The sequence below is a fragment of the Microcystis sp. M_OC_Ca_00000000_C217Col genome (assembly GCF_007095585.1).
Classification (GTDB): Bacteria; Cyanobacteriota; Cyanobacteriia; order Cyanobacteriales; family Microcystaceae; genus Microcystis; species Microcystis panniformis.
In genome coordinates, this window is the sequence record NZ_SFBV01000226.1 from 1 (window position 1) to 41,090 (window position 41,090).

36 protein-coding genes and 8 pseudogenes are annotated in these 41,090 nt (G+C 44.2%); 17 read left to right on the forward strand and 27 right to left on the reverse strand.

Going from position 1 to position 41,090, the window contains the following annotated elements; translation table 11 throughout:
- Positions 1 to 950 (forward strand): formylglycine-generating enzyme family protein (locus tag EWV66_RS13585; RefSeq protein ID WP_287107417.1); only part of this gene is annotated, 950 nt, incomplete at its 5' end.
- 70 nt (positions 951 to 1,020) lie between these two features.
- Here the strand turns inward: EWV66_RS13585 and EWV66_RS13590 are convergent.
- The 5 genes and pseudogenes from EWV66_RS13590 to EWV66_RS13610 form a co-directional block, all read right to left on the reverse strand.
- Positions 1,021 to 1,258, reverse strand: a pseudogene (locus EWV66_RS13590) (hypothetical protein); the annotation flags it as partial.
- A gap of 120 nt (positions 1,259 to 1,378) precedes the next feature.
- A pseudogene (locus EWV66_RS13595) lies at positions 1,379 to 1,492 on the reverse strand (DUF2887 domain-containing protein); the annotation flags it as partial.
- Between the two features lie 3 nt (positions 1,493 to 1,495).
- Positions 1,496 to 2,200 (reverse strand): hypothetical protein, encoded by a 705-nt coding sequence (locus tag EWV66_RS13600; protein ID WP_287107418.1) that lies wholly within the window; start codon positions 2,198 to 2,200, stop codon positions 1,496 to 1,498.
- Between the two features lie 80 nt (positions 2,201 to 2,280).
- Positions 2,281 to 2,647 (reverse strand): annotated as a pseudogene (locus EWV66_RS13605) (DUF2887 domain-containing protein); the annotation flags it as partial.
- 115 nt (positions 2,648 to 2,762) lie between these two features.
- Positions 2,763 to 3,848: pseudogene (locus EWV66_RS13610) on the reverse strand (class I SAM-dependent methyltransferase).
- A gap of 421 nt (positions 3,849 to 4,269) precedes the next feature.
- Here EWV66_RS13610 and aqpZ point away from each other — a divergent pair.
- Positions 4,270 to 5,031: an aquaporin Z gene (gene aqpZ / locus EWV66_RS13615; RefSeq protein ID WP_284525944.1), complete on the forward strand. Its 762-nt coding sequence runs from the start codon at positions 4,270 to 4,272 to the stop codon at positions 5,029 to 5,031.
- A 37-nt stretch (positions 5,032 to 5,068) separates the two neighbouring features.
- Here aqpZ and tsaE read toward each other — a convergent pair whose 3' ends face one another.
- Entirely contained in the window at positions 5,069 to 5,539 is a 471-nt protein-coding gene (gene tsaE, locus EWV66_RS13620; RefSeq protein ID WP_052275225.1) for a tRNA (adenosine(37)-N6)-threonylcarbamoyltransferase complex ATPase subunit type 1 TsaE, read from the reverse strand.
- Positions 5,540 to 6,016: 477 nt separating this feature from the next.
- On the opposite strand from tsaE, the gene EWV66_RS13625 reads away from it, so the two are divergent.
- Entirely contained in the window at positions 6,017 to 7,216 is a 1,200-nt protein-coding gene (locus EWV66_RS13625) for a lipid-A-disaccharide synthase-related protein (RefSeq protein ID WP_287107419.1), read from the forward strand.
- Here EWV66_RS13625 and EWV66_RS13630 read toward each other — a convergent pair.
- The 3 genes from EWV66_RS13630 to EWV66_RS13640 form a co-directional block, all read right to left on the reverse strand.
- Positions 7,213 to 8,793 carry a glycoside hydrolase family 3 N-terminal domain-containing protein gene (locus EWV66_RS13630; RefSeq protein WP_072924537.1) on the reverse strand — a complete coding sequence of 527 codons (1,581 nt, stop codon included), beginning with the start codon at positions 8,791 to 8,793 and terminating at the stop codon, positions 7,213 to 7,215. The genes EWV66_RS13625 and EWV66_RS13630 overlap by 4 nt on opposite strands.
- A gap of 102 nt (positions 8,794 to 8,895) precedes the next feature.
- On the reverse strand, positions 8,896 to 9,288 hold the full coding sequence (gene rbfA, locus EWV66_RS13635; RefSeq protein ID WP_002735717.1) for a 30S ribosome-binding factor RbfA: 393 nt from the start codon (positions 9,286 to 9,288) through the stop codon (positions 8,896 to 8,898).
- Between the two features lie 41 nt (positions 9,289 to 9,329).
- On the reverse strand, positions 9,330 to 9,527 hold the full coding sequence (locus EWV66_RS13640) for a DUF751 family protein (protein WP_002737592.1): 198 nt from the start codon (positions 9,525 to 9,527) through the stop codon (positions 9,330 to 9,332).
- Positions 9,528 to 9,808: 281 nt separating this feature from the next.
- Between EWV66_RS13640 and EWV66_RS24440 the strand changes: the two are divergent.
- Positions 9,809 to 9,913, forward strand: a pseudogene (locus EWV66_RS24440) (hypothetical protein); the annotation flags it as partial.
- A gap of 195 nt (positions 9,914 to 10,108) precedes the next feature.
- Here EWV66_RS24440 and EWV66_RS13645 read toward each other — a convergent pair.
- From EWV66_RS13645 to pilM, 4 genes are all read right to left on the reverse strand, one after another.
- Positions 10,109 to 12,202: a secretin GspD/PilQ domain-containing protein gene (locus EWV66_RS13645; RefSeq protein ID WP_287107420.1), complete on the reverse strand. Its 2,094-nt coding sequence runs from the start codon at positions 12,200 to 12,202 to the stop codon at positions 10,109 to 10,111.
- A gap of 73 nt (positions 12,203 to 12,275) precedes the next feature.
- A complete protein-coding gene (locus EWV66_RS13650; protein ID WP_185237082.1) occupies positions 12,276 to 13,067 on the reverse strand; it encodes a pilus assembly protein in 792 nt (263 codons plus the stop codon).
- Positions 13,064 to 13,834, reverse strand: a complete 771-nt coding sequence (locus EWV66_RS13655; RefSeq protein WP_287107421.1) for a PilN domain-containing protein — start codon at positions 13,832 to 13,834, stop codon at positions 13,064 to 13,066. Before EWV66_RS13655 ends, EWV66_RS13650 begins: the two co-directional genes overlap by 4 nt.
- Positions 13,835 to 13,843: 9 nt before the next feature.
- A complete protein-coding gene (pilM, locus tag EWV66_RS13660; RefSeq protein ID WP_185237083.1) occupies positions 13,844 to 14,959 on the reverse strand; it encodes a type IV pilus assembly protein PilM in 1,116 nt (371 codons plus the stop codon).
- Positions 14,960 to 15,523: 564 nt separating this feature from the next.
- Between pilM and EWV66_RS13665 the strand changes: the two genes are divergently transcribed.
- The 3 genes from EWV66_RS13665 (at position 15,524) to ilvC (ending at position 18,375) form a co-directional block, all read left to right on the forward strand.
- Positions 15,524 to 16,699 (forward strand): tetratricopeptide repeat protein, encoded by a 1,176-nt coding sequence (locus EWV66_RS13665; protein WP_287107424.1) that lies wholly within the window; start codon positions 15,524 to 15,526, stop codon positions 16,697 to 16,699.
- A 153-nt stretch (positions 16,700 to 16,852) separates the two neighbouring features.
- Entirely contained in the window at positions 16,853 to 16,981 is a 129-nt protein-coding gene (locus EWV66_RS13670) for a hypothetical protein (RefSeq protein ID WP_260441226.1), read from the forward strand.
- Positions 16,982 to 17,382: 401 nt separating this feature from the next.
- Positions 17,383 to 18,375 (forward strand): ketol-acid reductoisomerase, encoded by a 993-nt coding sequence (ilvC, locus tag EWV66_RS13675; RefSeq protein WP_002785193.1) that lies wholly within the window; start codon positions 17,383 to 17,385, stop codon positions 18,373 to 18,375.
- A 329-nt stretch (positions 18,376 to 18,704) separates the two neighbouring features.
- Here ilvC and EWV66_RS13680 read toward each other — a convergent pair whose 3' ends face one another.
- From EWV66_RS13680 to EWV66_RS13695, 4 genes are all read right to left on the reverse strand, one after another.
- Positions 18,705 to 19,493, reverse strand: coding sequence for an ECF transporter S component (locus tag EWV66_RS13680; protein ID WP_072924522.1), 789 nt, complete (start codon positions 19,491 to 19,493; stop codon positions 18,705 to 18,707).
- Between the two features lie 449 nt (positions 19,494 to 19,942).
- Entirely contained in the window at positions 19,943 to 20,401 is a 459-nt protein-coding gene (locus EWV66_RS13685) for a class I SAM-dependent methyltransferase (RefSeq protein WP_249264827.1), read from the reverse strand.
- Positions 20,402 to 20,924: 523 nt separating this feature from the next.
- Positions 20,925 to 21,479 (reverse strand): YqeG family HAD IIIA-type phosphatase, encoded by a 555-nt coding sequence (locus EWV66_RS13690; protein WP_002766120.1) that lies wholly within the window; start codon positions 21,477 to 21,479, stop codon positions 20,925 to 20,927.
- 99 nt (positions 21,480 to 21,578) lie between these two features.
- The gene (locus EWV66_RS13695; protein WP_287107425.1) at positions 21,579 to 22,202 is read right to left on the reverse strand and encodes a class I SAM-dependent methyltransferase; all 624 of its coding nucleotides are present in this window, start codon (positions 22,200 to 22,202) and stop codon (positions 21,579 to 21,581) included.
- 119 nt (positions 22,203 to 22,321) lie between these two features.
- Between EWV66_RS13695 and hemH the strand changes: the two genes are divergently transcribed.
- Complete coding sequence (hemH, locus tag EWV66_RS13700) at positions 22,322 to 23,485, forward strand: ferrochelatase (RefSeq protein WP_072924517.1); 1,164 nt, start codon at positions 22,322 to 22,324, stop codon at positions 23,483 to 23,485.
- Between the two features lie 95 nt (positions 23,486 to 23,580).
- Here the strand turns inward: hemH and EWV66_RS13705 are convergent, their stop codons facing one another.
- A complete protein-coding gene (locus EWV66_RS13705; RefSeq protein WP_002739055.1) occupies positions 23,581 to 23,832 on the reverse strand; it encodes a DUF8653 family protein in 252 nt (83 codons plus the stop codon).
- Between the two features lie 82 nt (positions 23,833 to 23,914).
- Positions 23,915 to 25,040 (reverse strand): peptide chain release factor 2 gene (gene prfB, locus EWV66_RS13710; protein WP_139294333.1). Its coding sequence is split into 2 segments (ribosomal slippage): positions 23,915 to 24,967 and positions 24,969 to 25,040, totalling 1,125 coding nucleotides; the frame shifts between segments, so codons are not numbered across the junction.
- Between prfB and EWV66_RS13715 the strand changes: the two genes are divergently transcribed.
- Positions 25,012 to 25,176 (forward strand): hypothetical protein, encoded by a 165-nt coding sequence (locus EWV66_RS13715; RefSeq protein ID WP_287107427.1) that lies wholly within the window; start codon positions 25,012 to 25,014, stop codon positions 25,174 to 25,176. The two genes, prfB and EWV66_RS13715, sit on opposite strands and share 29 nt — an antisense overlap.
- A gap of 153 nt (positions 25,177 to 25,329) precedes the next feature.
- Here the strand turns inward: EWV66_RS13715 and EWV66_RS13720 are convergent, their stop codons facing one another.
- The gene (locus EWV66_RS13720; protein WP_072924508.1) at positions 25,330 to 26,466 is read right to left on the reverse strand and encodes a DUF3747 domain-containing protein; all 1,137 of its coding nucleotides are present in this window, start codon (positions 26,464 to 26,466) and stop codon (positions 25,330 to 25,332) included.
- Between the two features lie 154 nt (positions 26,467 to 26,620).
- On the opposite strand from EWV66_RS13720, the gene murD reads away from it, so the two are divergent.
- The 4 genes from murD (at position 26,621) to mdh (ending at position 32,563) form a co-directional block, all read left to right on the forward strand.
- The gene (murD, locus tag EWV66_RS13725) at positions 26,621 to 27,970 is read left to right on the forward strand and encodes a UDP-N-acetylmuramoyl-L-alanine--D-glutamate ligase (RefSeq protein WP_052278325.1); all 1,350 of its coding nucleotides are present in this window, start codon (positions 26,621 to 26,623) and stop codon (positions 27,968 to 27,970) included.
- A gap of 428 nt (positions 27,971 to 28,398) precedes the next feature.
- Positions 28,399 to 31,050, forward strand: coding sequence for a glycoside hydrolase family 10-like protein (locus EWV66_RS13730; RefSeq protein WP_072924505.1), 2,652 nt, complete (start codon positions 28,399 to 28,401; stop codon positions 31,048 to 31,050).
- Positions 31,051 to 31,343: 293 nt separating this feature from the next.
- Positions 31,344 to 31,559 (forward strand): NAD(P)H-quinone oxidoreductase subunit O, encoded by a 216-nt coding sequence (locus EWV66_RS13735; RefSeq protein ID WP_002758722.1) that lies wholly within the window; start codon positions 31,344 to 31,346, stop codon positions 31,557 to 31,559.
- A gap of 26 nt (positions 31,560 to 31,585) precedes the next feature.
- Positions 31,586 to 32,563, forward strand: a complete 978-nt coding sequence (mdh, locus tag EWV66_RS13740; protein WP_004163490.1) for a malate dehydrogenase — start codon at positions 31,586 to 31,588, stop codon at positions 32,561 to 32,563.
- Here the strand turns inward: mdh and EWV66_RS13745 are convergent, their stop codons facing one another.
- From EWV66_RS13745 to psaM, 3 genes are all read right to left on the reverse strand, one after another.
- Positions 32,564 to 33,691, reverse strand: coding sequence for a THUMP domain-containing class I SAM-dependent RNA methyltransferase (locus EWV66_RS13745; protein ID WP_052278324.1), 1,128 nt, complete (start codon positions 33,689 to 33,691; stop codon positions 32,564 to 32,566).
- Between the two features lie 529 nt (positions 33,692 to 34,220).
- Positions 34,221 to 34,571, reverse strand: coding sequence for a slr1601 family putative cell division protein (locus EWV66_RS13750; RefSeq protein WP_052278323.1), 351 nt, complete (start codon positions 34,569 to 34,571; stop codon positions 34,221 to 34,223).
- A 309-nt stretch (positions 34,572 to 34,880) separates the two neighbouring features.
- Positions 34,881 to 34,973 carry a photosystem I reaction center subunit XII gene (psaM, locus tag EWV66_RS13755; protein ID WP_012264462.1) on the reverse strand — a complete coding sequence of 31 codons (93 nt, stop codon included), beginning with the start codon at positions 34,971 to 34,973 and terminating at the stop codon, positions 34,881 to 34,883.
- 189 nt (positions 34,974 to 35,162) lie between these two features.
- Between psaM and EWV66_RS13760 the strand changes: the two genes are divergently transcribed.
- Positions 35,163 to 35,882 carry a TerC family protein gene (locus EWV66_RS13760; protein WP_002786989.1) on the forward strand — a complete coding sequence of 240 codons (720 nt, stop codon included), beginning with the start codon at positions 35,163 to 35,165 and terminating at the stop codon, positions 35,880 to 35,882.
- A gap of 153 nt (positions 35,883 to 36,035) precedes the next feature.
- Positions 36,036 to 36,533: a thiol-disulfide oxidoreductase DCC family protein gene (locus tag EWV66_RS13765; protein ID WP_052278322.1), complete on the forward strand. Its 498-nt coding sequence runs from the start codon at positions 36,036 to 36,038 to the stop codon at positions 36,531 to 36,533.
- A 168-nt stretch (positions 36,534 to 36,701) separates the two neighbouring features.
- Here EWV66_RS13765 and EWV66_RS13770 read toward each other — a convergent pair.
- Together EWV66_RS13770 and EWV66_RS13775 are read right to left on the reverse strand one after the other, a co-directional pair.
- A pseudogene (locus EWV66_RS13770) lies at positions 36,702 to 36,806 on the reverse strand (sigma factor-like helix-turn-helix DNA-binding protein); the annotation flags it as partial.
- Between the two features lie 119 nt (positions 36,807 to 36,925).
- A complete protein-coding gene (locus tag EWV66_RS13775) occupies positions 36,926 to 38,536 on the reverse strand; it encodes a CARDB domain-containing protein (protein ID WP_287107428.1) in 1,611 nt (536 codons plus the stop codon).
- Positions 38,537 to 38,543: 7 nt separating this feature from the next.
- Between EWV66_RS13775 and EWV66_RS13780 the strand changes: the two genes are divergently transcribed.
- A complete protein-coding gene (locus EWV66_RS13780) occupies positions 38,544 to 38,855 on the forward strand; it encodes a hypothetical protein (RefSeq protein WP_287107429.1) in 312 nt (103 codons plus the stop codon).
- Between the two features lie 855 nt (positions 38,856 to 39,710).
- Here the strand turns inward: EWV66_RS13780 and EWV66_RS13785 are convergent.
- Positions 39,711 to 39,806, reverse strand: a pseudogene (locus EWV66_RS13785) (IS1 family transposase); the annotation flags it as partial.
- 152 nt (positions 39,807 to 39,958) lie between these two features.
- A pseudogene (locus tag EWV66_RS24445) lies at positions 39,959 to 40,629 on the reverse strand (IS1-like element transposase).
- Positions 40,630 to 40,954: 325 nt separating this feature from the next.
- Between EWV66_RS24445 and EWV66_RS13795 the strand changes: the two are divergent.
- On the forward strand, positions 40,955 to 41,090 hold a 136-nt coding region (locus EWV66_RS13795), incomplete at its 3' end, for a helix-turn-helix domain-containing protein (RefSeq protein WP_287107430.1).

Sequence of the window (41,090 nt, forward strand, 5' to 3'; positions counted from 1 at the left end):
TGAATTGTGAGCTACAAATCCCCAGTTTACCGAAAGAGTTTAAACCGATTATTGAAGGGTGTTTGCAAAAAGATAGAAAACAAAGATGGACAGCACAACAGGTTTTAAATGCCTTACAATCTGTGGGATGGAATTCTCCCCCGTCACCTCCACCAGCACCGGCAGCAGTCAAAAAGCCTGTTTCACCAATACCCCTAATTGCTTCACCTACTCCATTTACCGAAAAAATATCCAACGTAGTAACACTGGAGATGGTGAGCTTACCAGCAGGTGAGTTTCTCATGGGATCTGCTGACAGTGATCCCAATGCTGAAAGTTATGAAAAGCGTCAACACCAAGTTAAAGTCAACAGTTTTGCGATTGGGAAATATCCAGTGACTCAGGCACAATATCAAGCAGTAATGGGAACCAATCCCTCTCATTTTAAAAACAACTCTTGGTTGAAAAATAATCAGCAAAATCCGGTAGAAAATGTTAGTTGGAACGACGCTAAAGCCTTTTGTCAAAAATTGAGTCAAATAACAGGGAAAACCTATCGCCTACCGACGGAAGCGGAATGGGAATATGCTTGTCGTGCGGGGACCACTACTCGCTATTATTTTGGTGATGATGCTAATCAGTTAGGAGATTACGCTTGGTATGACGGAAATTCTCAGGATAAAACTCATCCTGTGGGCCAGAAAAAGCCCAATGCTTGGGGACTGTATGACATGAGTGGCAATGTTTTTGAGTGGTGCGAGGACAATTGGCATGATAGCTATGAGAATGCGCCAAGGGATGGCAGTGCTTGGCTGATAAGGGATAATCATTTTCAAATACTGCGGGGCGGTTCTTGGTGCAGCCATCCAGTTCTCTGCCGTTCTGCTTCCCGCAGCCTCGTCAACCGCCGCGACTACCCTCTCAACTTCCTCGGTTTTCGGGTGGTGTGCGGTGCTGGGAGGACTCTATAACCCTTTTTCCCTTTTTTTCCCTTTTTACCCTTTTTCCCTTGTTTCAAGGCTCTGCCTTGAAACACAATATTTAAGGCTCTGCCTTAAAGCAATATTCAGGTAGAACCTGAAGAGAGCGTTCCCAGGTAGAACCTGGGAACGAGATAACGAGATAACGAGATAAAGCTTGTGCTATCTGTTCAAAGTTTAATCCTAATGCCAATAAACGCTGTTAATTCAGCTTCTTGTCTGCCTTACTCCAAAGCTTCCTGATAAACTTTAGTTTGTTTTAAATCGCTTAAACTAAACATCGCTTCTATCTCCTTTCTAGGCTCTTCTGGTTTCTGTGTGGAAACGAGGTCTATACTGATACTTTCTTCCGCAAAATAGCCCTAAAAGTCTTGCCCGATAAGCATTTCACGATTCCATAAGCAAAAATTATCACACCTACTGACTTGGGGTAACTTATAAACCAAAATTGTCTCTATCAATTCTAAAAGTTCTTGCTGTTGTTTGAGATTAGGTAATTCTTGTCTAATCCGTGGAATTAATTGTTTTCCTTGCCCTCAAATCATTACAGATATGCCAATAATCCCAGATAATAGAGAATGGATATCTCCGAAAATTAAATATGCGTAACCTGAAATTATTGGTAGGGACAATTCATGAATTGTCCCTACATTTTCGGAGTATAAATCATGAATTGTCCCTACATTTTCGGAGTATAAATCATGAATTGTCCCTACATTTTCGGAGTATAATTTATTAATTGTCCCTACATTTTCGGAGTATAATTTATTAATTATCCCTACATTTTCGGAGTATAAATCATGAATTGTCCCTACATTTTCGGAGTATAATTTATTAATTATCCCTACATTTTCGGAGTATAAATCATGAATTGTCCCTACATTTTCGGAGTAAAATTTATTAATTATACCTACATTTTCGGAGTAAAATTTATTAATTATACCTACATTTTCGGAGTATAATTCATGAATTGTCCCTACATTTTCGGAGTATAAATCATGAACTATCCCTACATTTTCGGAGTAAAATTTATTAATTATACCTACATTTTCGGAGTATAAATCATGAATTGTCCCTACATTTTTGGAGTAAAATTTATTAATTATCCCTACATTTTCGGAGTATAATTCATGAATTGTCCCTACATTTTCGGAGTAAAATTTATTAATTATCCCTACATTTTCGGAGTAAAATTCATGAATTTTCCCTACGTTTTTTTCGGAGATGTCTAATGATGACACAGCTAGTCTCTCTGCTATAGTACAAAAGTCGTTTAGCATGATACGCTATGTTACCTTATTGCGATCGCTTTGAACTTTTCCTATTCCCTTTGAGTCGCTTGTCTAACCTGTTCGATCTCTAATTCTAAAGCTTGTGCTATCTGTTCAAAGTTTAATCCTAATGCCAATAAACGCTGTTAATTCAGCTTCTTGTCTGCCTTACTCCAAAGCTTCCTGATAAACTTTAGTTTGTTTTAAATCACTTAAACTAAACATCGCTTCTATCTCCTTTCTACTGACTTGGGGTAGCTTATAAACCAAGATTGTCTCTATCAATTCTAAAAGTTCTTGCTGTTGTTTGACCTGAGGTAATTCTTGTCTAATCCGTGGAATTAATTGTTTTCCCTGCTCGATCGCTCTTGCGGTGGGTGCTATAATTAATTGTAACATCGATATTCCCAGGGATTCCACTTCCCTAATTTTCAGGGAAAAAGTCCCAGAATTTTACCCCCTGAACACTGCAAGGACTGGCACTTTTTGCTTTTAAAAAAGCCTTTAGATTTATTCAGCAAACCTTAATTAATTAGTCCTTGAGCATTGCGATACATTGGGCTAAAGAAGCGTTAGTTTTCAACGCTTGCGGGTTAATATGGGTGGCAGCGGCTCGATAACCTTGTTCTAAGAGAGCCGCAATTAAATCTTCCCTTTTGGGTAAATCTAATTTACCCCTTCTACCAATTTCACGAAAGCTATAAAAATAGGGAGGAAAATCGTTCTCTTCCCTCATTATTTATAACAATTTAACTACCTTTTTCCACTGCCATTGATCGGCTAAATCTGCCATTTTTTCTAGATAAAAGCGATCGTGTAAACTGCCTAACCACAAGGGTCCGGTTAAAGTTAAAGGTTGCCCGTCCCCAGAACAAACTATCTTGCCTAACTTCGGCCAAGGCACTGATTGATATTCCCCGCAGCTATGACAATAACCGAGAAAACCGTAGTTATGACTATTTAATTGTCTATTAGCTGTTAACCGCACCATCACCCGATAACTTTGACCGAAAAAGAAGGAAAAAACTGGCGTAATTCCTAAACCTAACCGGGCTGATTCTAATTGCAAACCGGCGATAATTAATCTTAATCCCTGTTCGTGGGCAGCTGGATGATTGCGAGCAGAGGCTCCATAATCAGCTAAACTATTTTCTAGATTATGACCCGTCAGCGTCCGTCCATCGGTATTAGTTAGATAAATTAAACCACCGATTTTAGTGGCTAAAGGAATAGCACTAAACAGAGATGCGGGAGAACCAAAAGCATCAATATCAACTAGATCATAATGGTCTTTTTTAAGATAACATTCTAGGAGAACTTCTTGGGCAGATTTATAGGTTATTTTGATTTTTTTCTGTTGTAATAAACTCTCTAAGTTAGCGTCTAAAGTTGGCTTAATTTCTGGATTACCATCATTAACCCACAGCCAATCCGCACCACTTTCTAACCAATACCTGAGTGCTCGCACACCAGAGCCGCTCATTACTTCTAAAACGCGCAAACTGCCCCGCTCTTTTTGGGCAATTGCCGCCCCTAAAACTCCTAAATCTCGGACGATTTTACTCTCCAGTCGATAAAAAGTATTGTTGATATTAAATATCGCTTTTTCTTCCTGCATCGCTCATCTCATAATTAAGTAGGTAGGCACAATTATTTGTAGGATGGGTTAGCGGTAGCGTAACATGAGCGGGCGTTGGGTTTCATGCTTCAACCCAACCTACGTTCATTTTATATTTAATTCCACCCACCTACTTAGCACTCGATCTCTTCTTTTGTCTTTCCATGATTAACTAGGATCGAAAAGGGTCAACCACTGCCAAAACCAATCAGACATCAAGATAGAAGTAAATCTAAAGAAAGTGTGAAATTATCAGAAATTCCCGATTTTTTTACTATTATATCCCTAAAAAGCTGATAGTTTCCCCATGAGAACGGCAAATTGAAGGTAAAAAATAACTATTTTTTAATATCTTATAACAGTTTAATCCGGTCTGATGGGAGATAACCTAAAAGCAAAATCATTCAACCTTGATATAGAGATGAAAAAGTATCTAGCAGAGTTCATCGGGACGTTTTGGCTCGTTCTCGGTGGTTGCGGTAGTGCCGTTTTAGCGGCAGTATTTGTGGGTAAAGCCAAGAGTGTCGTAGATGGTGCTGATTTTAATATCCATCTGGGGATTTCTTTTGTGGGTGTCGCCCTCGCCTTCGGTTTAACCGTCCTTACTCTTGCCTACGCTTTCGGGCATATTTCGGGGGGACATTTTAATCCCGCCGTTTCCTTCGGTCTCTGGGCAGGTAAACGCTTCCCCGGTTCGGAACTACTTCCCTACATCATCGCTCAAGTTTTAGGGGCGATTTTAGCGGCGGTAATTATCTACATTATTGCCAGTGGTCAACCTAGTTTCGCTCTGGGAGGCCGTAACCCTCTGGCCACCAATGGTTACGGAGAACATTCTCCCGGTGGTTACAGTTTATTCGCCGCTTTGGTCACGGAAGTGGTCTTGACCTTCATGTTCTTAATTATCATTTTAGGCTCTACCGATCGACGCGCTCCAGCGGGTTTTGCTCCCATCGCTATTGGTTTAGGATTGACCTTAATTCACTTAATTAGCATTCCCGTGACCAATACCTCCGTTAACCCCGCTCGTAGTACCGGTGTTGCTCTTTTATGCGGTAATATGGCTCTCGTTGGTCAATTATGGTTATTCTGGATTGCTCCCATTGTTGGGGCCGTGGCTGCGGGTTTCCTCTACAATAGTTTCTTTGAAGAAACTTTAGAAGAAAGGCGAGTTAGAGAATAAGTGGAAAGTTACCGCTAAAGTTTGATTGCTTCAAAAGTCAAGTGCTGATAGCGATTCCTGTGGGGTCGCTATTTTTTTCGTCCCCACCGACAAAATTGAGCAGCGCTCGTCGTCCTTGCTCGCCTCGATCGAGTAAAGTAATCTCTAGATAATTTTCCGGCAAAAAAGTTAAACGTTCTGACCATTCGATCGCCACTATCCCTAAATCCACCTCGATTCCCTGCCAATAATTTTCTAGGTACAGCGCCTCGATATCTTGACCCTGCAAACGATACAAATCCAAATGATACAAAGGAAGGCGGCCTTCGCTATATTCGTTAACGAGGGTGAAGGTAGGACTAGCTATAGGCTCTTGAATACCCAATCCTAGGCCAATTCCCTGTACTAAGGTGGTTTTTCCCGCTCCCACATCGCCTTTTAATAAAATTACACTGCCGGGGGCCAAGGTTTGCCCCAGTTTTTCCCCTAAATTGACAGTAGCTTCTCGATCGGGTAAGTCGATAATCATTTTTTCCGCTAGGATGCCAATTAATCACTGATTCTAATATGAGTAGGTAGGCGTTAAAAGTTATCAGATGCCCCCCTTATTAAGAGGGGATCCCCCCGCCTACCGGCACCCCCCTTATCAAGGGGGGCAGGGGGGATCGAACCTAAAATCCATTTTTAATTTAATTATAACCAGCTACTTAGCGATCAGAGCAGGTTTCTGACCTTCTTGGCCCTGGTGGGCTAAATCTGGTCTTTTGATCGAGAAAAATAGAAGCAGTTAAACTCATCTCTTATCTTTTAGTCTTACCTTTGGTCAAATGGTCGCCATCAGGGCAGAGATAAGCGATCGGCGAAACCTTCCGGTAGATTAGACTAAATGGGAGTTGGTTAACTGCTTTTATAAAATTGATGGTTCCCTAACCATCAGCATTGTCTAGGGTCGAAGGCAATAAAACAACCGAAGTTTAGGACTTTAAGCCAGAAGTTAAGAAAAAAAGTGAAATTATTATTTTTGAGTAATGGCCACGGTGAAGATGAGATCGCGATCCGGATTATTAAAAGACTGCAATCATCTCCCCTCTGTCCGGATATTACTGCTTTATCCCTAGTGGGTAACGGTTATGCTTATACTCGTCTGGGGATTTCTCTTCTCGATCGAGGTCAAAAAATGCCCTCTGGGGGTTTTATCACCAGGGATGCGAAACAATTATGGAGAGATCTACGGGAGGGATTATTAGGATTAACCTCTCGTCAATACCGTCTGGTCAGAAATTGGGGCCAAGAAGGGGGAAAAATTGTCGCGGTGGGAGATATCTTACCCCTTGCCCTTGCTTGGTTGAGCGAGACAGATTATGCTTTTGTGGGAACGGCTAAATCGGAATACTATCTCCGGGATGAGCAGGGATGGTTAGATAGTAGCTCGATGATCGATCGCCTCTGGGGTTCCTACTATTATCCCTGGGAACGCTGGTTAATGGCTCATCCTCGCTGTCGGGGGGTTTTTCCCCGGGATAGTTTAACTAGCAAAATTTTACAACAGTGGTCAATTCCCGTTGTCGATGGGGGTAATCCGATGATGGATGACCTTTTACCCTCGATAACGGGCGATTTTCCCCAAGATTGCCTAACTATTCTGCTGCTACCCGGTTCGCGCTTTCCCGAATCTCTCCACAATTGGCAGCAAATTCTCGCAGCTGTGGCCGCCATTATCGGCCGTTTTCCCGATTACAAGCTGGAGTTTTTGTCGGCGATCGCTCCTTCTCTCCCCTTGGAATCTTTTACGGCTGCTTTAACTTCCCAGGGTTGGCGAGAACACAGCATAAATAAGTTTATTTGTCAAGAGGTATTTATAACTATTTCTCAAAGGGATTACGCCGAATATTTAGGCCGTTGCCATCTAGCGATCGCCATGGCGGGAACTGCCACGGAACAGTTCGTTGGTTTGGGTAAACCGGCGATCACGATTGCGGGATCTGGACCACAATTTACTGCTCATTTTGCCAAACTGCAACAGCGTTTATTAGGCTGTTCAATTCTCTTAGGCGATAGTGCCGAGTCAGTAGCAGACAAGTTAGAATATTTATTACAAAATCCCCCACAGTGGCAAGAAATCGCCTTTAATGGTCGTCAGAGAATGGGGGCAGCTGGTGCCTCCGATCGCATTGCCCAATGGTTACTAGGGGATTTTTGCCCTTAAACGAAAGTATCGGTCTGATTTTCGCCGCTAGTGGGCCCCTCAAAAATAGTTTCTAGGGCGATTTTTTGGGCGCTTGGTTGTTGTCCATAGCTGAAAAGATAGGGAATTTCTCCGCTTTGTTGACGAAACCACTGGAAAACGTAGGGACTACCATAAATAATCAATGCTTGAATTTGTCCAGTTTTCAGCAAAGCTTGATAGATAGCTTTCGTTTCCTCCCTTAATCCGGCACTACCCCGAAAAGGATTACCACGGATGAATACTTGTAGGAGAGTCGTTTCTGGGGAGACGAGGGACTGATTAAAGGTGCTACGGTCGATTATTTGGGTTTGATAACCCCATTGTCGGGGAATTGTCACCGCCGGACAAGAGCGATCGAGAAAGTCACAGTTGAGTAAATCATCGATAATGATTAAATTGCGGCCTTGAGTGGCTTTAATGGGTAAATTACCGCTAACTGTTTGGGAATCTTTTAAAATATCGCTGACAATCTCTAGAGCTTGCGGTGCCGCTAAACTGCTTAAGGATTCTAAGGATGGCTGTCTTTGCCCTAATTTTTCCTTTGCTCGTTGAATACGTTGCCAAGAATCATTAATTCTGGCTTCGCTAATTGTACCCGCTTGCACGGCACTATACACCGCTTCGATCGCTTCGATCGGATCGGGAGGCATTAACAGTATATCGGCCCCCGCCTGTACCGCCCTCACTGCTATGGCGGCAGCGCTGGCAATTTTAGTCACTCCTCCCATAATCAGGGCATCGGTGACGATTAAACCCTGAAAACCGAGATTTTGGCGCAGTTTTTCCCCGAGAATTTTCGAGGAAAGAGTAGCGGGAAATTCGGCATCCCAAGCGGGAATTAACAGATGGCCTGACATAATACTATCAACCCCCGACTCGATCGCCGCTTGAAAGGGCGGCAATTCGATCGCTTCTAGGCGATGATGATCGTGGTTGATGATGGGAAGATCGAGATGGGAGTCATTGCTGGTGTCACCGTGGCCGGGAAAATGTTTGGCCGTGGTCAAAACTGGATAGGAATCGGCCCCTAAAATAAAAGCTTGAGCTAGATTAGCGACGATTTCGGGAGTTTCAGCGAAGGAACGAATATTGATAACAGGATTGTCGGGATTATTGTTCACATCGACAATTGGGGCTAAAATCCAGTTAATCCCGATCGCTAGTGCTTCCTTCGCGGTAATTGCTCCCATTTCCCTAGCATATTCTGTGGCTTTTGTCAAGCTTTTTTCAGCTATTTTTCCTAAAGCCATCGGTGGGGGGAACCAAGTAGCGCCGGAAAACCTTTGGCCGACTCCCTCCTCGATATCGGCAGCAATGAGCAGAGGATTATCCCCGGACCAACTTTGTAATTGTTGGCTACGGAGAGCGATTTCGGCGGCGCTGCCTCCCAACAGAATCACCCCACCGAGGTGGAGGGTTTCTAACCAATGTTTCAGGGTGGCGTTGACAGGTTCCCAAGCAGGATAGCGGATTTGTTGGTCAAAGAGATAGCCGGAAGCGCGGACTACTATCATCTGACCAATGCGTTCTTTTAGGGATAAAATGCGATCGCTCACTATTCAGTTATCAGTTATCAGTTATCAGTTATCAGGTTTAAGTTTTAAGTTCCCAGTTTTGTCTAAATCCAGTTTTGCCTAAATTTAGTTATCCTCTACTGGTCACTGGTCACTGATATCGGAATCGTCATCTTCTGGGGGTCGATCGCTTTTAATATGATCAAGAAGGTGTAACATTCGATCGCCGCGTTCAAGGGAAGAATCTTCTAGGAAGACCACTTCGGGGGTACGTCTGAGACGGATGCGTTGACCGAGTTCGCGCCGGACGAATCCCGCAGCAGCTTTTAACCCGGCCATAGTTTCGGCCTTTGCATCTTTGTTGCCGTAGATAGACACAAAAATCCTAGCGTGTTGTAGGTCGTGGGAGAGATCTACATCGGTAACGCTAACCATACCAGCACCGACCCGATCATCTTTAATTTCCATTAATAACATTTGGCTGACCTCGCGCTTAATTAGCGAGGACACGCGAGATACTCGACGGTCGTTAGCCATAATTTTTGTCCCCTAAAAACAGCGAAACCCTTACCATTGTATCAAGCTAATCCGAGCATGGCTTTGAGGGTGAAATAAAGAAAGGCGAAAGTTCCCCCCAGAAAACCCACAAGTGCGATCGCTGTGAGGGGATTTTTTAATAAAGGGGCCAACCAGCCGAAAAAGGCGAAGAAAATCCCTAAACTAAAGCTAATCAGATAGCGGGGGTAACGGCTCACGTTATCAAAAAAGTCGCCCATAAATTTTATTTATTATCTTTGTCCGTAAGTAATTATAGCAGTAAGCTTCGATGCTGCCACGCCGCCCGATTCAAGGGACTTAGCCACAGCCATGTTCAAGGATAATTCGATAACCTTTGAGAGAAGGATCGGTAAAAACATCCTCTGGATTCCGACCGATCGCTATCTGTTTTTCTGGTAAAACTAAAGTGATAACGGGTAAGGTAGAAGTATTTATACGCGGACAAAAAGATGGGGCTGTGCATCATAATTAGGGCGATGGAAGTCCTAGCAATTGGAGTGGATGGGAATCACTGGGTGGCGAAATCCAAGGCTCTCCTACAGTTGTTTCTTGGGGAACTGACAAACTTGATTTTTTTGCCCGTGGGATGAATAACCGGATTTAGTATTATTTAGGGCTTGCTGAAAAAGTTTTTCGTGGGGCAGGGTCTGGGGTTTTACCCATTTTCAGGGAAAAAGTCCCTGAATTTGCCCCCTGATCACTCCCATGCCGGGTACTTTTTGATTGACAAAAAGTCTAAAAGTCTTATCCAACAAGGTTTTAAGATTTATTCAGCCAGCCCTATATAACTGATTACTGATTACTGTCGCGGCTGCACGGGGAAACCTTGACGCTGAAGCATTTCCGCCGCATCTTGGCCCGGTTGATAGTTGATGCCGAGGGTAGAGGTGGCCGTATCCTCGATGATTTTGGGAGTGAGGAGAATAATCACCTCCGAGCGATCGTTGCGATTGGTACGACTGCGGAATAAAGCCCCTAAAATGGGAATATCCCCTAAAATCGGCACTTTTGTCTCAGAACTCTGTTGGCGCTCTTGGATAATCCCGGAAAGAATTAAACTCTGTCCATCCCGGAGACGAATTAAACCAGAAGTCAATTCCCGACGAATCAGAGGGGTAAGGGTGTTGACTGTCAGACCACCGCTATCAAATCGAATTGGAGATCCCGGAGAGGCAACAGTGGGGCTAACCGACAGGGAAATAAAGCCGTTATCATCCACCTGATCGATGTTTACCGCTAAAGTTAATCCAGCATCGGCCAGTACAGGGACAGTGGTGCGTACGCCACTGAGAGGATCTACACTTGTCGCCACACTTTCTAGCACTTTCTCGGTGAGCTTAACGGTGGCCTGTTGACCTTCCTGCACCACCAGGGAGGGATCGGTGAGAATCTTGGCATTTCCTGTCTGAATTGAGGCTTGCAGGGTCATCAGGAATTTTTGGGGATATTGGAATAGGGTCGGGGGTTCGTATTCGTACTCTATTATTCCCGTCTCTGGGTCAATATTAACATCACTCAAACCGGGTTGGAAGGGGTTAACAGTGCGACCAAAACTAGGGCGCGAGTAGGGTGTTAGACCCCCTGAAAAGTCATTGGGTCCTTGGTTAACACGGCCAAAGGGAGCGCCATTCTGAATGTCAAAAAAAGGTTGAATTTCTGCTGTCCCCGTACCCGATATGATATCGAAAATCGGCACAACAGGCTGTGCAAAAGCCCCCGCTCTGCCTACAGTCGAGCTAGTGGGTGGGTTGATATTACCAAAGTTCAGCACTGCCGCCCCGTTATCTTGAACAAAGAAACCATCGTTAAAACCGAAGGAAAAACTACTGTTAAAACGGTCTGTATTGAGTAGGTTAACATCGATAACTTTGACATTAACTACCACCTGACGGCGACGGGCATCTAGTTGGGTTAATAAAGAGGTGGCGATCTGGACTTGCCGCGCTTCGCCGATTAAATTGATAGAATTAAGGCGCTCGTCGGCGGCAACTCTTAAACCAGTTAAAAGTAAGGCAGCTTTTGAGCCTTTCGTTTCTTGGGGGGCCAGTGGCTCTAGGGTGGGAGGAACATCCCGGCGACCGATGACTCGTCCGGTGAGGGGATCGACGATATCCTCGGTTTGGGTAACTAAACGCTGGTATTCTGCCCCTTGGGTAGCGAGGAAAGTGGCGGCGGCGACGGATTTAACTTGGTTGAGACGCAGGGTGCGGCTAATCAGATTACGAGCGCCTTGGGGTAATTGCGCCCCAACAAAGATAGTTGTACCCTGACGGTTGGCCTGGAGTCCAGAAATTAACAATACGGCATTAAAAATGTTTTCCACCGATTCGTTAGTAAATTCTAAGGAAACTGTCTGAGAGGTGGCGTTAGTTTCCCCCTGGGCGCTGGTGAAAACGACGTTATAACCGGCATAGTTAGCAAGGGTCATTAACACTTCTCTAGCGGAAGCTTCCCGGAGTAAAACACGAGGTACAATCATATTACGCTCGAATTTGACCTTTTCGGCACTAGCATCGATGTTAGAGATGGCAATATCTCCCACCGGTGGGGCGACGGCCCGGGGTAGGGTGGGAGCGCCGGGGGCTTGGGGTGCGCCTTGAATGATAATTTCGGGGTTGGGGACAAGGGGCGCACTTTGGGCGAGCAGTTTTTCACTAGCTAAAATGCGATCGCTGATCTCCTTTTGTACGGCATCGGGGGTGGGAACGAAATTCTTAGGTCTTTTTTGTAAATTTTCTTGACTAAACTCTTGCGAAAATTCAATTTTTGATGTAGTCGATTTTAACTCTGAACCATCGAAGGACTCGGGGGTTTCGGCCAAAGTGCTCAGGGGAGCCATCAATAAAAACGAGGCAATTTGGGGGACAAACAGAGCATAACGGGACGAATTCACTTTAATTTCACTCCTCAACAATTGGGGTATTCAACGGACAAAAAACTAAACACTCACACCGGATTGAAAACTATTATTGGCGCGGACTAGCGGGGGGTTGACCTTCGGCGGGGGGTTGACCTTCGGCGGGGGGGGGCGGTGCTAATTTCGCCAATTCTTCAGCATTGAGAGGAATAATCACATCGAGAAGAAAGGTGGTAGTAACGGGTTGATCGCCTTGGGGAACGATAGTGGCTTTATTGTTGCCAGTACTAACCACTTGAACCGCCGATCCTTCCTTTTCCATCTGGGTATTGAGACTGTTGAGCAAAATGAGCGGCTGTAATCTTTCTAAATCCCGAATAACCTCTTGAGTGTTAGCATAGTTCCCTTCGATCTTGACGTTAAGAGTTTGACGTTTGAGCTTATTATTAACCGCGCTACCGAGGGAACCATCGGAAACCACCACTGGTTCTAGTACTTGGGGTTGGAAACTAATCAGCTTAACATTGCGAGACTTAAAGATCTTGCTAATATCTAAGAGAATTGTGCTTAAGTTCTTTTCTTGAGCAAAAAGCGCGAGAATTTGCTGTTTAGTTGCCTCTTTTTGTTGCAACTGACTCTCAATTTTTGCTAATTCGGCCGGTCCGAGACCGCTTTTTTGTTGATCTATCTGTTGTTGTTTGCCAGCTGCATCGTTTTGCAACTGTTGCAAGGTATCATAAGCGGGCATCACCCAGTTAAAAAGCAGATAAAAAGAGCCAAGTAAACCCACCACAGCGGCAGCGATGCCACTATTGCGGGGCGTAAAAGTTATCCCGAAAGCGACAGGATACTCCTCAAATTCCTCTAATTCCCGATCTTCAAATTCTTCGGTAAAGGTCATGGTTGAATAGCTCCTTGGCGTTTGAGAGTATTAATCCTCGTGATAACTCCGATCGCTCCATTCCGGGCGAGATTGGGCAGTTGTTCCGTAGCGGGAGTATCACTTAATTGGGCGGTGATCACAAATTGAACCGCTTGGGGGAAAGTAACATTAATATTTTTGTACTGATTATCCACCTCTACGGGTAAATCGGCCAGGGCAGCACTTTCGATCACCGTTTGCCTACCCTGTAAAAAAGGAGAAGCTTGTAGGGTTAAGAGATAATCATTGACTGCTTCGTAATTACTGGCAAAACCACTGATTTTTAAGCGAGTAGCCCGATTCTGTTGCCCTTGATCTGGGGCAGCGGGAACCTCCACCTGCTGCACACTGGTTAGCTGGACACTAGGGGGAGTTTGCAGGCGAATTTCTTGAAGAATAGCTGACCAAGGCCTAATCTGATTGAATACAGTTACCAGAGCTTCATTTTCTTCTCCTACCGCCGTTAGTTGCGCTTTCATGTCTTCTAGCTTTTTGCTTTGGGCTTGCAGTTGACCTAATTCCGCGTCCAGTTGCTGAATTTTGGCCTGAGTTTCGCTGGTTTGCCAACCGAGGATTAAACCGAGTAATCCCGTCAGTGTCAATAATCCGGCCCCCACTCCCACACCGATCAACAGGGGTGTTTGTTTACGCAGGTTAATAGCGGTGGAAATCTTGGCTGCGGGGGTTCCTTTCCCCGTTTGGCTAAGATGGCGATCCTTAAGAAAATTAACGTCAAGACTATACATAATTTTTGTCTATACCTCCCGTAATCCTAAACCGAGAACTGTTCCTAATCCCGGTCTTTCGGTATTAGGAATCTCTTGAGTTGTATCTAAGTTCAGTGATGCGATCGGATCGATTGCCATGGTGGGGACGCTGAGACGTTGAGTAAAGTATTCGTCTAGTTGCGCTAAACCGCCCCCGGGACCGGCTAAAAGTAATTGGACGATTTCCAGGTCATCACTTTGGTTAAGATAGAAATTAATTGATCGCCGTAACTCATCGGTTAATTCCCCTAAAACGCGCATCAGTGCCGTCATCCCGGCGTTAGTAGGGGCCCCGGAAGTGCCGGTATTGGTGCTAAGACTATCAAAGGCAATAATCGGAATTGTCATCCCCAAAAGAATCTCAGGACTGCGGGAGGTGGGCAAATTCATCGCCCTGGAGAGGGCATTTTGTAGCTGGAAAGTGCCGATGGGGACAGTGCGGGAAAATTGGGGAACGCCGTCCACCACGATGGCAATTTCCGTGTTATCAAATTCTATATCAACAATAACGGCGGCTTCATTGGAACTAAACTGTCGCAAATGCTCGCGAATCGTCCGAATTAGGGCAAAACTATTAATTTCTAGCACATCTACCTGTAATCCTGCCTGTTGGAAGGTTTCCATGTAGGCATCGGTAATCTCCCGACGAGTGGCTACCAGCAAAACCTGCACTTTTTCGATCCCGTCTTCATCCTGAAAGTAGCCTAGTTTTTGGTAGTCGAGATCCACTTCCTCGCGAGGATAGGGAAGGTATAAACTAGCCTCATGATTTAAGACCAGATTTCGCAATTCCTGATCGTCCAATTCCGAGGGAATGGGGATCATCCGGATAATTGACTCGCGCATCGGCACACCAGTAGCGACTCGTTTGCTGTTAATTTTATTTTCCTTGAGGACTTCTTGGATTAATTCCGCTAAAGCGGGGGAATCGACGATTTTTCCCTCCTCAAAGATGCCTTCCGGGATATCCGACGAACAACATTTAACTAATTGATAATTTTGTCCCTGTTTGGCGATCTGAGCTATGTTAATGCGCTCTGGGGTGATCTCTAACCCAACACCTTGAGGTTTTTTTGTCAATAGCTTTTTAAAAAAACTTACCATAGATTTTCCTGGGCAGCTCTAAGAGAATTAGTGATTAACAAAGCCAATAATTTTTTGACCTGATTTTATCTAGGGTCGATCAAGGCAGTAAATCAGTCTATAAACGATCCTGACTGGGTAAATTACCCAGAAAAGGTAAAAATCGAGAAGGAGAGAAGCTATTTCGTCCCTAAATACTAACCCGATTATCTGTGTTCAGATCGAGGTTAATCTTAACTGGGTGAGAGGAGAGGAAGTGCCTATTGATAGTGACATTGTACTCAATTTTGGTGAAAGAACCAAGTCCAAGCTAAAAATTGGCCATTACCCCCCCCTTTTTTTTCTGCTCCACTAGATCAAGTCAGCTTTCCCTAGTTAGGGGTTGCGGCAAAAAGTTTTTCGTGGGGGCAGGGTGTCGGGGGTCGGGCATCGGGTTTTAAGCTAAGAGGCATTTTCACAGCCCGCCAATTCAAAAATGAAACGCAGGACTCCTCAAGACAAAAGTTCAAGAAATCTTAGAAGTTATTAAAATAATACAAAAATAAACTCAACGTAAACCTAAAACATTGTCAAGGAAAATCAATCATGTTTCTCCGTCCTTTCTCTATCTTAATTACCCTCTGTCTCGGTTTAGGCTTCCTTTCTCTCCCTCGGCCCGTTCAATCTTTACCTTTAAATGCGATCGCTCAAGTCAATGCTGCCTCAACTGCTCTGGACTTTTTCAATCAGGGAGTAAAAAGATTACAACAAGGTGATCTAGAGGCTGCCATTAATAGTTTTAATGAAGCCATTCGTCTTAATCCTAACTATGCTCAAGCCTATGGCAACAGAGGAATTGCCTATAGTCGTTTACAGCAATATGACCAAGCCCTGGCTGATTATAACCAATTTATTCGCTTTAATCCCAATTCAGCAGTAGCTTACTATAACCGAGCAACTTTGTATGATCAATTAGGAGATTCTCAAAAAGCGATCGCCGATTATGCTCAAGCAATACGACTTAATCCTAATTTCACTCAAGCAATTAGTGGCCGAGAAATTGCTCAGAATAAATTAAGAACACCTCAACAAAGTATCTCCACTACTAACGCGCTCGCTCAATATTTTTCCAATGGAAGGAATGCTAAGGATTTTTTTGTTCAGGCGATGGATAAATATGACAAAGCAGATTTTGATGGTGCAATTGTCGATTTTAGCCAAGCGATTCAACTCAAACCCGACTATGCTCAAGCTTACATGGGCAGGGCAATGGCATATAAGGGTTTAGGAGATTTAGAAAATCAGATCACAGAGCTACGAAAAGCGGCAGAATTACTTCAAAAACAGGGAGATACAGAAGCATACCAGACAACCATAGATTTAATCAAAGTAACTCAGGATTTGATCGATAGCATTCGATCAAATCCTAATTCTAAACTAGCCTTTGCCGAGTTGTTTTTTAATTATGGAATAGAGGAATGGAAAAAAGGAAATTTTGTGCAATCGCTGGCACAATTTAACCTGGCGATACGTCTCAATCCTAACGATGCTAGTGCTTATCTTTTTCGAGGTAATGCCTATGGTCAATTAAAAGAATATCAAAAAGTGATCGCCGACTACACCCAAGCAATTCGCCTCGATCCTAACTATGCTGATGCTTACAACCTGCGAGGGCTTGTCTATGAAATGTCAGGAAACCGTCAAAAAGCGATCACCGACTTGGAAAAAGCAGCCAATTTATATCAGCAACAGGGTGACACAGCACAAGCTCAAAAAGTCTGAGATTTGTTGAAAGAATTACAGCAATAAACTCAAGGTAAACCTAAAACATTCGGCCTGTTCAGTCTTTGCCTTTAAATGCGATCGCTCAAGTCAATGCTGCCTCAACTGCTCAGGACTTTTTCCATCAGGGAGTAAAACAACGCCAATTCAAAAATGAAACGCACGACTCCTCAAGATTTAACAGAAAAAGGCTCATCGGGTATTGTCCGAATCAATACAACCCAAATTCCGCAGGTGGAAAAAGACAAAGGAAAAGACAGAAAAAGCCGAACAATTCACTAAATATAAATACTCAAGAAAGTCTCAGGGTGAGCGCATTGAAAACTCTATTGACAATTGGTCAATTAGGTTTTGTCCCCTTAGATATTTCTGGCTAAAACTAAATATTTAGCCCCGGTGTTAGGAACTAGCGTCGTCAGACGTGGATGGTAAAACCGCTGCCTAGTCGAGCCGTCAGGACTCAAACGGTAAGTCTGCCAAAGGAAGCGTCAAAAGCACAAAATCTGTGAGATTAGCGTTTCCAAAGCTAATCAAGCGCGAAGCGGATTAGCCTAGTTCATTTTTTCTAGACACTATTTTTTCGTGACTCCAGGAAACCGGCGATCAAATGCTTCTGACGGGCGTGATTTTCCCGTATAATTAGGAGTTTGCACAGTGACAAAAGAAGTTAAGGAGCGAGTTCGATGGCACAAATGTACTATGATGAGGATGCCAATTTAGATTTATTAGCGGGAAAAACGATCGCTATTATTGGTTATGGTTCCCAGGGTCATGCCCACGCATTAAATCTCAAGGATAGTGGCGTTAATGTGATTGTTGGTCTATATCCCGGCAGTAAATCGGCAATCAAAGCCAAAGAAGCCGGTATTCCGGTTTATGATGTGGCCCAAGCCGCTAAAATTGCCGACTGGATCATGATCCTCTTACCGGATGAAGTGCAGAAAACGATTTATCTCCACGAAATTGCCCCGAATTTAAGCCCAGGCAAGGTTTTGTCTTTTGCCCACGGCTTTAATATTCATTTCGGTCAAGTGGTTCCCCCGGATAATGTCGATGTGGTTATGGTTGCCCCCAAAGGACCGGGCCATCTCGTCCGTCGCACCTACGAACAAGGTCAAGGAGTCCCCTGTTTATTCGCCGTCTATCAAGATGCTACCGGCCAAGCACGCGATCGAGCAATGGCCTACGCTAAAGGTATCGGTGGCACTCGGGCCGGGGTTTTGGAAACCACTTTCCGCGAGGAAACAGAAACCGACCTTTTTGGCGAACAGGCAGTATTATGCGGTGGTTTAAGTGCTTTAATTAAAGCTGGCTTTGAAACCCTCGTGGAAGCTGGTTATCAGCCCGAATTAGCCTATTTTGAGTGTTTACACGAGGTGAAACTGATCGTCGATCTGATCGTCGAGGGCGGTTTGGCCAAAATGCGCGATAGTATTTCCAATACAGCCGAGTACGGTGACTACACTCGCGGTCCGCGGGTGGTGACGGAAGCGACTAAGACCGAAATGCGGAAAATCCTCGGGGAAATTCAATCGGGACAATTTGCCAGAGAGTTTGTCCTCGAAAATCAAGCAGGTAAACCGGGTTTCACCGCTATGCGTCGTCAAGAAGCAGAACATTCGATCGAAGAAGTCGGTCAAGACCTGCGGGCAATGATGAGTTGGCTTAAACGCTAGTTCTCTTTTTTTTCGGTGGGGGGTTGGACACAACGCGGCAATTCTTGCTGTTGAGTCCGCCCCTACACCCTACACCCCACACCCCAAAAGGAAAACCTCCTATGTCACCATTTAAGATAACTGCTGTATTCCCATTTCAGTAGCCCTCCTGCAAAAATAAGTTATCGAGCCGCTATTGGGTCACAATATCTAAAAGCTCGGATAAATTCGACATAATCTTAGGTTTTATGGATAGTCTAGTCGTCTCTTGTCTTTTTTCTTCTCCTGACTCCCGACGACCAGCTACTGACTCCTACCCCTAACAACAATTTTTGATTTTTACAAGAGGTCTAGTAGATCGCCTCTCGTGATTTAACCAGACCGATCGCCCGTAAACCGGCAATCACACCACAACCGATCACCATACCGACGAAGGAACGAATCAGATTTTCTACAGGAATGATCGGAATTAAAGCGATCCAGACTTCTTCGGGCCAGTTAAAAATCGAGTAGGTAATGGCGACGACCCCTAAATGGGAGAGGCCGCTGGCGGTCCAGGTACCCCCAAAAATTCCCGCCGCTACTAGGGCCAAATTGCTGCCTTTGATCCAATGGGTAAAAAGAGTCCGGGTTGGTAGGATAAATAATACCAAAGCTGACCAATCGACGAAAGCCCCGGCAATAAAGATTCGTGGCGAAATGCCGTTCAGTCCGATCGCCCGGTTAGCGTAGATAAACAGGGGAATCAGAAAAATTAACGTTAATCCTAACCACCAATAACGGCGTTTTTTGCCTAAAACCATCGTTCCCGCCACAAAACTAGACAAAATCGCCCCAAAGACCGAAATAGCGGGAATTCCTGCTGTGTAGGGGGCAAGGAAAGCCCCAATTAATGACCCAATGCCACTAGCGATCGCTCCAGCGATCGGGCCGAGTAACCAACCCAAGAGGGGAAAAACCGCTTGACTGAGGGGCATACTACCGCCGGAAGCGAGGACAATGGAGAAGGGAATAAAAGAAAGGGTAGTGACAATGGCCGCTAAGACGACAATATAGGCGATCGGCGCACCATCAATAGCGGCACTACTGACAGCTTCCACTTTGCGTTCTTCGCCTTCGGGGATAATATCTAGGGTCATAGTTGCAAGGGTAATTCTAACTTTTCTATCATCCTCTGGTTTGATCTTCTTCCGGCAATTATAGTCATTTCAGATAAGTCTGATACACTCTAGACCGGTTAAACCCTTATGAACTCTGGCATTGATATTCTCAATCTTAATTGAAATGACTATATTGATTTTTTCGATAACAGCGCACGGTAATGTGATAGGGATGAAAAATCTCTAGGAAATCTTTTTGTAGGGTTTGAAAAAAGCTCTCAATAATTTTGGGATCGTCGAGATGAAAAGGATATTCTTGATTAAATCCTTTGAAAAAATACCAGTTAATAATTAGCTTTCCTCCTGGGTTTAACCAGTCATAAAACTTTTTAAGTTAGACCGTAGGTGAGGGCAAATGCTCGATGACATCCAAACAGATAATCGTGTCAAATTTTAGCCGTTCGGGAATTTCTGTATAGAATGAGAGCTTATTTAGTATCGAGATTTAATTGCTCGGCACGAAAGCGAACAAATTCATGATGTAGGGGATTAAGATCGCAATAGATCACCTGTTCAACCCCAGAATTCATTGCGGCAGCCAGGGCATGAGTACCGATTCCGCCACCAAAATCTAAGACTTTTCCGCTACCGTGATCATCAATTAATCTCAGGGGTTCCCCGATATATTCTTGACTGGATAAATGCCAAGCAGATAATTCAAATAAATAGTTTTCTTTGACTTTTTCCTGATAGAAATAATCTGGATTTGTCCAAGAAAAGTCTTGATGAGCTAAGGCCGCTAAGGAATCTTTTGCTATGGCTAATTTTGCTTGTAAAATTTCTTGGTCTAATTGTAAAAAGTTTTGTAGGTGTGACTCCAAATCAAAGGAATTGCGCTTGAATTCCGCAACCGAGGAGGATGATAGCAGGGAAGAATCTCGATTCATATATAGAGTGAAGCCAGGGAGAATTAACGGTTCTTCGGTTTGTCTTATGCAATGGACGGGGTTATAAGGAATGAAACCCGGCTCTTCTGGTTTCTGTGTGGAAACGAGGTCTATACTGATGGTTTATTTAACCAAATAGTCCTAAAAGTCTTTCCCAGTAAACATTTCACGATTTCATAAGCAAAAATTATCACACAAATTACCGCAATTTTTGTCAATTGTTTGCGATCTAGAGTGAACTAATCAATTAAATCCCTTACCAGATAAGGATTTAGTCGATTTATGCCCCCCTATCGAACTAAAAAATCGTTCCCTATTATCTCACAATCTGGCCAAATTATACCAGCAAGTTTTCCTTAAAACAGTAGTGCCAGCTTTTGGCCTATATCGGCAAAAACTGGCACTGTTTATCTACTAACTTTCATATATTTAAGGTCTTTATCTCGGCTGACCTCATTTCAAATTGTCTATAGTATTTTCTACTTTTCCCTCCTTTCCTCTATACTTAATTATTTTTTAATATTTACTTTTGTGAGGATTGGTCAGGTTTTATTAAGTAATGCTGCGGATGCAGGGAAACACCGAGAATTTGTGATAGCCATACCTCAAAATCGTGGATTGGATAAGCTTGCCCCCCCGTCAAGGGATTTACCATTGGTTTCACCAGAATGGTAAACATTCCCAGACGATTTCCCGCTAAAACATCGGTAAACAAGCGATCGCCAACCATAGCAATTTGTTGGGGGGGAAGACTCATGGCTGCCATCGCTTGCCGGAGTTTGCGTCGAGAGGGTTTCACCGCACCGAGAAGGTAGGGAAGTTGTAAATTATCAGCGATCGCACCGATCCGATTTTCACTGAGATTATTGCTGACCAACCAAATCGGTAGATCAAGACGCAAGGAATCGACCCAACGCTGTAAATCGTCAGAAACCGCCGTTTCCTGGAGGGGAACAAGGGTATCATCCACATCGAGAATCAATCCCTTAATCCGATGCTGACTCAAAATCTCCAGAGTGAGACCGAGAATCGTATCCCCTAAAATTAAATCGGGTTGTAGAATTTTTGCTCTAGTCATTACTTCTCAAAAATAACTGGCACCGAGTCGATCGAACTCAGCTTCCCTACTTAGTATAAATGACCGACTGCCTCTGAAAATCTTGCCCGGTCAATCCCTTTACTTGGCCGCTCGAATCACCTGTAAACTGCCACCAGCGTATAATTTTTGTTGACAATCACGAAAACCGATCGCCTGTAAAGATCGGATCAGATCCCGATCGATAAACTGCCAAGCGGTATCGGTTTCAAATAATTGCAAAAATAGGGCTAAAGAAGGCCAAAAAAGCGGGTTAGTGGGTCGATGAAAATCCACGAGGGCAAAAATTCCCCCCGGTCTGAGAACTCGATACACTTCTTTAAGGATTTGCTCTAACTGCTCCGGTTCCATTTCGTGGAGAGCGGCGCTAGTATGAACAAAGGCGAATTCTCCGGCATTAAAGGGCATTTTTTCGGCTAATCCCTCCACATAATGCGCTTGCGGCACCGCTAAACTAGCTCGCTCCAAGGCCCAGGGAGAGACATCTAAACCGACACAGCGATCGGATAGGGGTACTAAATAACGGGTGGTTTGACCCGCACCACAACAGAGATCGAGGATAGGGTCATTTTTAGCGATTTTTAAACCTTCTAGGGCCAATTGCCGAAAACGGGTCTCCCCACCCACCGCTAGGGCAGCCAGACGGGAGATACCATCGTAAAGCCATTGATATTGATAACTGAGGGGACGTAAAATTGTCGCCAAGATCAACCTCCAAAATTTGATTAAGTTCGATATTGTCTGTAATTTGTTTTAACGGTTCCACCGATATATTGTTAAACTTGGTAAAGAATCTGAAAATTTAAAAATTATCTGTTAACACTATGGGTCGCGTTGGGGTTTTATTATTAAATTTGGGTGGGCCGGAGCGGTTAGAGGATGTGCGTCCTTTTCTATTTAACCTTTTTTCTGACCCAGAGATCATCCGTTTGCCGATCAAAGGATTACAAAAACCGTTAGCTTGGTTAATATCGACGCTAAGAGCGAGTAAATCCCAAGAAAATTACCGTCAGATTGGTGGTGGCTCCCCTTTACTCAAGATTACGGAAGCACAGGCCACAGCACTGCAACAACGTCTCGCGGAAATGGGGCGCGAAGTGAGCGTTTATATCGGGATGCGTTACTGGAATCCCTTCACCGAAGAAGCGATCGAGCGGATTAAACGGGATCATATCAAAAAATTAGTTATTCTTCCCCTTTATCCCCAATTTTCCATCAGCACCAGTGGTTCCAGTTTTCGTGTGCTGGAGGAAATGTGGCAGCAGGATCCCTATCTGCGTTTGACGGAATATACTCTCATCCCTTCTTGGTACGATCATCCCGCTTATCTGAGTGCTATGGCCGATCTGATCGCACGAGAATTAGAGCAGTGTCCTAATCCTGACCAAGTACATATCTTTTTTAGCGCCCATGGTGTCCCCCAAAGTTATGTGGAGGAAGCGGGAGATCCCTATCAAAGGCAAATTGAAGAATGCACTAGGGCGATCATGCGTACGCTCAACCGGCCCAATCAGTACACTTTAGCCTATCAAAGTCGCGTCGGTCCGGTGGAATGGCTAAAACCCTACACTGAAGATGCTTTAAAAGAGTTGGGAGAGCAGGGAATTAAGCATTTACTGGTCGTGCCGATTAGCTTTGTCTCGGAACATATCGAAACTCTGCAAGAAATCGATATAGAGTACCGAGAAGTGGCGGAAGAAGCGGGAATTGAAGATTTTCAGCGAGTACCGGCTCTTAACACTCACCCGATGTTTATCGAATCTCTCTCCCAGTTAGTGGTCAAATCCCTAGAGGAAAAACCCACCACTTTCGAGCAAATTACCCGTCCGAAAGCGAATATGAAAATGTATCCCCAGGAGCGTTGGGAATGGGGAATGACCACGGCAGCTGAGGTGTGGAATGGTCGATTAGCGATGATCGGTTTTCTGGCAATTATTATCGAATTAATTACCGGTCAAGGACCGTTACATTTTGTTGGTTTATTATAACCTCAAGCTTCGTTGCCATTGCTTTTGATGGTAACTACCAAAATAAGGTTGGGTTTAACTATATTTAACCCAACCATTGGCGATTTCATCTTCTCTTAGGACATCATATTAGCAGAACGAACATTAACGTTAACTTCTAGCCTGCCATTGCCGAGCATATCTAATCCAGTGACGCTAAACAGATTAGCTTTAATCCCCCTTTCCTGAAAATTAGCCTGTAATTCTTTGATGAGAACCTCTTCCACTTTCCCCTCATCATCTGCTAGAGCTTGGACGATTTTAGCGGCGAAAGAGCCAATTTTTGCGCTCAATATTTCTTCCACATTGGTAATCTCGATAATAACCATTGATTTTTCTTCTTAGTAGAGGACAAATAGCTTGACAAGCCAATAAGAACAGAATTTGCGAGAAAATAGAGCTGCTCTCATCTTAGGAATCAGTATAACCTGCACTGTTCCCCCCTAAACGTAAATAGGCTTCAATAAAGCTATCTAAATCCCCATTCATTACCCGGGTAACATCGGTGGTTTCCACATTACTACGGAGATCCTTAACTAATTGATAGGGATGAAAAACATAGTTACGGATTTGATTGCCCCAAGCGGCCTCCACCATATCGCCGCGAATTTCTGCGATCGCTTGAGCCTGTTGTTCCCGAGCGATAATTAACAATTTCGCTTTTAATAAAGCTAGGGCTTTTTCTTTATTTTGTAATTGCGATCGCTCTTGGGTACAACGTACAGCGATACCTGTGGGAAGATGAACCACACGCACGGCAGTTTCCACTTTATTAACATTTTGTCCACCTTTTCCCCCCGATCTAGTGGTGGTAATTTCTAAATCTTTATCGGGAATTTCTACCCTCACCGCATCATCGCCCAAAATTGGCATCACTTCCACCCCGGCGAAACTGGTTTGACGTTTACCGTTAGCATTAAAAGGAGAAATTCTGACTAACCGATGGGTGCCTTTTTCTCCTTTCAGATAACCGTAAGCATAAGTTCCAGCAATTTCAATTGTCACCGATTTAATTCCCGCTTCATCTCCTTCTGATATTTCCGCTAAAGTGACTTTATATCCCTGTTTCTCGGCCCAGCGAGAATACATTCTCAGGAGCATTTCTGTCCAATCTTGGGCATCGGTTCCCCCGGCCCCCGCATTAATCGTTAAAACCGCTCCTTTTGCGTCGTAGGGACCATTTAAAAGCTGTTGCAATTCCCAGCGATCGAGGTCATGCTGTAAATGAGTTAAATTGTCCGTCGCTTCTTCTAGTAAAGTTCGATCGGATTCTAATTCTAATAACTCGATAATTGCCTTGGTATCTTCTAATTGTCCACACCAACCCTGATAGGTTTCTAAAGAAGATTTACATTCATTTAGTTCTTGCAGGGTTTTTTGAGCAGTATCGGGATTATCCCAAAAAGTGGGGACAGCTGCCACCTGTTCTAAGTCTTTAATTTTGGCCCTTAAAGTGGGTAAGTCAAAGATAGTCCTGGGTTTTACCCAGGCGCGATCCTACTATCTCGATGCCTTTTTTTAGTTCTGATATTTCCATATTTTCAGTTATCAGTTATCAGTTATCAGTTATCAGTTATCATTTATCAGTTATCAGTTATCATTTATCAGTTATCATTTATCAGTTATCATTTATCAGTTATCATTTATCAGTTATCAGTTATCAGTTACTCTAGAAGTCAGGAGTCAGGAGTTGAGAGTTGGGGTTTTAGGGTTTTGGGGTTTTAGGGTTTTGGGGTTTTAGTTGAAATTCCCCCATTTCCCCATTTCCCCATTTCCCCATTTCCCTTATCCACTATCTGTTCCCAGTTACGCAGTTCCAGCGTTCCCTAAAATGGTACGATCGATCCGCGCAGGGGGGCAAGACTTTGTAAAGCGTTTTCAGCCTTATCACGATTGCTAAACGCGCCTATTTGCCAGACGCGACGACCTTGGTGGGAAGTGGGGAAAGCGTCGGGATAGAGAGAACGAAGCTTAGTGCGATCGCTCTCGGTCTTGGCTTCAATTACTACTTTAAAACCTTTGCGGCCACTATTACCAGTATTACCAGTATTACTACTACTGGGATTAGGGGCAGCCCGATTAAAAGTGATTACGTCTGACAAACTTCTCTGATTGCCTAAATTGCGCGGTGGCGGTGGTGGTACAATTGCATTAGTATTCTGGGAATTGGGAGGAGTTAGGGGGGGTAAATTAGGGGTAACTGGGGGCTGTGGCGTTAAATTTGACTCTGGTACTCGATTAGTGATCACTGGCTGAGGATTGCTCTCTACTGCTGTTTCTGCAGCGGTAAAGGTATATTCTCGCACTTCGGGATCACCGGAAGGATTAACCGGTGTTTCTGCTTTGACGGATTCTCTGGGGGGGGGTGTGGGGGGGATAGACGATTGGGTACCTGCGAGTAATTCCGGGGGAGGATTGAAACTGGGACTATCGGCAGTTAGATAGATATGACTGAGATTTTGACCGGCTAGACTGCGTTTAGTAAAGCGCCAGCCATCGATGAGGTAAATTTGCATTAAACCGGTCCCTAAACCTTTTGTCCGTCCAATAATTACCTCCGATTGCCTGGGATTGCGGGGGGTTCCCACGAGGACTAATTCCCCGTTGCGTTGTACGATACGCAGCAGGTATTCTAAACCGTAATCTGTGCCGCGAATGCGAAGGGAATAACCGTTACTGTCGGTGGCCCGTTCACAACTGCCGGTAAAATCGAAATCGAGGAGGAGAGGCTGAACAATGGTCGGTTCTCTGCCATTTACCGCCCAACATTGGCGTTTTCCGGGGATTTGTTGCAAAATCAGTAAATCGTATTTACCGTTACCGTAGGGACGGGCAATAGCGATAAAATCCTCTTGATTAACTTCTCGTTGTTCAAAGAGAGTTGCTTGACTAGGTGTAGTCAGGAGACAACCCCCCAGAAGTGAAAACAGTAGGGTAAATTTTAAGGATGATTTTAGATTCATAAATAAGGAGCCTTGTTATGGAGATTGTACTTGCATTTATTTTATCGATCTAGACGCAAGCCAGAGAATTTTGTTTTCAAAGGAAGAGACTCGACCTAATCCACAGTAGGATAGAGATTGCTAAAAATTGACCCTTGAGTAGAGTGGCAACAAGATGGCGAAAGCGGCGATTATTGGATTGGGAAGATCGGGAATAGCAGCGGCAAGATGCTTAAAACGGGATGGTTGGCAGGTGACATTAAGCGATCGCTCTGATTCTCCCAGTTTACAAGCAACCAAAACCAATCTAGAAAGGGAAGGAATTATCGTCAATCTTGGTCAAAATCTCAGTCTAGAGGCTTCGGACTTGCCTAATCTTATCGTGGTAAGCCCCGGCGTGCCTTGGGATGCCCCGATTTTAATTACTGCCAGAGAAAAAGGCATCGAGACGATCGGAGAATTAGAATTAGCTTGGCGTTATCTGCAATCTTCTCCTTGGTTGGGGATTACGGGAACTAACGGTAAAACCACCACCACCGCCCTCTGTGCCGCTATTTTTCAAAAAGCGGGGTTAAATGCCCCTTCCTGCGGTAATATCGGCTATGCCGCCTGTGAATTGGCTTTAAAAGCCGATAAATACGATTGGATTATTGCGGAGATTAGTAGTTATCAGATCGAGTCCAGTCGGGATTTATCGCCGAAAATCGGCATCTGGACAACTTTTACCCCCGATCACCTCAGTCGTCATCAAACCCTGGAAAATTATTATCAGATTAAAGCCTCTTTACTGCAAAGAAGCGATCGCCAAATCCTCAACGGTGATGATCCCTATCTGCGTCAAATCGGTGTTAGTCAATGGCAACAAGCTTACTGGACTTCTGTGCAGGGCAAAGCTGCGCTTTTGGGCGATCCTAGTCGTGGTGTTTATCTCCAAGATAACTGGATCGTGGCTTTTGGCGAATTAATTGCCCCGGTTAATCTCCTGAAAATGGTGGGTAGTCACAATCAGCAGAATTTGCTTATGGCTGTGGCCGCCGCTAGATTGGCAGGAATCGAGAAAAAAGCCATTACCGAAGCGATCGCCACTTTCCCCGGGGTTGCCCATCGCTTAGAGTATATTTGTACTCATAAAGGACTAGACTTTATTAATGATAGTAAAGCAACTAACTACGATGCGGCCGCAGTAGGCTTACAATCCGTCCCTAGTCCAGCGATTTTAATTGCGGGGGGAGAAGCGAAAGCAGGGGATGATCGGGCTTGGATCGCTGAAATTAAGGCAAAAGTCGCCACTGTGCTGCTGATTGGTGACGCTGCCGCCGATTTTGCCCGTCGTTTACAGTCAGCAGGTTATCAAGATTATGAATGTGTAGAAACGATGGACAGGGCAGTTCAACGCGCGGCTGAACTAGGAACAGCAAAAGAGGCTAAAGTGGTGTTATTATCCCCCGCTTGCGCTAGTTTTGACCAATACCAAAGTTTTGAACATCGCGGCGATCACTTTCGGCAATTGTCCTTACAGTTGTAGGGAGATGGCTTTTTAGCCGTCAGCCTTTTCAGTGATCAGTGAACAGTAAACAGTAATCAGTGAAAAGAAGGTTCCGAAGTTGGGTTCTATTGGAATTGAAGGTGATCAGCTTATCTTATCGAAAAAAGGGCATAAGCCTTATGTCCCTACCATTAATATCGTGCCAGCTGTAGGGTCGCAAGGTTTGCGCCCATTATGTGACACAGTGAACATTTTTCACCTGATGTCCAGAAGACCCCGAAGTTTTCACCTAACACTGTCTACTTAAAACTGCAATCTGATAACTGATTACTGATCACTGAAAACCCTAACACCCTAAAACCATGTTGCGGACGACTAAGACGCAATTTTTGTTCCCCAAGATACTATTTTTTGGCTAAGTTGGGTAAGATCAGGAGAAGTTAACCAAAAAATTAAGAGAAAAAAACGTGCTGGGATCGTCCTTCCATCTTGATCATCTGTTTAAAAAGCCCCTAATTGCCTGTCTTTTGTCCTGTGTGGGTGTCTTGCTGCCGATCCCAGTTTTAGCGACACCGGTGGCAGTGTTAAAAAGTCAAGAAAATGCCAATCAATGGACAGATATAACCGAACGTTTGCAAAATGTCGGGGTTAATTACTGTATTCTCCAGAGTAACCAGTGGCAAAGCGACACGGATTTAAATAAAATTAAGGTTCTAATCATCCCCAATGTCGAGACTATTTCCGGTTTACAAGCTGGTGTCTTGATTCGTTGGCTGAATCGCGGTGGTAAAATTATCGTCACCGGTCCGGCGGGAAATCTTTCGGAACCTGCTGTGCGGAATCAACTGCGATCGCTATTTGGGGCTTACTGGGCCTATCCCCACTCCCAAGCTTACACCCTGCGGCCGACTAATTTAGGTGAACTGAAAAACCAAAAACCTTTAGCCAGCAGTCTCCTCGGTGGTGTGGTTATCCCCACGGGAGTTAATAGCCAAACCGTCGCCGTTTGGGGGGCGCGCAATAATCCCCCCGCCGTTGTCCTCAATAATAACTCGATCTTTCTCGGTTGGCGCTGGGGCAGCAATGCCGTCGCTAATCTCGCCCTCGATAGCGCTTGGCTAGAAACCGCCCTGCAACGCTACGGCATTAATCGCAGTTCTTCTCCTAGCACAATTGCGCCCTATTGTCAAGGGCAATCAACAATAGTTAATAATATTAATAATACCCCAACAGCGATCTCGCGTAGCGAGCGCGTTGCGACCGCACCCCGTCGCCCTCTACCCCAGATTGCAGAAAATCCCCCCAGTGAAACAGCGAGATTAAGTCCGAATACCGAGGCAATTCCCCCGAGAGCGAGCCTAACTTCTCAACAAATTAGCCAGATGACGGCGGAATTGCAGGGATTAATCGGGCGTTATGGGGTGACTCTCTTAGCTTTAGAAGCCAGTAATAATAACACTTTAACTACTGATAAATCCTTAGCACAAGCATTTCATAATCGTGGGAAAAATTCCAGCGCATCAGATACAGCTAGACGATTCCGTTTAGCCCTAGAAAATGCCCAAGGAACCTTAAATAATTTTCAGAATTTAATCGCCCAGGGTTCCTATACGCAAGCGCGGGAATTTTGGTTACAAGCGCGGCGAAGTCTTTGGGATAATTATCCCACTAATCGACAATTTGCCCAACCAGAAATACGGGCAATGTGGTTAGATCGAGGCACAATCGTAGAAGCTAAAAATGAGGAGGATTTAGCTAAAGTATTCGATCGCATGGCGGCAGCCGGTATTAATGTGGTCTTTTTCGAGACAGTTAATGCTAGTTATACTATTTATCCCAGTCAAGTTGCCCCCGAACAAAACCCTTTAACCAGAGGTTGGGATCCCCTAAAAGTTGCCGTTAAATTAGCCCATGAACGTAATATGGAAATCCACGCCTGGGTGTGGGTTTTTGCGGCGGCTAATCAAGCTCATAATAAAGTATTAGAGCAACCATTAGATTATCTCGGTCCGGTTTTATCCCGTAATCCCCATTGGGGGGCAACTAATAAAAGTGGTGGTTCTTTTGATTACAGTCAAGGCACGAAAAAAGCCTTTTTTGATCCTGCTAATCCCGACCTACAGAACTATCTTTTATCTCTTTACGAGGAAATTGTCAAGAATTATGATGTGGATGGCTTGCAGTTAGATTATATTCGCTATCCCTTCCAGAGTCAAGATTCTAATCAAACCTACGGTTATGGTAAATCCAGCCGGTGGTTATTTAAACAAATGACAGGAGTTGATCCCATTACTTTAAATCCCCGGGGTGCTTTATGGGAACAATGGACTAGCTTTAAAATCCGTCAGGTTGATACTTTTGTTTCGCAGGTTTCTACTCGTTTAAAACAGATTCGTCCCCAATTAAAAATGTCGGCGGCAGTGTTTCCCCTAGAACAAAAAGAACGGTTATATCGTATTCAACAAAACTGGGAAGAGTGGGGACAAAATCAATGGATAGACCTGATATTTTTAATGACTTATGCTCTCGATACAGGGACTTTAGAAGATAAAACCAAGTCTTTATTTGATCGCCAAATTGCAGGAAATGCTCTGATTATACCCGGTATCCGTCTGTTAAAAGTACCCGATCAAGTCACGATCGATCAACTACAATTTATTCGCAATCTTCCCACTTCGGGATTCGCTCTTTTTGCCACAGAAAATCTCAATCCCAATCTGCAAACAATTCTTAATCGTATTCAGGGATCGATAATTACCAAAAAAGCCGAACCTTTACCCCACCGTCAACCCTTCAAAACGGCAGCGGCGCGGTTTAATTTCCTGCGTCAAGAGTGGAGTTTTTTAATAACGAATAATTTATGGGCAATGGAGGAAGGAACCTTAAAAACTTGGGGACAAGACGTGGACGAAATGGCTAATTTATTAGAGCAATTAGCTAATAATCCCAGCCCTCGCAATTTGACTTTAACTCAAAATGCCTTAAAACGATTTAGCTATCAATTTAAATCTGTGATGTCCAGACAAAAAGATTTATCTGCCTATCAAATACAGGTCTGGGAAAATCGCCTCGCAACCCTACAAAGTCTCTTAAGTTATGGTCAAAGGGTTGAGTTTTAATTAGGGTTTACTGAAAAAGTTTGTCGGTGGAGACAGGAGACAGGAGATAAGTAGGTGGGTGGAATTAAATATAAGATGAACGTAGGTTGGGTTGAAGCATGAAACCCAACGCCCGCTCATGTTACGCTACCGCTAACCCATCCTACAAATAATTGAGCCTCCCTACTTAGGAGATTATTTTATTTATTCTCCCCACACCCCACACCCCACACCCCACACCCTCTTGTCAGAGGCCTGCCCGAATATGTAACAATTTATGGAAGAAACCCCCCAGCAAATTTAACGAGAAAAACATGGCAGCTACAATTAAGAAAGGAGCTTTAGTCCGCGTGGTGACGGGAAACCTAGAAAATAGCCTGGAGGCACTAGCCAGCGATCGCCGTTTACCCAGTTATATGTTCAACTCGACAGCAGAAGTCTTGGATGTAAAAGATGATTACGCTTTGATTAAATTCTATGTTCCTACCCCCAGTGTGTGGCTAAAGCTCGAACAACTGGAACCCGTCTGATGAGGATATTGCCTCATCCATAAATCATGGTTGACTTCTACGATACACTCATCCCCTGCCAATCGCCCCGAGTCTCGGTTATTGGTGCCGGTAACGTCGGACGCACCCTGGCCCAACGCATCGCCGAAAAAAACCTCGCCGATGTGGTTCTCCTCGATATCGTCAATGGTTTGCCCCAGGGTATTGCCCTAGATTTGATGGAAGCTCAGGGCATAGAACTGCACGACAGCGAGATTATCGGCACTAATAACTACGAAGACACGGCAGGCTCGGATATTGTCGTGATTACGGCTGGATTAGCCAGAAAACCGGGCATGAGTCGCGATGATCTCATGAATGTCAATGCCAAAATTGTCGTCGAGGCCGCCACTAAATGCCTCAAGTATTCTCCGGAAGCCATTTTTATCGTCATCACCAATCCCCTTGATGTGATGACCTATCTAGTCTGGCAAGCAACCGGTTTACCCCCCCAAAGAGTGATGGGAATGGCCGGAGTCCTCGATTCTTCCCGTTTACAAACCTTTATCGCCATGGAATTGGGGGTTAGTACCGCCGACGTTCATGCTATGGTTTTGGGTGGTCACGGTGATTTAATGTTGCCCCTACCCCGTTACTGTACCGTCAGTGGTGTGCCGATTACCGAATTAATGGACGAGATAACAATTAACCGTTTAGTGGAGAGAACTCGCAACGGTGGGGCTGAAATCGTCAAATTACTGCAAACTGGCGGCGCTTATTACGCCCCTGCTTCCTCTGCCTGTACCATGGTCGAGACGATATTGAGAAATCAATCCCGTTTACTGCCGGCCGCAGCCTATCTTAAGGGTGAATACGGTTTACAGGATGTCTATCTGGGGGTTCCCTGTCGCTTGGGCTGTCGGGGTGTGGAAAGTATTCTGGAAGTGCGTTTGACCGATGCTGAACGTCTGGATTTACACACTTCTGCTGCCTCGGTTCGTCAGAATGTTCATTTAGCCCTTGACAGTCTCAAGGTTTTGATGTAGTTAATACAATTCGTATTTTAAGAGGGTACAGGGCAAAGAACCGTTATACAAGGGAGTGCGACGGGAAGAACGCAGACCGATTTGTTTGGTCAGTTCTTTGTTTCCCGATAAAATATAGGCTGTCCAACCCTTAAACCTCTGTTTTAAGACATCACCGAAGGATTTATATAAGGCCCCTAATTCTTCGGTATTGCCCAATCTTTTGCCGTAAGGGGGATTACAGAGAATAATCCCTCGATCGCTCGCCGGTTCTAAGTCGGTGATGCTTTGCAAGCTAAAATTAATATGCTCCTGCACTTGACAAAAATAGGCATTATCCTCGGCCTGACGCAAAACCTCATAATCGGCATCACTAGCATAAATTGGCGCATTTAGCTGAAATTTTTGTTTTTCTTTAGCTTCCTTAACCAAAGATTGCCATAAATCCGGTTGATAGTCTGGCCATTTCTGAAATCCGAACTGGGAACGAGATAAACCGGGGGCAATATTTAAAGCTTTTAACGTCGCTTCGATGACAATGGTTCCCGAACCACAAAAAGGGTCTAAAAGCGCCATATCATCCTGCCATGCCGATAATTCTACCAAAGCAGCGGCGAGACTTTCTTTCAGAGGTGCGACTCCCATGGCCCGATGATACCCGCGACGATGTAAACTGTGGCCAGAACTATCTAAACTAAGCACACAGCGATTTTTCTCGATATGAGCGTTAATTTGCAGGTCGGGGTTTTCTGTATCCACAAAAGAACGGGGATTGCCCTGTTGACGCTGTTGGTCGATAATAGCGTTTTTGATGCTTAAAGCGGTGTAATGGGTGTGATTGAGGCGATCGTTCGTTCCCGTACATTGTACCGCTAAAGTTTCCTCACTGCTGAGATAATCGCGCCAATCAATGGCTTGAATGCCATCATATAGTTCCTTCCCATCCCCACAGGGAATTTCGGCAATGGGAACCAAAACCCGAAAAATAATTCTTGACCAAAGATTGACTCGATAGAGTAGGGAGATATCCCCCTGAAAATGGACTCCGGTGAATACTGGTTTCACTTCTTTTGCCCCTAGGAATTCTAATTCCCTAGCGGCAATTTCTTCTAGTCCCCTAGCGGTAGTAGCAAAATAGGATCGAGTCATTTCAGTTATCAGTTATCAGTTATCAGGTTTCAGTGACTAGCGCCGGTCGTTGGTAGCTTGAAATCAGAAAGATTTTAATTTTTATTTTTATCCTCTTTTAAATTCCTATCTGATTCGCTCAAGTCAGTTAAAATGGGTGCATCTCATATTCGTGACTTTCTCTCACCTATAGGTGAGCAGCAGCAGTTAAGTAGGTGGGTGGAATTAAATATAAGATGAACGTAGGTTGGGTTGAAGCATGAAACCCAACGCCCGCATGGGTTACGCTACCGCTAACCCATCCTACAAATAATTGTGCCTCCCTACAATAATATTTATTATCGCGCCAATGGTAGGGGCGCACCGCGTGCGCCCAAAATGTCCTATAGATATTTCTTCAAAATTCAGATGCACCCATAATAATCCTCTTTTGTCAAGGCAGAAATGTTTAAGAATTGTGTCGCTGTGGTCATTAGTTTTATCCCGACTCTGTGGATATCTCCTCTCCCCTAGAGTCTTAACAAGTAATTGAGATGCACGGGCAGCTAATCTACTGAGAAACCCAAAAAATGCGTCTTTGATTAGGATCCCGTCGGGGACTTTGTTCCCCCATCACTTGCCGCGCTTGACTAGGATCAAAGCTGCGAGTAAATTGATCCCGCAATTGATTGACGCGTTCCTCCTTTTCTTGGGCTGCCAAACGCACTTCTTCTAATTTTGCCTGTTGCATCTGTTGGTAGGGTAACAAACGAGCGATCGCAAAAACCGCCGTGATGGAAATGGCGCTATAGGCAATAATTCGCAGCCAAATCTCGATAACTTGCCAGTTTTGGGATTTATTGCCACTTTTTGGCTTTTTTTGTGTTTTTTTGTCGGTTTGGTTTCGTGTTCGTGCGGTCATAGATTTATGAGTACAAGTAAAATCGGTCAGAAAGGCGGCTAAGTAGCTGGTTATAATTTAAAAATGGATTTTAGGTTCGATCCCCCCTGCCCCCCTTGATAAGGGGGGTGCCGATAGGCGGGGGGATCCCCCCTTAGTCCCCCCTTGATAAGGGGGGTGTCTGACAACTTTTAACGCCTACCTACTTAATTACTTTTAAGTTACACCCAATCACCGATAACTGGTAACTGATGACTGATAACCGAAAAAACCCCAATCGGTCTATCCCATAGCTAGGTTAGACGGGATTAGGGTTTATTGAAAGCGACTTTACTTATAAAGTTCCGTCGCTAGACGAAAAGCCAAAATCCCGGGGATTAAAGCAATTACCAGAGCGACTAGAACTTGAGTATCAGAAAGCATTGCTGATTATCTCCTCATAAAGATATTCATCCAATACTTTCCGACATCATCGGGGTCCTCTGCATCATTTCGTTACAAGACTTCATATCTCCCCACCCCGATGACGGTTATCTCCCCTAGAAAAGAAAGTTGTAAAAGCGTTAAGCTGAAGTATTGCCATGATTACATTTATTTTTACCTGCGGCCTCAATGTTAGACTCGCTTCTTGATTCATCTCTAACCCTTAGTCTAAAAACCCCGTTAATTCTGTTGGTTCTCATTGCCCTAGAAGCGGTATTATCAGCAGATAACGCCATTGCTCTCGCTTCCATAGCACAGGGATTAGGAGATCATCAGCGTCAACGTCAGGCCTTGAATATTGGCTTAGTTTTCGCCTATATTCTCCGTATGATCTTGATTCTTACTGCCACCTGGGTGGTTAAATACTGGCAGTTTGAACTTTTGGGAGCAGTATATTTGCTCTGGTTAGTCTTTAATTACTTTGCCTCCCCTGAAGACAAAGACCACACCCATCATAGTCTCCGGTTTCAGTCTCTCTGGCAAGCTATCCCCCTCATTGCCGTTACCGATTTAGCTTTTTCCCTCGATAGTGTCACCACCTCCATCGCCGTGGCCGATGATACTTGGTTGATCCTGCTTGGTGGTACGATCGGAGTAGTTACCCTGCGCTTTATGGCGGGTTTATTTATTCGCTGGTTAGAGGAATACACCCACCTAGAAGATGCTGGTTTTGTCACCGTCGGTTTGGTGGGTTTAAGATTGCTGTTGCGGGTGATTAGTCCCGATTTTGTGCCGCCGGAATGGATTATGATCAGTTTAATTGCTATCCTCTTTGCTTGGGGTTTCTCAAAACGCAACGATCGAGAACCAATAGAGAGTGATACCATCCAATCTGATGAATTGCCATAAAATAATCATCAGGAGTCAGGAGTCAGGAGATTATTTTTATTTATTCTCCCCACTCCCCCACTCCCCCACTCCCCCATTACCCCACTTCCCCACTCCCTACTTCTCAACCCCTCACTAATTACCGACCACTGAAAAGAGAATCCCTAGAAGATCATGCCATCTTTACCGACTCCATCTGCTGATACCTTAGAAAATTCTACTCGATCGCCCTCTTGGAAAATTAAACTCCTCTACGATGGAGAATGTCCCCTCTGCTTGCGCGAGGTCAATTTTCTGCAAAAACGGGATGCTGGAAGAGGATTAGTTGCTTTTGTCGATATTGCCGCCGAAAACTATAATCCAGAGGAAAATGGCGGTATTTCCTTCGCGGCGGCCATGGGACGAATCCACGCTGTACTAGCTGATGGTACTATTCTCCAAAATGTGGAAGTGTTTCGCCAAGTCTATGATATTTTGGGCATCGGTTGGATTTATGCCGCTACTAAATGGCCGGTTATTGGGTTTCTAGTGGATATTATCTATGAAATTTGGGCTTCTTGGCGATTAACCTTAACCGGAAGACCGAATTTACAAACAATCTTAGCAGAACGTCAAAAACGTCTGGAATGCAACTCATCAAATCGTTGTTCTCAGTCAGTTAAAATCTCCTAAAAAAATAGGGAGTATTTAACTCTCTAGTAGGGATATTCTGTTGGTGATCTAAGTAGGTGGGTGGAATTAAATATAAAATGAACGTAGGTTGGGTTGAAGCATGAAACCCAACGCCCGAACGGGTTACGCTACCGCTAACCCATCCTACAAATAATTGTGCCTACCTACTTAACTACGCAGTTTTTGCAACGCTTTCGACTCAATTTGTCGCACCCTTTCCAGGGATAATTCCAAAGTGCGACCGATATCACCTAAAGCATGGGATTTACCATTAAAATTTAGTTGGCAATTTTTCGGACATCGAGTCCTCAAATTGCCGCCCCCTGCACCTTCCCCACTGGTGCGTTGCTGAGGGTGGGGACTGATGCAGGTTCGCTCAACTCGACACGATACTAGACAATCGGCTGAAAGACACTTGTCGAAACAAAATCGCCAACAGCTAACCCCATTTCAAAAGATTCAATACAAGCCTCACGGACGTGAACCCCGCCATAAATACGGCTGAGGGCATCTTCCATTCCCGCGTCATAGAAGCTATCGAAACTACGAACGACACCGGGAAGTTCTTGGGAGACAGCACTAAACACATAGTTTTCACCAAAATACTCGGTCATCACTCCAGCAAATGCTCCCCCCATGGCGGAATGCCCTGACATATAATCCGGGAAAGGCGGCGAATTAACCCCCATTAATGTTGACAGCAAGGATTCCCAATTGGGATCGCCCACCGTAGAAGTTAGCCCGTCATTGGCCGCAAATCCTCCGGCAATTATGTCATCAGGGCGAGGTTGGAGTTCAGTGTATTTCTCTTTCCAAGCGACGATTACCGCATCTGCCAGCGCGGTATTTAACGCGGCAAATAGGCTGGCATCTTCTTGCAAGGTATTGCCCTCGCGCACGGCGATTTCTTGAGCAATTTGGTTTAATTGACCGTAGGGACGGAAGGTATCAGCCCGGTCATAGGCAAAGAAAACAGCCATTTCTGTCTGGTCTTCTGTGCGTAAAGTGGTAGTGAGAGCAGTGTCTTCCAAGCCGCCGTAGAGCCGGACTTCTTCAATTTCTTCGGCATACAATGCACCCTGATCATTAGGATTGTCGGGACGGCCATCAAGAGTTACATCAAGTTGATTTTGCGAGACAAACTGGTCAATGTTGCCAATTGTCCAAGGAGTTACCCCACCCCAGTTGGCACCGAGTGCTACCCCAGCAGTGGGTCCTAAGGTTTCTGGTGTCCAGACATAGTTTCCCGACGGCGCAGTGAAAGGCGTATTGTTGCTGGAACCATCACTAGCGCGTAAATTGAGGCTCTGATTGGCTACTAAAATGCCAAAATTAAAACCCCTGCTTTCAGCGGTGGCACTGTCCTGAATCTCCGCCAGAGAATTGGTTACTTGCTGTAAGAACAAGCTATTTTGTCCAGGTAATTGAGTAGAGAGAACTCGATAAGCAGCACCAACTACCGCCGCCTGCAACGAGGTATTTGCTGGTGCGTTCACATTTACAGCGTAGGAGGGATATGAAGTGTTGAAGGCCTGAACCGTATCATAGACGGCAGTAGAAACCAAGGCCATTAAGCGAGAACCCACTGTCGGCGGAACTCCCCGCCCTGCTTTTCCCTCGGCTTGAATCGCATTTAATGCGATCGCATTCCAGTCGATGATGGCATTAGTATTGAGTCCCGATACTAATTTACTGGTGACATTATTGGTTTCCAGTTGTTCGGGAATTTGGTTATTGGCATCAACTTGAGCAATGAGAAAGTAAGCCCCCGGAGCGATGACTGAAGTATTGTTTTGATACTGTAAGTTTAGGGTGACTGACTGCTCTGCGCTTAGGTTCAAGTTTGTGCTGACACTGGTGAGTAAGGCATCGTTACTGTCAATCTCACCGTCAGTGGAAATGTACAGTCTAACAGTACTGGGACCACTGGCGATCGCCTGTCCTTGATTGGTGACAATTACCTGTGCATTCCCCTGAGCGCCGAAGTTAACCGTACTTGGCAAATTAATCGTGCCAAAACTGCCCACTAAATCTGGTAGTGAGACACTTGAGGTAAAACTTGAGGTAGAACTTGAGGTAAGACTTGAGGTAAGACTTGAGGTAGGACTTGAGGTAAGACTTGAGGTAGAACTTGAGGTAGGACTTGAGGTAGGACTTGAGGCAGCACTTGAGGTAAAACTTGAGGTAGAACCTGAATTTTCGTTATTGCCATTGTTTGATTTGTCTTCTTTTGGTTTCTTTTTTCCCTCAGTATCAAGTCCAATTGCATCTAAAAAATCAACTTCACTCAAAAGCACATTTAAATCTTCTAGGGAGAGTTGATTTAATTTTTTGTCACCGATAACCTCCTCTAACAACTCATCAATTTTACTGGATGCTTTAGTACTATTTGGTATTTGCTCGTTCTCAGTTACTTTCCTCTGGTCATCAACGGGTTTTTTTGGTGATGACTGGGCGGTAGTTATAGGAGTGGTTGAAATCATGGTCAATAAGTTAGGAAAGAGTAAAGGCATTCAAGACAGAAAGTATCGAAGCTTAACTTGTTGTTGCGTTCCAGCACCAAACCGATGTCACCGTCAGTGGAAATTTACAGGTTCACAGCACAAGTACCTCTGGTGATCAGCTGTGCTTGATGGGCGACAATTAGCTGTGCATTTATTTCCTTGATCTGTTTGACGAGGTTGACAAAATGGGAATCGTGGGGGCAACTCAAACTTGAATTTTGCGATACAACTGAGTGATCCAACTCACATATTCTAACACCATTAATACCTGATGTCAATCAATTCTTATGTCTTTAATCATACACTTTTATCGATGGATAAAACTAGAATCATGTCTTATCCCACATTCCGCATCCTAAAGTGTCACATTGAAAATTTTATCTAAATCGTCAAAACGATTGCCGGCTCTGAATTACAGGCTAATTTGTTTGCCCAGCAGATGCACAATTAGTGCTAAAAATCTGATAGCTATGATACCAAATTATTGAGATAGACTCTCATTAAGCAAGCTGGCGATCGCTGACTAGAGTGTGACACTTCATAATTCTTAGTAATCGCTAAAAGTCTTACTACACAAGGGCTAGAGCAACTGTTGGTTTCAACGACTAGGGGGCGGAATGTGGGTTTAATCATAGATTTTTAGGGGGCGGAATGTGGGTTTAATCATAGATTTTTATCGATGGTGGAAGATGAAATACCAGATAGCCCCGATATGATTATCCATTTTTTTGGAGAACGATAGACTCTGTCTGACCAATCTAGAAATTCGGCTCTTCTGGTTTCTGTGTGGAAACGAGGTCTATACCGATAGAATATCCGCAAAATAGTCCTAAAAGTTTTGCCCAATAAGCACTTCAGGGTTCCATAAGCAAAAATTATCACACACTTTGTCGAAGAGTATTGTTTAATCTTTCAATAGGATTAGTTTGACCAGTTTCTTTACCTACTGCCCGATGACTTTTACGAGAAATTACTGTCTTATATAACTCCCAAAATTTTGTGTAAGCAACAGCACATTGTCGATAAACTCCTGGGAGAATTTTCCAGAGCTTTTTAGCTGATTCACGGCTTCTATCTCCTAAATAACAACCAATTATTTCTCGGGTAGTTCTATCGATAGCTAACCAAATATATACCTAAATTTTATTACAAAATAATAATGACTATAACTCATCCAATTCTATGATTAATTTGCCTTTAGGTTTGTCTGTTACCTATACCTGGCGAGGAAATTGGTTAAATTTATTATTAAGATAGTTTTGTAAACATGACCAACTCAATCCAGTTACTCCAGCAATTACTCGCAGAGAAATTCTTTCTAGCAGCAGGAGATTTATTAATTATTGGGTTTCGTTAGAGACGGTTTTATGACTAGGATTAATTGCCAACGGTTGACCATAATTTTTACCCTTACGTTTCGGTTTGCCATTATGTGTAGAACCATTTTTGATGGTATGGCAAGAACCACATTTAGGATAACTAAATATTGAAGCTTGTGAATCTTTTGTCAGAAGATTCTGTTCTAAATCTTCATCGCCATCCAACCAAAGTTTAATGATCCAAGAGAAGATATTGATAAAAACAGCAATCATAAAAAGCAAATTCTTGACATTTGTCAGGTAATTATTTTTATTAGTAAATATTCTACGCAACTCAGGCTAGATAAGCAAGAGAGCTACGCCACTACTATCGGATCACTACCGTCGGTTCTTCGTTACGGCGATCGCCTGTACTTTTGAAAATGATGACAAAACGGGAATCATAGGCACAATTCAAACTTGAGTTTTGCGACTACCTGAGTGATCTAACTCACACAGCTTAAATCATCGAAAATTTGGGTCTGAAACCCCGTCGTTCTACGACGGCTTTACCGTTAAATACTAGCGCATTTACACGATATATTCTAGAATGTGAGGTATGGAAAAAGCCTATTCTTACCGATTTTACCCCACACCCGAACAAGAGTCGCTATTGCGGCGCACTTTGGGCTGTGTAAGATTGGTTGACAATAAAGCTCTCCATCTCAGAACACAAGCTTGGTACGAAAGACAAG

Coding starts and splice junctions, on each gene's coding strand:
- aqpZ (WP_284525944.1), top strand. CDS start 4,270: ATGAAAAAGTATCTAGCAGAGTTCATCGGGACGTTTTGGCTCGTTCTC.
- tsaE (WP_052275225.1), bottom strand. CDS start 5,539: ATGATTATCGACTTACCCGATCGAGAAGCTACTGTCAATTTAGGGGAA.
- rbfA (WP_002735717.1), bottom strand. CDS start 9,288: ATGGCTAACGACCGTCGAGTATCTCGCGTGTCCTCGCTAATTAAGCGC.
- EWV66_RS13640 (WP_002737592.1), bottom strand. CDS start 9,527: ATGGGCGACTTTTTTGATAACGTGAGCCGTTACCCCCGCTATCTGATT.
- EWV66_RS13650 (WP_185237082.1), bottom strand. CDS start 13,067: ATGACCTTTACCGAAGAATTTGAAGATCGGGAATTAGAGGAATTTGAG.
- EWV66_RS13655 (WP_287107421.1), bottom strand. CDS start 13,834: ATGTATAGTCTTGACGTTAATTTTCTTAAGGATCGCCATCTTAGCCAA.
- pilM (WP_185237083.1), bottom strand. CDS start 14,959: ATGGTAAGTTTTTTTAAAAAGCTATTGACAAAAAAACCTCAAGGTGTT.
- EWV66_RS13665 (WP_287107424.1), top strand. CDS start 15,524: ATGTTTCTCCGTCCTTTCTCTATCTTAATTACCCTCTGTCTCGGTTTA.
- EWV66_RS13670 (WP_260441226.1), top strand. CDS start 16,853: ATGAAACGCACGACTCCTCAAGATTTAACAGAAAAAGGCTCATCGGGT.
- ilvC (WP_002785193.1), top strand. CDS start 17,383: ATGGCACAAATGTACTATGATGAGGATGCCAATTTAGATTTATTAGCG.
- EWV66_RS13680 (WP_072924522.1), bottom strand. CDS start 19,493: ATGACCCTAGATATTATCCCCGAAGGCGAAGAACGCAAAGTGGAAGCT.
- EWV66_RS13685 (WP_249264827.1), bottom strand. CDS start 20,401: ATGAATCGAGATTCTTCCCTGCTATCATCCTCCTCGGTTGCGGAATTC.
- EWV66_RS13690 (WP_002766120.1), bottom strand. CDS start 21,479: ATGACTAGAGCAAAAATTCTACAACCCGATTTAATTTTAGGGGATACG.
- hemH (WP_072924517.1), top strand. CDS start 22,322: ATGGGTCGCGTTGGGGTTTTATTATTAAATTTGGGTGGGCCGGAGCGG.
- EWV66_RS13705 (WP_002739055.1), bottom strand. CDS start 23,832: ATGGTTATTATCGAGATTACCAATGTGGAAGAAATATTGAGCGCAAAA.
- EWV66_RS13715 (WP_287107427.1), top strand. CDS start 25,012: ATGCCTTTTTTTAGTTCTGATATTTCCATATTTTCAGTTATCAGTTAT.
- EWV66_RS13720 (WP_072924508.1), bottom strand. CDS start 26,466: ATGAATCTAAAATCATCCTTAAAATTTACCCTACTGTTTTCACTTCTG.
- murD (WP_052278325.1), top strand. CDS start 26,621: ATGGCGAAAGCGGCGATTATTGGATTGGGAAGATCGGGAATAGCAGCG.
- EWV66_RS13735 (WP_002758722.1), top strand. CDS start 31,344: ATGGCAGCTACAATTAAGAAAGGAGCTTTAGTCCGCGTGGTGACGGGA.
- mdh (WP_004163490.1), top strand. CDS start 31,586: ATGGTTGACTTCTACGATACACTCATCCCCTGCCAATCGCCCCGAGTC.
- EWV66_RS13745 (WP_052278324.1), bottom strand. CDS start 33,691: ATGACTCGATCCTATTTTGCTACTACCGCTAGGGGACTAGAAGAAATT.
- EWV66_RS13750 (WP_052278323.1), bottom strand. CDS start 34,571: ATGACCGCACGAACACGAAACCAAACCGACAAAAAAACACAAAAAAAG.
- psaM (WP_012264462.1), bottom strand. CDS start 34,973: ATGCTTTCTGATACTCAAGTTCTAGTCGCTCTGGTAATTGCTTTAATC.
- EWV66_RS13760 (WP_002786989.1), top strand. CDS start 35,163: ATGTTAGACTCGCTTCTTGATTCATCTCTAACCCTTAGTCTAAAAACC.
- EWV66_RS13765 (WP_052278322.1), top strand. CDS start 36,036: ATGCCATCTTTACCGACTCCATCTGCTGATACCTTAGAAAATTCTACT.